Consider the following 57,671-nt stretch of genomic DNA (forward strand, 5'->3'; position numbering starts at 1 on the left):
GGACCAGGGCATCGCTGACAGCCCTCAGTCATTTAGAAAGCAACTTTATTGCTTCTGCATAAAAAAATTACTGGGGATCCCTCAGCCCACAGGGAGAGGGAGAAAACCCCACCGGGCAAAAAACTACGATGCCGCAATAAACAGATCCCGCAGTTGATGAAGCTGATCGCGGATTTGCGCAGCCTCTTCGAACTCCAGATTCTGCGCGTGCTGCATCATCTGCCCTTCCAGCTCGTGGATCTTTTGCTGCAACGCTTTCGGGGTCAGCGCGACGGTATCCTCTTCCACCACTGAACGGGCCTTGCCGCGCCCTTTCGCTTTGGTCTTCGCAATGTTCTGACCCAGCGCCAGGATATCCACCACTTTCTTGTTCAGCCCCTGCGGCGTGATGCCGTGCTCTTCGTTATAGCGCTGCTGCTTCTCGCGACGACGTTCCGTTTCGCCAATCGCTTTGGCCATCGACGGGGTGATTTTATCCCCGTACAGAATCGCCTTCCCGTTGACGTTACGCGCGGCACGGCCAATGGTCTGGATCAGCGAGCGCTCGGAACGCAGGAAGCCCTCTTTGTCCGCGTCCAGAATCGCCACCAGCGACACTTCCGGCATATCCAGACCTTCTCGCAGAAGGTTGATACCCACCAGCACGTCGAACTCGCCCAGGCGCAGGTCGCGGATGATCTCCATACGCTCCACGGTATCAATATCCGAGTGCAGATACCGCACCTTCTCGCCGTGTTCTTCCAGATACTCCGTCAAATCCTCCGCCATACGTTTGGTGAGCGTGGTCACCAGTACACGCTCGTTGATAGCGGAACGGGCACGTATTTCCGAGAGCAGATCGTCCACCTGCGTCGCCACCGGACGCACCTCGATAATCGGATCCAGCAGCCCGGTCGGACGCACAACCTGGTCCACCACGTCATCACCGGATTTCTCCAGCTCGTAGTTGCCCGGCGTCGCCGATACGTAGATGGTCTGCGGAGCAAGCGCCTCAAATTCTTCAAACTTCATCGGACGGTTGTCCAGCGCTGACGGCAGTCGGAATCCGTACTCCACCAGCGTCTCTTTACGCGCGCGGTCACCGCGGTACATCCCGCCGATCTGGGGGATCGTAACGTGGGATTCGTCGATCACCAGCAGGCCGTCCGCCGGAAGGTAGTCAAACAGCGTCGGCGGCGCTTCGCCCGGTCCGCGCCCGGAGAGGTAGCGTGAGTAGTTTTCAATGCCGGAGCAGTAGCCCAGCTCGTTCATCATCTCCAGATCGAACTGGGTACGCTGGCTCAGGCGCTGCTCTTCCAGCAGCTTGTTGTTCGCCAGCAGCACCTTGCGGCGGTCTGCCAGCTCAATTTTAATCTCTTCCATCGCCTGTACGATACGCTCGCGTGGCGTCACGTAGTGCGTTTTTGGGTAGATGGTGAAGCGCTGGATCACCGACTCCACATGACCGGTCAGCGGGTCGAACAGCGACAGGCGTTCAACCTCTTCATCGAACAGCTCTACGCGCAGCGCCATGTCGTCCGATTCCGCCGGGAAGATATCAATCACCTCACCACGTACGCGGAAGGTCCCGCGCTGGAACGCCTGATCGTTACGGGTGTACTGCAGCTCCGCCAGACGGCGCAAAATTGCACGCTGATCGATGATCATCCCCTGCGTCAGGTGCAGCATCATCTTGAGATAGAGATCCGGATCGCCCAGGCCGTAGATCGCCGACACCGAGGCCACCACCACCACATCACGCCGCTCCAGCAGCGCCTTGGTCGCCGACAAACGCATCTGCTCGATATGTTCGTTCACCGAGGCATCTTTCTCGATAAACGTGTCGGAGCTGGGAACGTAGGCTTCCGGCTGGTAGTAGTCGTAGTAGGAGACGAAATACTCCACCGCGTTTTCCGGGAAGAACTCTTTCATCTCACCATACAGCTGCGCCGCCAGCGTTTTGTTCGGCGCGAGAACCATCGTAGGACGCTGAAGATCGGCAATGACGTTGGCAATAGTGAAGGTTTTACCCGAACCGGTTACCCCCAGCAGGGTCTGGTGCGCCAGCCCGTCTTCCAGCCCCTCTTCCAGGCGACGAATGGCCTCGGGCTGATCCCCGGAAGGACGGAAAGCAGAATTCAATTTGAACGGTTTACTCATGGGCGACGACCTGATGACAGAATAAGCGGCAGGTGAGTAATTTTACTCGTTGTGGCCAGGATTGCCAGTAAAAAACACTGGATGGAAAACCAGTAGCGTGTCAGGATATTTAGCGTAGCGCAGAGAGGATTAGTGCGTTCGCGAGCTAAATTTCGACTGTGACAATATAAAACACCAGCCTCAGGGGGTTATCCCCAGAACTATTACTTTTTTAACATTTGTCAAGGGCGGTTATGAAAGTTTTATGGCAACAGGTGTCGCTGGCGCTGAGGGAATTGCTTTTATCTAATTCGTTAAAAAATATAGACTATTTCCTAAAGCCGCGTTTCGCATCAATTTGGGCGTAACCCGCGTATTCTCTCGCTTATCGCGTGTTTTCTAACTCTAATGCACAAGGTTATCCACAGGAATAGTGGATAACTGCCTCCAGCCCGTACAGCATGCACTCCAGCAAATTCCCGGTTTTTCCCACGAAGCGGCAGTAAAAAATTTTTATCACTCTTTTTTGCCTGGAAAACGTTCATTTTTTCATAAGTAACCGGCGAGATCTTAATCACAATTCCGTCATTTTCCCTGCACCACGATTCGACACGCACGGCACCGGGAGCGTGCAATTCGAACAAACGTTAAGCTTTTAGCAGTGGGTTATTCCTAAAAATGGCTCTTTTTTAATCATTATTTTGTTTCTGGCAGGCGTTTTGCAGATATCAGCCTGAGCATTACCCCACACATTTTTAAGGAGAGAAAGATGTTGAGTCTGCGTGCTGTAAATCAGTTTTACGGAAGCCAACATACGCTATGGAACGTGAATATCGATTTCCCGCAAGGCATCTGTACGGGCATTGTTGGCCTGCCTGGCATGGGTAAATCCACGCTCATGAACTGCATTACCGGAAAGGTGCCCGTTGAGAGCGGCACCATCATATGGCATGAGGCTGGCGCGCCACCGCGTAATTTGCTCAGCCCTGCGTCAGCATTCACGGCGCCGCCAACGATAGGCTACGTCCCGCAGGATCGGCGGATATTTTCCCAGCTGACCGTCGATGAAAATCTGCATATCGCTATGCGGGCGACGGGGAAATCCGACCCGACATCAAAAAATGACGTGTACGCCCTGTTTCCGGAACTCTATCCGCTGCGACAGAGCCGTGCCTCTGCGCTGTCCCCCGACGACCAGTATCAGCTGGCCCTCGCCAGTGCGCTGGTTAATCGCCCGCGCGTGTTGATTCTGGATGAGCCCATGTATGGCGCAGGGCAAGGCTTCGCCCGCAGGCTGGGTCAACTGCTGGTACGGTTGAATCGGGAGCTGGGAATGACGGTGCTGTTAGCGGAGCAACAGCTGTCGTTTATCCGCCGGGTAGCGGATCGTTTCTGCATGCTCTATCGCGGGCGTAACGTGGCACAGGGCCACGTTAACGAGCTGGATGACGACCTTATTGCGCACTGGATGGCGCGGGACATAAGGCGCTGAGGTCAAGATAGCGTCCGGTTTCCGCCTGCTCTGCGCCGTCGGCAAGCCACGGGATCTCACCGAGAAACGGCGCAGGCAGCACCCGCTTCAGCGTCGCCAGATACTCAGCATGACGTTTACCCGGCGCAACCACGTCATTGGCAATCCACCCTGCCAGACGCAACCCGGCCTGCTGCACGGCCTGAGCGGTCAGCATGGCGTGATTGATACAGCCAAGCTTCACCCCCACCACCAGAATGACCGGAAGCTGTTCGGCCCGCACCCAGTCAGCAAATGTCTGCTCGTCGGACAGCGGGGTAAACCAGCCGCCAGCCCCCTCCACCAGCACCCAGTCGGCCTGCGTTTCCAGGTCGCGTAATCCGGAAGAGAGCACCGAAAAATCAATCGGACGATCTTCATCGGCGCTGACGATGTGCGGCGAGGTGGGTTCAGCAAAGGTATAGGGGTTCACCGCAGAATAGGCCAGCGCAAGGCTGCTGTTACGCTGTAGCGCCAGCGCATCAGTATTGCGTAAGCCTTCCGGCGTCATCTCGCTGCCGGAGGCTACGGGCTTATACCCGGCCGTTGTTTTCCCCAGCAGACGCGCCGCCTGCAACAGCGCGGCGCTGGCAACCGTTTTACCGACTTCGGTGTCCGTACCGGTAACAAAATAACGTTCAGTCACGTTCAATAATCCCATGAAAAAGATGATAAGAGAGCGGGAACCGGCCCCGATCCTGCGGCCAGGCCAGCCCGAGACGCTGGAGTTGTCCGCGGGTAAGGGGTTTCTTCTCCCGACCGGCGTGCAGGTGCGTCGCGCCTATGCCCTTAAGAGAACGCATGGCGCTTAACGCATCGCTAAATTCGAGGGTGACGGTCTGGACTACGCTGCGATAGCGCCAGCCTGCCAGCGCCTGAGTGACCTGTTCGTGCGAGAGAAACCGGTTGGCATGCGGCTGCGCATCCACCGCCCTCCACGCCTGATTCAGCTCCGGCAACGAACTTTCCAGCAGGGTGGTAAAGGCCACTGCTCCGCCGGGCCGCGCCACGCGGTATAGCTCGCGTAAGGCCTGCGGCAGGCTGGCGCACCACTGCACCGCCAGATGGCTCCAGACGAGGTCAAACAGCGCATCCTCCAGCGGGATGGCCTCGATATCGGCCACCAGATAACGGTCTGCTGACTGCTGTTGGCGGGCCTCATCCAGCATCTGCGCGGATAAATCCAGCGCCGTGACGTGGCTACCCGTTGCGCGCCAGTAGCGGCTATTGCCGCCTGGCCCGCAGCCAGCGTCGAGCACCTGCGCAAAACGCCCCTCACCGAGCGCGGCCAGCAGCCCGCGCGCGCTCAGGCGTTGCAGCTCATCGTGCTGTGAATAGCTTTGCGCTGCCCGGCCAAACGCGGCGGCAACGGCCTGTTTATTGACGGGAGACATATAGTGCCTCCAGAAGCGTATCGATATCCTGCGGCTCGTGCGCTGCCGTAAGCGTCAGACGCAAGCGCGCGGTGCCTGGCGGCACGGTGGGTGGGCGGATCGCCGTGACCCACTGCCCGCGTTCTCGTAGCGCCTGTGCCAGCATCAGCGCCCGATGGTTTTCACCCACAATCACGGGCTGAATGGCGCTGTGCGAGTCGGTAAGCCGGTAAGGCAGTTCGCTTACCCCCCGGCGAAAACGCTGTATATGGTCGCCCAGGCGAGCCCGGCGTTCAGCGCCGTCTTCGCCGCGGATCACCGCAAGCGACGCTGAGAGTGCCACGGCCTGCGCCGGGGGCATGCTGGTGCTGTAGATCAGGTGCCGGGCGAACTGCACCAGGTAGTCGGCCACCGGCTCGCTGCACAACACCGCGGCACCGCTGACGCCGAAGCCTTTGCCGAAGGTGACCACCAGCAGTTCCGGCCTGACGCCCTGCTGATAAGCGCTTCCGCGCCCCTCCTCGCCGGTGACGCCAATGCCGTGGGCATCGTCGACCAGCAGCCAGGCGTTTTGCTGTTTTGCGGCGTCGTGCAACGCGGCCAGGGGCGCGCTGTCGCCGTCCATGCTGAATACCCCTTCCGTGACCGCCAGCTGAAGCCCTGAACAGGGTTTACCCAGCAGGACGTTCAGCTGAGAGGCATCGTTATGGGCAAAACGCCGCAGCTGTGCCGGGCTGAGACTGGCGGCTTCAAGCAGGGAGGCGTGGCTCAGGCGGTCCGCGATGATGCGGTCGTCTTTGCCCATCAGGGCGGCAATCACCGCCTGATTCGCGGCAAAACCGGAGATAAACAGCAGCGCCCGCGGGTAGCCCAGCCAGTCGGCCAACGCTTCCTCCAGCGCCTGATGGGCCGTGGTGTAGCCGCTGACGTGCCCGGAGCCACCGCTGCCCACGCCGTAACGATCCGCGCCCTGCTGCCAGGCACGAACGATCTGTGGGTGCTGGCTCAGGCCCAGATAATCGTTGCTGGAGAAATTACAGAACCGCTCTCCTTCCCGGGTGAGAAAACGGCCTGCACCGTTTTCCACTACCCTGCGTACCCGAAATGCATCCGCCGCCCGCCGCTCGTCGAGCGCGGTCCTGATACGTGCCTGCCAGGTCATACGGCTGCCGCGTTGTAGAACTGGTCAGTGTCGGCGTTGAAAATCTGCTGCTCCAGCTGCTGCTGTTGCTCGTTATCCCCCGCCTGTACCCCGGTCTGGTGTGGGTTCAGCCCCAGCTTGCGGAACAGCTGAACGTCTTTGTCCTCTTCCGGGTTTGGTGTGGTCAGCAGTTTGCAACCGTAGAAGATGGAGTTGGCCCCGGCCATAAAGCACATCGCCTGGGTCTGCTCGCTCATCTGCTCGCGACCGGCAGAGAGGCGAACGTAAGAGGTTGGCATCATGATGCGCGCCACCGCGATGGTGCGGATGAAATCGAAGGCATCCACGTCCTCATTATCCGCCAGCGGCGTACCTTTTACCTTCACCAGCATGTTGATGGGCACGCTTTCCGGCGGGGTCGGCAGGTTCGCCAGCTGTAACAGCAGGCCGGCACGATCTTTTACCGTTTCGCCCAGTCCCACGATCCCGCCGGAACAGACCTTGATCCCCGCATCACGCACTTTATCCAGCGTGTCCAGACGCTCCTGATAGGTGCGCGTGGTGATGATGTTGCCGTAGAATTCCGGCGAGGTATCGAGGTTGTGATTGTAGTAATCCAGCCCTGCCGCCGAGAGGCGCTGCGCCTGCTCCTCGTTTAGCGTACCCAGGGTCATGCAGGCTTCAAGCCCCATCTCCTTCACCCCCTTCACCATCTGCTCCAGATAGGGCATGTCGCGGTCATGGGGGTTTTTCCACGCCGCGCCCATGCAGAAGCGGGTTGAGCCAGCGTTTTTGGCCTTGCGCGCGGAGTCGAGCACCTGCTCGACTTCCATCAGGCGCTCGGATTCGAGACCGGTTTTATAGCGCGCGCTTTGCGGGCAATATTTGCAGTCTTCCGGGCAAGCCCCGGTTTTAATCGACAGCAGCGTGCTGACCTGAACATGACGCGGATCGAAGTGCTGGCGGTGCACCTGTTGCGCTTCAAACATGAGCTCCAGGAAAGGTTTGTTGAATAATTCAGTGACTTGCGACATCGTCCAGCGTGCGTGGTGAGCCATCGGGCTTCTCCAAAGGGTTTTGTTAATTGTCGGTTCGGTTTATACTTGTAAACCTAAAACTTTTCAAAATGGTTTACAAGTCGATTATGACCCAGGACGATCTCGCCTTCGACAAGCAGCATATCTGGCACCCTTACACCTCCACGACCCGCCCCCTTCCCGTCTATCCGGTAGCCTCGGCCCACGGCTGCGAGCTGCATCTCGCCAGCGGCGAGCGGCTTGTTGACGGGATGTCCTCCTGGTGGGCGGCGATCCATGGCTACAACCACCCGCGTCTGAACGCGGCGATGAAAGCGCAGATTGACCAGATGTCACACGTGATGTTTGGCGGGATCACGCATCAGCCCGCGGTGGATTTATGCCGTCGCCTGGTAGCGATGACGCCTGAATCGCTGGAGTGTGTTTTCCTGGCTGATTCCGGCTCGGTGGCCGTGGAAGTGGCGATGAAAATGGCGTTGCAGTACTGGCATGCGAAGGGCGAAACGCGCCAGCGGTTCCTCACCTTCCGCAACGGCTATCACGGCGACACCTTCGGGGCGATGTCGGTGTGCGATCCGGACAACTCCATGCACAGCCTGTGGAAAGGCTACCTGCCGGAAAACCTGTTTGCGCCAGCCCCGCAGAGCCGCTTCGACGGCGAATGGGACGAGATGGACATGGTGGGCTTCGCGCGGTTGATGGCGGCCCATCGCCACGAGATTGCCGCCGTTATTCTCGAACCGATTGTGCAGGGCGCGGGCGGAATGCGGATGTATCACCCCGAGTGGCTGAAGCGCATTCGGAAGATGTGCGACCGCGAAGGGATTTTGCTGATTGCCGATGAGATCGCCACCGGCTTTGGTCGTACCGGGAAGCTGTTTGCCTGCGAGCATGCGGGGATCGCGCCGGATATTCTGTGCCTGGGGAAAGCGCTCACCGGCGGCACCATGACGCTCTCCGCCACGCTCACCACCCGCCAGGTTGCCGACACCATCAGCGACGGCGACGCGGGCTGCTTTATGCACGGCCCGACGTTTATGGGCAACCCGCTGGCCTGCGCAGTGGCAAGCGAAAGCCTCGCCATTCTGGAGAGCGGCGAGTGGCAGACGCAGGTGGCGGCGATTGAGGCGCAGCTGAAGCAGCAGCTAAGCGTGGCGGCGGATGCGGAATACGTCGCGGACGTCCGCGTGCTGGGCGCCATCGGGGTGATCGAGACAACGCATCCGGTGAACATGGCCGCGTTGCAGCGCTTCTTCGTTGACCAGGGCGTTTGGGTGCGACCTTTCGGTAAGCTGATTTACCTCATGCCGCCGTACAGCATTTCTCCGGATCAGCTCCACAAGCTGACCGGGGCAGTGGTTAAAGCCGTTAACATATCAGCGCATTTCACGATTTAACCCCATGCGTTACACTTTCTGAATGAGTGAGTAACGAGGGAAATAGGATGAAAATCATCAGTAAAGATTTGCGCGACGGCGAAAAGCTGCCGGAACGTCACGTGTTTAACGGGATGGGTTATCAGGGAGATAATATCTCTCCCCATCTGGCGTGGGACGATGTACCAGCGGGAACCAAAAGTTTTGTCGTGACCTGCTACGATCCGGATGCGCCAACCGGCTCGGGCTGGTGGCACTGGATCGTGGCAAACCTGCCCGCCGACACCCGCGTGCTGCCGCAGGGTTCCGGTTCCGATCTGGTTGCCCTGCCCGACGGTGCGATTCAGACCCGCACGGACTTTGGCAAAGCGGGCTACGGCGGCGCGGCGCCGCCAAAAGGGGAAACGCACCGCTATATCTTCACGGTGCACGCGCTGGATGTGGACAAGATTGAGGTTGACGAAGGGGCGAGCGGGGCAATGGTAGGCTTTAACGTCCATTTCCATTCGCTGGGCAGCGCGTCGATTACGGCGATGTATTCATAAAAAAAGCCGGGTGGCGGCTACGCCTTACCCGGACTACATTTCGTATTCGTAGGCCCGGTAAGCGCAGCGCCACCGGGCAAAAAAATCACAGCACGGAAGGTAGCAGTCCTGCAAGGGTTTCTTCTTCCAGAAGCTGTATCGCCTTATCAATATCCGGCGCAAAGAAGCGGTCCTCATCGTAGTGCGTAACGTGCTCGCGCAGCGTATGACGCGCCTGCTCCAGCAGCGGGCTGGATTTTAGCCCTTCGCGTAAATCAATACCCTGACACGCCGCCAGCCATTCCACCGCCAGCACGCCGCGGGTGTTGGAGGCCATCTCCCACAGTCGACGCCCGGCAGCCGGGGCCATCGAAACGTGATCTTCCTGATTTGCTGACGTTGGCAGGCTGTCCACGCTGTGCGGATGCGACAGGGCTTTGTTTTCGCTTGCCAGTGCTGCGGCGGTGACCTGGGCGATCATAAAGCCCGAGTTCACGCCGCCGTTGCGCACCAGGAATGGCGGCAGCTGGGACATGTGTTTATCCATCATTAGTGCGATTCGACGCTCGGACAAGGCTCCGATTTCGGCAATCGCCAGCGCGATATTATCTGCGGCCATCGCCACCGGCTCGGCGTGGAAGTTGCCGCCGGAGACCACCTCGTTTTCCTGAGCAAACACCAGTGGGTTGTCGGACACCGCATTGGCCTCCACCAGCAGCACTTCTGCCGCCTGGCGAAGCTGCGTCAGGCATGCGCCCATCACCTGCGGCTGGCAGCGCAGAGAATACGGATCCTGCACCTTCTCGCAGTTATGATGCGAATCGGCAATGTCGCTGGTATCGGTAAGTACGTGGCGGTACATGGCTGCGGCATCAATCTGACCACGCTGGCCGCGCACCTCGTGGATGCGGGCATCGAACGGACGACGCGAGCCGAGCACCGCTTCAGTGGTCAGCGCACCACACACCACCGCGGAGGCGAACAGATCTTCCGCTTCAAACAGGCCGCGCAGCGCAAAGGCCGTCGACGCCTGCGTACCGTTGAGCAGCGCCAGCCCTTCTTTTGCCGCGAGGGTGATCGGCGCTAAGCCGGCTTTTTTCAGCGCCTCTTTCGCAGGCAGCCACTCCCCTTGCCAGCGCGCCTTGCCTTCACCCAGCAGGAGCAGCGACATATGCGCCAGCGGTGCCAGATCGCCGGAAGCTCCGACGGAGCCCTTCGCCGGGATCCACGGATAAACTTCAGCATTCACCAGCGCCATCAGCGCCTGGATCACGCTCAGACGAATGCCGGAAAACCCACGCGCCAGGCTGTTGATTTTCAACACCATCATCAGGCGGACGATCTCATCGTCCAGCGGCTGGCCAACCCCCGCCGCGTGCGACAACACCAGCGAACGTTGTAAATTCTCCAGATCGTGCGTGGCAATGCGGGTCTGCGCCAGCAGGCCAAACCCGGTATTGATGCCGTAGGCGGTGCGCCCCTCCGCTACAATCGCCTCCACGCAGGCCACGCTGTCATTAATGGCACGGTGGGCGCTTTCATCAAGGGCGAGTGTCACCGGCTGACGCCAGACGTGACGCAGCTGTTTGAGCGACAAAGAGCCGGGAGTAAGTGTTAACGCGTTCATGCAGGCTTTCCTTGTGTGGCGGGGATCATCGGCAGGTTCAGGCCCTGCTCTTTGGCACAATCAATGGCAATCTCGTAACCCGCATCCGCGTGGCGCATCACGCCGGTTGCCGGGTCGTTATGCAGCACGCGAGCAATACGTGCCGCCGCTTCGTCGGTACCGTCACAGACGATGACCATCCCGGAGTGCTGGGAGAAGCCCATCCCGACGCCGCCGCCGTGGTGCAGCGACACCCAGGTTGCGCCACTGGCGGTGTTCAGCAGGGCATTCAGCAGCGGCCAGTCGGAGACCGCATCCGAGCCGTCGCGCATGGCTTCGGTTTCACGGTTCGGACTGGCGACAGAGCCGGAGTCCAGGTGGTCGCGGCCAATGACGATCGGCGCGGAGACTTCGCCGCTGCGCACCATTTCGTTAAAGGCGAGGCCGAGTTTTTGCCGCCACTCCAGCCCGACCCAGCAGATACGCGCCGGCAGGCCCTGGAAGTTAATGCGCTCGCGCGCCATATCCAGCCAGCGATGCAGGTGTTCGTCGTCGGCGACAATCTCTTTCACTCTGGCGTCGGTTTTGTAGATATCCTCCGGGTCGCCGGACAGGGCAACCCAGCGGAACGGCCCGATGCCGCGGCAGAACAGCGGACGAATATAGGCGGGCACGAAGCCGGGGAAGTCAAAGGCGTTATTCACCCCCATCTCTTTCGCCATCTGGCGGATGTTATTCCCGTAATCAAAGGTCGGAATCCCCATCTTACTGAAGGCGAGCATCGCGGAGACGTGTTCCGCCATGGCGCGTTTAGCCGCCAGTACCGTGCCCTCAGGATCGGTTTCCGCTTTTTGCTGGTAGTCTTCCCACGTCCAGCCTTTTGGCAGATAGCCGTGGAGCGGATCGTGAGCGCTGGTCTGGTCGGTGACCAGATCCGGACGCACGCCGCGCGCCACCAGTTCCGGCAGAATATCCGCCGCGTTGCCGCACAGGGCAACCGACACGGCTTTGCCTTCAGCGGTGTACTTTTTGATGCGCGCCAGCGCGTCATCGAGGTTGTCGGCCTGTTCATCAACATAGCGGGTACGCAGACGGAAATCGATGCGGCTCTGCTGGCACTCAATGTTCAGGGAGCACGCGCCGGCCAGCGTCGCGGCCAGCGGCTGCGCGCCGCCCATGCCGCCCAGTCCGGCGGTTAGCACCCAGCGGCCTTTCAGTGAGCCGTTATAGTGCTGTCGGCCCGCTTCCACGAAGGTTTCATAGGTGCCCTGCACAATCCCCTGGCTGCCGATGTAGATCCAGCTGCCCGCGGTCATCTGGCCATACATGGCCAGCCCTTTTGCGTCCAGCTCGTTGAAGTGTTCCCACGTCGCCCAGTGCGGCACCAGGTTGGAGTTGGCAATCAGCACACGGGGCGCATTTTTATGGGTTTTGAATACGCCAACCGGTTTGCCGGATTGCACCAGCAGCGTTTCGTCGTTTTCGAGATTCGTCAAAGACTCAACAATCGCGTCATAGCACGCCCAGTTGCGCGCGGCGCGGCCAATGCCGCCGTAGACCACCAGCTCATGGGGATTCTCTGCTACCTCAGGATCAAGGTTGTTCATCAACATGCGCAGCGGTGCTTCGGTAAGCCAGCTTTTTGCGGTGAGCGTGGTGCCGCGCGCGGCGCGGACATCCTGCTTGCGGTATTTATCTGACGACATTGTGTGTTCCTCATAAGGGACAGGTGATGCATTTAGATATACTTGTATAGACAAGCACACACAAGGTCGGATTTAACAAAAAAGATACAATTTTGCTATATTGCGTTAGCGATCACGCTTATAAAACTTATGACATAAAGTGGCCCTGCAACCGGTAACGATTCCCCGGGAACAGCAGCTTCGCATGCGACACAATTTGCGAGGACGACCAGGTACGACGGCGGATCAGCAGGCAGGGATCGTGCTCTTTAATACGTAACAACTCGCACTCCTGAGGCGTGGCGCGCACGGCCTCCACGATATGCTCCCCTTCCGTCAGCGGGGCGACGAGCGAGAGATACGCATGCGGTGTGGTTTGGGTGTAATCCTGGTTCAGGTAGTCCGGGATCCGCTCCGCGTTGACGCAGCGATCTTCAATCTGGACCGGAATATCGTTCTCATAATGCACCATCACCGAATGGAAGATCCGGGTGCCCTCTTTAACGTTCAGCTCGATGGCCTGTTCGGCGCTGGCCTGCGTCTCTTCAAGCACCAGCACTTCGCAGTGGTGCTGATGGTTGCGGGCGGCAATTTCATCGGCAATGCTGCGGATTTCAAACAGCGCCGACTGTCCTTTTGGCTCGGCGACAAAGGTTCCGACACCCTGCAAACGCACCAGCAACCCTTCATCGGTCAGTTCCCGCAGCGCCCGGTTAATGGTCATTCGACTAAAGCCATACTGCGCGACCAGTTCAGCTTCGGAGGGAATACGGTCGTGCGGACGCCAGACGCCGGCAGCAATTTTTTCGCTGATCGCCTTTTTCACCTTCTCATAAAAAGGTGCGGGTGGGCTGGAGGGTTGCTGCGGTGAGCGTGAAAACATGCTGACTCCTGTAATGTGGTTATGCCCACCAGTGAGCAATTTGCCAGGCCAGTCGGGCGGCAAGCTTCGCCCCCTGACCGTCCCGGTCGTAGTGCGGATTATATTCCACCAGATCCGCCGCCTGTAGTTTACCGCTTCGGCAGATACGCTCAATCACCGGGAACAGATCCAGCGCCGGGATCCCCAACGCCGCAGGGGCGGATACGGCGGGCATTTCTGCGGCGGGCAGCACATCGAGGTCAATGGTGAGATAAACCCGGTCTGCCTGCGCAAGCACGCTATCCAGCGCGGATAGCGCATCCCGGCGAAAATCGAGATCTTCAACCAGCATCACGTTCAACCGTTCAGCTTCCTCCCACAGCGCCTGGGTATTCGCCGCACGGCTTACCCCCAGGCAGGCGTAGTGAAACGACCGCGACTGCGACGCGCAGTAGAGCGCCAGCTGGCGGAACGGCGTGCCGGACGTAGCCCGTTCAGCCTTACGTAAATCGAGGTGCGCATCCAGGTTGATCACCGCAATGCGATCGTTCGGAAAGGCGTCCAGCACGCCGCGCCCGTGCGCCCAGGCGGTTTCATGTCCACCGCCAAAAACCAGAGTACGCATCCCGGATTGCTGGCACGCGGTTATGGCCTCGCTCAGCGCCTGCTGTGCCGCCTCCAGCGCATTGCCTTCAACAAAAATGGAGCCCATATCCACGAGGCGCGCATGCCCCTGATGGCTCGCCATATTCGCCAGCGCGCCGCGCAGCACATCGGGAGCCTGTGCAGCACCGGGCCTGCCCTGGTTACGCTTAACCCCTTCATCACATTCAAAGCCCAGCAGGGCGATGCCTGACGGCACGGGTGCAAAGTGTACGCGCTGCTGTATGGTCTGGAAGAGACGTTTCGCGGTGCTGGATTCGGCGCTGTCGTCACGACCCTGCCAGACCTGCGGGGAAACGGGATGCCACAATTTCATGCTACCTGCCCCCGAAACACGCGTTGATATAAAGGATTCCGCCCCGGCTCGTAAACCATCTCAACCGGATGATTCGCCTCCCAGACGACGAAATCAGCCACATAACCGGGCTTTAACTGCCCGTGCGTCGCGCCACGACCTAGCGCCTGCGCCGCATGCCGCGTCACGCCAGCCCAGGCCTCTTCCGGCGTGAGGCCAAACTGGACGCAGGCCATGTTCATTGCCAGATGCAGGCTGGCAAACGGGCTGGTGCCCGGGTTGTAGTCGGTAGCCACCGCCATCGGCACGCCCTGTTCTCTGAGCTGCGCCACCGGTGGACGCTGGCGCTCCTGAAGAAAATAGAACGCGCCGGGGAGCAATACCGCCACCGTGCCGCTTTGCGCCATCGCCTGAATACCTGAATCATCGAGATACTCAATATGATCGGCCGACAGCCCCTTATACTGGCTGACCAGCGCCGCGCCGCCCAGATTCGACAGCTGCTCTACATGCCCTTTAACCGGTATCCCGAGCGCGGCGGCGGCCTGGAACAGGCGCTCGGTTTGCGCCGGGGTAAAGCCGACGTTTTCACAAAACACGTCCACCGCTTCAAATAACTCTTTTTGCCACAGCGTGGGCATGATCTGCTCACAGACCAGCGTGAGATAGGCATCCGGATCCTGTCGGTACTCGGCAGGAACGGCGTGCGCGGCCAGCAGCGTCGGGCTGATATCGACCAGATTGTTCAGGCTGAGCTGGCGGGCAACCAGCAGCATTTTCTCTTCGGCCTGGACGTTCAGTCCGTATCCCGATTTGATTTCAACGGTCGTTACGCCTTCATTCATCAGCCGCTGGAGCCGCTGCTGTGCCACCGTCAGGAGCATTTCCGGCGAACTGTTGCGGGTCGCCGTGACCGTGGCGTTAATACCGCCGCCCTGCGCGCTAATGGTCTGATACGACACGCCGTTAAGCCGTTGCTCCCATTCCGCTGCGCGATCGCCGCCGAACACCAGATGGGTGTGGCAATCGATCAGGCCGGGAGTAACCAGACGCCCGTCGAGATCGACACACTGACGATGCCCGGAGGGGATCTCGGCTTCAGGAATAACGGCCGCAATCGTCTGGCCGCGCACGACGAGGGCATGTTGTTCTTTCAGGCCGTAGGGTTCCGGCTCACCTGTCGCCAGGGTCGCCAGTCGCGCATTTCGCCATATCACATCATCGGGATGAAGCTGCTGCATGTGCCTTCCGCTTGTCATGGGTTGTATAGACATTTATTTTCATCTGTCACCTGCTGTCAACCGCCTTGCAGGAAAATGTTATTTATTTGTGATGACTTTCCCGTCGCCTGCGGGCAAAAATGCAACTTTTCCCGTTTTTATCTTCCCGTTTCGCTCAACTTAGTATAAAAAAGCAGGCTATTTCGTCTATTCAGATAAGACTTGCATACCCAGGAGCATTACCTTGAATATTTCCAGGATTTCCCGTCTGGCGTTGGCACTCGCCTTTGGCGTGACTTTATCCGCTTGCAGTACAACACCACCGGATCAGCAACCTTCTGAGCAGGTTGCTCCGGGCACCGCTTCCCGTCCGATCCTGTCAGCGGCTGAAGCGAAGAACTTCACCCGTGCGCACTATTTCTCGGCGATGGATCCCAATGCAGCCCCATGGACGCCTTCTTCTATTAACCTGCCGAAACAGCCAGACTTCGTTGTCGGCCCGGCCGGGGCGCAGGGCGTTACGCACACCTCTATTCAGGCAGCTGTTGATGCCGCAATCACCAAACACAGCGCATCTCGTCAGTACATTGCCATCCTGCCGGGTGAATACGAAGGAACCGTTTATGTTCCGGCTGCACCGGGAAGCATTACGCTTTACGGACTTGGCGAAAAAGCGGTCGACGTGAAAATTGGCCTGGCGATTGATTCAGAGATCGACAGCACCACCTGGCGCCATCTGGTGAACCCGGCCGGTAAATACATGCCAGGTAAACCGGCGTGGTATATGTTTGATAACTGCCAGCGCAAACGTGCCGCCACCATTGGCGTGATGTGCTCGGCGGTATTCTGGTCACAGAACAATGGCCTGCAATTGCAGAACCTGACCATTCAGAACACCCTGGGCGACAGCGTTGACGCAGGTAATCACCAGGCCGTGGCGCTGCGTAGCGATGGCGACAAGGTACAGATTAACAACGTCAATATCCTGGGCCGCCAGAATACCTTCTTCGTGACCAACAGCGGCGTACAGAATACCCTTAAGAACAACCGTCTGACGCGTACTCTGGTCACCAACAGCTACATTGAAGGCGAGGTGGATATGGTCTCCGGTCGCGGCGCGGTGGTGTTTGATAACACCGACTTCCGCGTGGTGAATTCACGTACGCAGCAGGAAGGTTACGTCTTTGCCCCGGCCACGCAGTCCAACCTGTTCTATGGCTTCCTGGCCGTGAATAGCCGCTTTACTGCTGCTGGCGATGGCGTGGCGCAGCTTGGCCGCTCTCTGGACGTGGACTCCGCCACTAACGGCCAGGTCGTGATCCGCGACAGCGTGATTAACGAAGGCTTTAACATGGCGAAACCGTGGGCGGATGCGGCGATCTCGAAACGTCCTTTCTCCGGCAACACCGGCACGGTGGATGATAAAGACAACGTGCAGCGTAACCTGAACGACGCTAACTTCAACCGCATGTGGGAATACAACAACCGCGGTCTGGGTAGCAAAGTGGTTGCTGAACCGAAGCAGTAAAATGCCTGCTGCCGGGTGGCGGCTACGCCTTACCCGGCCTACCTCATGCATTAACCACGCATAAAAAAACCTCGCATGTGCGAGGTTTTATTTCGTCTACGGATCAGTGAGCGTTAATCACAACCCACATCGGCCCTTGTCCGACCGCATAGCGTCCTTTCTCTTCCAGTAGACCCTGCACGCCTTTGATTTCATAGAGCGCGATGTGGTGGGATTTCTGCCCCGCCGCAATCAGGTATTTGCCGCTGTGGTCGACATTAAAGCCGCGCGGCTGGGTTTCTGTCGGCTGGAAGCCCTCAACTGCCAGAACGCTGCCGTCTTCAGAGACGCTGAAGACGGTGATCAGACTGGAGGTACGGTCACAGGCATACAGGTGGCGGCCATCCGGCGTGATGTGAATGTCTGCCGCCCAGCGTGTGTCGGAGAAATCAGCTGGCATCATGTCCAGCGTCTGTACGCACTCGATCTGCCCGTTAGGATCGTTCAGCTCCCAGACATCTACCGAGCTGTTCAGCTCGTTAACGACATAGGCATACTGCTGATTCGGGTGGAAGACCATATGGCGCGGGCCTGCGCCTTCCACGGTGGTGACTTCCGCCGGGCTCTGCGCGACCAGATGACCGTCATCGCTCAGGGTAAACAGGCAGATGCGATCCTGCTTCAGCGCTGGCACCCACAGCGTGCGGTTATCCGGCGAAATGTTGGCGGAGTGGCAACCCTCAAGCCCTTCTACCACGTCGACGGTTTCAACGGGAATACCGTCTTCCAGGCGGGTGACGCTCACGCAGCCTGCATTGTAGGAGCCGCTGAAGATAAAGTTGCCTTTATGGTCGGTAGAAATATGGGTCGGGCTGCCCGGCAGCGGCGCTTCTGCGGTATAGGTCAGCGCGCCGTCATCCGGGGAGATGCGGTATGCGAGTACGCGGAATTCCGGGCGTACCCCGACATAAAGAAAACGTTTATCCGGGCTGACGACCATCGGCTGCACCTGGCCTGGCACATCAACAACCTGAACCAGCGTAAGCGAACCTTCTGTATTCAAACGCCAGACATGGATCTGCTGACTTTCAGGACTGGCGGTATAAACGGTTTGTTTCATGAATACTCCTGATTATTTTTAACGGTGAATGCTGAATTGTAGTCCGGGATTTTGCAGGGTTCCGCTCTCGGTGTACCATCCCGACAGACCTTAAATTCAACATTAACCCGGAAGAAAAAATGACCTCGCGAGTGATTGCCCTGGATTTAGACGGAACACTGCTTACCCCTCAGAAAACCCTGCTCCCCTCTTCTCTTGAGGCCCTCAAACGAGCCCGGGAAGCGGGGTATCAACTTCTCATCGTAACGGGTCGACATCACGTAGCCATTCATCCTTTTTATCAGGCACTGGGCTTAGATACACCTGCAATTTGTTGTAATGGCACTTATTTGTATGATTATCAGGCAAAAAAGGTTTTAACCTCTGATCCGCTTCCCGTTCCGCAGGCGCTGCAATTGATTGATTTACTGGATGAGCACGCGATTCACGGCCTGATGTATGTGGATAACGCCATGCTGTATGAACGCCCTACCGGCCATGTGATCCGCACCAGCAACTGGGCCCTGTCTCTGCCGGAAGCGCAGCGTCCGGTGTTCACTCAGGTTTCCTCCCTGCGCCAGGCGGCGGAAGACGTCCAGGCAATCTGGAAATTTGCCCTGACCGATGAAGACACCGCCAAACTGAATACTTTCGCAAAACATGTCGAGCATACGCTGGGTCTGGAATGTGAATGGTCCTGGCACGATCAGGTGGATATCGCCCGTAAAGGCAACAGCAAAGGAAAGCGTCTGACCCAGTTCGTTGAGTCACAGGGCTGGTCAATGCAGGACGTGATTGCCTTCGGCGATAACTATAACGACATCAGCATGCTGGAAGCGGCCGGAACGGGCGTGGCGATGGGCAACGCCGATGATGCGGTGAAAGCGCGTGCTAACGTGGTGATTGGCGATAACACCACCGACAGCATCGCGCAGTATATTTATACCCACCTGCTGTAATCAGGCGGTGATAGAGACGCTCTTGATTTGCGCGTAAAGCCACAGGCCAGGCTTGATGCCTAACTCATCCCTGGCCCACGGGCTGATGCGCGCCCACAGCGTTCTGTTGCCCACTTCCAGTTGCACTTCCACCTGGCCGTTATCATCAAAACACTGCGCCACTTTTGCGCGCAAAATATTGCGGATACTGGTTTGCAGCGGCGGTTGCAGCACCAGGGAGACATCCGACGCCTGAATGCGGATCCGTAACGTGGACTGAATCGGCGTATCGATTTTATTCACCCACAAATGCTGGTCACCCAGCGCCAGCGCGGTCATCGCATAATGTGGATGGTGCTCCAGCACGCTCACCTTCAGAATGCTGCTCTGCTGCTCCTTTGGCAGCCACGGATGCATAACGCTGCTGCCCCATACCTCTTCCAGATTGCCGAATGCCTTCACCCTGCCCGCCTCCAGCACCAGCACTTTGTCGGCCAGATGTAAGATCTCATCCAGCGAATGGCTGACGTACAGCATGGGCACGTTGATTTCCCGCGCCAGACGTTGCAGATACGGCAGCAACTCGCGCTTGCGCGGAATATCCAGCGAGGCCAGCGGCTCATCCAGCAGCAACAATTCCGGCGCGGTTAACAGGGCGCGGCCAATTGCCACGCGCTGTTTTTCACCACCCGACAGCGAAGAAGGGAGACGATCGAGCAGCGGTTCGATGCCCAGCAGCGCCACCAGCTTATCGAACTGTCCGGCCATGCTTTTTGCCATGCCATAGCGCAGATTTCCGCGCACGCTGTAGTGCGGAAACAGGCGCGCATCCTGAAACACATAGCCGATGCGGCGCTTATCCGGTGACAGGCAGACCTTCTTCTCCGCGTCGTTTAAGACGCGGTTATTTAACACAATTCTGCCAGACTGGGGACGCGTCAGGCCGCTAATCGCATTAATCAGCGACGTTTTCCCTGCCCCGGAAACGCCAAAAATGGCGGTGATACCGCTGGCAGGCAGCGTTTCGTTAAGCGTCAGAGTGTGGCTGCCCAGGGTTTGCGTAAAGTTGAGTTCCAGCATCACGGTTTCCCCATCCGTTCACGGCTGAGGCGCGCCAGCCATTCAGACACCAGCAGCGAGACCAGGGCGAGTACAATCGAAATAATACACAGCCGGGCCGCCGCACTTTCGCCACCCGGGGTTTGAATCAGGGTATACATGGCCGACGGGATGGTCCGCGTCTCGCCGGGAATGTTGGACACAAAGGTGATGGTCGCGCCGAACTCACCCAGTGAGCGGGCGAAGGCTAACACCGTTCCGACGATAATGCCCGGTAAGGTGAGCGGAAGCGTAATGGTCAGGAATACCCGCCAGCGGCCTGCGCCCAGCGTACGGGCGGCCTGCTCTAGCCGGATATCCACCCCTTCCAGCGCCAGGCGGATAGCGCGCACCATTAGCGGGAAGGACATTACTGCCGCGGCCAGAACCGCGCCGCGCCAGCTGAAAGCAAAGGTCAGGCCGAACCAGTCGTACAGCCATTCGCCGATAAAACCGCGTCGCCCCATAGAGATCAGCAGCAGATAGCCGACCACCACAGGCGGTAACACGAGCGGAAGATGGAGAACACTGTCGAGCAGGGCTTTGCCTGGAAACTTCACGCGAACCAGTAACCAGGCAAAGAACACCCCAAAGGGCAAACTCAGTGCAACCGCCAGGGAAGAGACTTTCAGGCTCAGCAGCACGGCCTGCCATTCAGGTTCGGTCAATATCATTCGTGAGTCGTAAATCCGTAACGTTTAAAGATAGCGGACGCTTCAGGCCCCTTCAGGTAGTCAACGAAGGCCGTCACGGTCGCATTTTTATGTCCATCAACTATCGCAACAGGATATTCTACTTTCTTATGCGAGTCTTCCGGGAAGGTACCGACCACCTTCACACCTTTACTGGCGACGGCATCGGAGCCGTAAACGATCCCGAGTGGCGCTTCGTTACGCTCCACCAGCGCCAGCGCGCCGCGCACATCTTCTGCGGGAGCCAGCTTCGGCGATAAGGTCTCCCATGCGCCCAGTTTTTGTAGCGCTTCTTTCGCATAAATCCCGGCAGGAACATGCTCCGGATCGCCCACCGCCAGACGGCCACCGTTGAGCAGACGGGTCCAGTCCGTCTGTTTGTTGATGGCGATGTCGCCCTGCTTGCTGTTTGCGGGCGCGACCACCACCAGGCTATTTCCCAGCAGGGTTTCGCGGCTAGCCGTATCAACAGATTTTTTCTCCACCGCGTAGTCCATCCATTTCTGATCGGCAGAGATGAACAGATCAGCCGGAGCCCCCGCTTCGATCTGGCGGGCCAGCGTCGACGAGGAGGCAAACGACGAAACGACCTCGACGTTTTTCTCTTTTTTGTATACCGCAGCAATATCCTGCATCGCGTTAGTCAGCGACGCCGCCGCAAAGACCGTGATTTTTCCTTCATCCGCCAGCGCGTGGCCGGTGAGTGAGAGAGTCAGCGTTGCCCCTGCGAAAAGGCGTACCCATGAACGTGCCATTTGAAGCTCCTGTGCGTATCGTTATATACAAACAAATATAACGACATATCGCAGGCGTTCCTAGCGCTAAATCGTACCCATTAATGCGTAAACTCAAGGAACGTTGTAAAAGATATCGGCGGGAGAGGAATAAACTTGAGAGCAAAACGCCCGGGCTGGCCGGGCGTTTTGGAGGAAATCATTACTGCTTTTTAGGCTGGTCACGACGATGACCAATATTCGAAAAGACGTTGAACACTTCACCCAGGCCGTAGATGGCACCGAGGATGATAGCCATCACTACTGGCACCATGATTACCGCGAATACCAGACTTTTCAACAACTCTAACATGGTTTTCTCCAGATCTTGTGAACGGCTTATTCTACCCTGAAAAGTAAGAAAAACATCCCCTTTTGTGCGGTGCGCTTTCCGCACCCGGACATTTGGGTCACAATAACCTTTTTGCCGGGACATTGTTATGCAGGCCGAAATTCTCCTCACCCTACGACTTCAGCAGAAGCTTTTCGCCGATCCGCGACGCATCGCCCTGTTAAAACAAATAGAACAAACTGGCTCGATTAGCCAGGGAGCCAAAAACGCCGGCATCAGCTATAAAAGCGCCTGGGATGCGATTAACGACATGAACACCCTGAGCGAACAAACGCTGGTAGAGCGCGCCACCGGCGGAAAAGGCGGCGGCGGCGCCGTGTTGACGCGTTACGGGCAACGCCTGATCCAGCTCTATGACTTACTGGCGCAGATCCAGCAAAAAGCATTTGATGTGCTGAGCGATGACGACAACCTGCCGCTGGACAGCCTGCTGGGCGCCATCTCCCGTTTCTCTTTGCAGACCAGCGCCCGCAACCAATGGTTTGGTACGGTGACGGGGCGCGATCATTCGCAGGTGCAGGAGCATATTGAGATCCTGCTCGCGGACGGCACAACGCGCCTTAAAGCCGCCATCACCGCGCAAAGCGGTCAACGCCTCGGGCTGAACGAAGGTCAGGAAGTGCTGGTATTACTCAAAGCGCCCTGGATCAGCATCACGCTTAACCCTGAGCAGGCCGCCGAGGCCGACAACCAGCTACGCGGGCGTATCAGCCACATCGAGCGCGGCGCAGAACAGTGTGAAGTGCTGATGACCCTGCCGGATGGGCAGTCGCTCTGCGCCACCGTTCCGGTGAACGACGCGACCGAATTAGATGAAGGTGCTGTGGTGACCGCATATTTCAATGCAGACCGGGTAATTATCGCCACATTGTGCTAAGCGCATTGACAACCCCACCAACACTGAGTATCCCTGACATCTGTTGCTGCAAAAAATGGGATAACACATGTCATCATTGCATATTTCGCAAGGCACGTTTCGTCTTAGCGATACCCGTACCTTATCGCTGCCAGAGTTAACCCTTCGCGCCGGAGAAAGCTGGGCGTTTGTGGGCACGAACGGCAGCGGAAAATCGGCGCTGGCCCGCGCCCTGGCTGGCGAATTAACCCAGCTGAAGGGGGAGCGTCAGTGCACCTTTACCCGGCTGACGCGCCTTTCCTTTGAACAGCTGCAAAAGCTGGTCAGCGATGAGTGGCAGCGTAACAATACCGATTTGCTCAGCCCCGGCGAAGAAGATACCGGCCGCACGACGGCGGACATTATCCAGGATGAGATAAAAGATCCTGCCCGCTGTCAGCAGCTGGCGGAGCAATTTGGCATTACCGCCCTGCTTAACCGCCGCTTTAAATATCTCTCTACCGGCGAGACGCGCAAAACGCTGCTGTGTCAGGCGCTGATGAGCGAGCCGGAACTCCTGATTCTGGATGAACCGTTTGACGGACTGGATGTGCAGTCCCGCGCGCAGCTGGCAGCGTTGCTGGCGTCGCTTAACCAGCAGGGATACACCCTTGTGCTGGTCCTTAACCGCTTTGATGAGATCCCGGATTTCGTACATTACGCGGGCGTGCTGGCGGACTGTAGCCTGACCGAAACCGGCGAGAAAGCCGTACTGCTCCGGCAGGCGCTAATTGCACAGCTGGCCCACAGCGAGAAACTGGACGGTATTGCGCTGCCGGAGCCGGATGCCCCTTCGGCACGCCACGGGCTGGATCCTGACCAGCCGCGCATTGTGCTGCGCGATGGGGTGGTTGCTTACGACGATCGCCCTATTCTTAATCATCTCAGCTGGACGGTTAATCCTGGTGAGCACTGGCAGATCGTCGGCCCCAACGGGGCGGGTAAATCCACGCTGCTCAGCCTGATCACTGGCGATCACCCGCAGGGTTACAGCAACGATTTGACCCTCTTCGGCCGCCGCCGCGGCAGCGGGGAAACCATCTGGGATATCAAAAAGCATATCGGTTATGTCAGCAGCAGCCTGCATCTGGACTACCGGGTGAGCACTACGGTGCGAAACGTGATCCTCTCTGGCTTCTTCGACTCCATTGGTATTTATCAGGCGGTATCCGACAAGCAGCACAAGCTGGCGCAGCAGTGGCTGGATATTCTGGGTATGGACAACCGGGTAGCCGATGCGCCATTCCACAGCCTGTCGTGGGGGCAGCAGCGGCTGGCATTGATCGTCCGCGCGCTGGTTAAGCATCCTACGCTGCTGATTCTTGATGAACCGTTGCAGGGGCTGGATCCCCTCAACCGTCAGCTGATCCGCCGCTTTGTGGATGTCCTGATTAGCGAAGGTGAAACCCAGCTGCTGTTTGTCTCCCACCATGCTGAGGATGCCCCGTCCTGCATCACCCATCGGCTGGAATTTGTACCTGACGGCGAGCATTACCGCTACCTGCTGAGCAAAATCGATTAACGCGTGGAGGGCGCTGCCCTCCGCTTTTCAGACAACCTGCAACAATACATCTCTATCTCTTTGATCTACAATGCACTCAGTCTGTGAAAAAGCGCCTGTGAAAACCAGTGTAAACGATACCACTATTTTATCCCATGTCACACTTTTCGCGTCTCTGATATGCTATGGTTAATTCATACCATAAGCCTAATGGAGCGAAATATGCGAGTTCTGGTAACAGGTGGTAGCGGTTACATAGGAAGTCATACCTGCGTACAACTTCTGCAAAGCGGCCACGATGTCGTCATTTTTGATAACCTGTGCAACAGTAAGCGCAGCGTGCTGCCGGTCATTGAACGCCTTGCGGGTAAACAGCCGACTTTCGTGGAAGGCGATATCCGCAATGAAGCATTGATGACTGAAATCCTTCACGATCACGCGATTGAAACCGTTATCCACTTCGCGGGCCTGAAAGCGGTGGGCGAATCGGTAGCAAAACCGCTTGAGTACTACGACAACAACGTCAACGGTACCCTGCGTCTGATCTCCGCCATGCGTGCGGCGAACGTTAAAAACTTTATCTTCAGCTCTTCCGCGACCGTCTACGGCGATCAGCCAAAAATTCCTTACGTTGAAAGCTTCCCGACCGGAACGCCACAAAGCCCGTATGGCAAAAGCAAGCTGATGGTCGAGCAGATCCTGACCGACCTGCAAAAAGCCCAGCCTGAGTGGAGCATCGCGCTGCTGCGCTACTTCAACCCGGTTGGCGCGCATCCGTCAGGCGACATGGGTGAAGATCCGCAGGGCATTCCAAATAACCTGATGCCGTATATCGCGCAGGTTGCCGTAGGGCGTCGCGACTCCCTGGCGATTTTTGGTAACGATTATCCCACCGAAGACGGCACCGGCGTGCGCGATTACATTCACGTGATGGATCTGGCCGACGGCCACGTGGCGGCGATGCAGCAGCTGGCGGATAAACCGGGCGTGCATATTTACAACCTCGGCGCCGGCGTCGGCAGCAGCGTGCTGGATGTGGTGAATGCCTTCAGTAAAGCCTGCGGCAAGCCAGTGAAGTATCACTTCGCGCCGCGTCGTGATGGCGACCTCCCGGCTTACTGGGCCGATGCCACCAAAGCGGATAAAGAGCTTAACTGGCGTGTTACCCGCACGCTTGATGAAATGGCACAGGATACCTGGCACTGGCAGTCACGCCATCCGCAGGGTTATCCGGATTAAGGATTTGTCATGACACAATTCAATCCCGTTGATCACCCGCATCGTCGTTTTAACCCGCTCAGCGGGCAATGGATTTTAGTTTCACCGCATCGCGCCAAGCGCCCCTGGCAGGGGGCGCAAGAGACGCCTGCAAAACAGTCGCTGCCACAGCACGATCCGGACTGCTTCCTCTGTCCGGGCAACACGCGCGTGACGGGCGATACAAACCCGAACTACAAAGGCACCTTCGTTTTCACTAACGATTTTGCGGCGCTGATGACCGACACGCCGGACGCGCCGGAAAGCCATGACCCGCTGATGCGCTGCGAAAGCGCCCGCGGCACCAGCCGCGTGATCTGCTTCTCTCCCGATCACAGCAAAACGCTGCCGGAGCTGAGCGTTGAGGCGCTGAAAGAGGTGGTCAGCACCTGGCAGGCGCAAACGGCGGAGCTGGGCCAGACCTATCCGTGGGTGCAGGTATTTGAAAATAAAGGCGCGGCGATGGGCTGCTCTAACCCGCATCCGCACGGCCAGATCTGGGCGAACAGCTTCCTGCCGAACGAAGCCGAACGTGAAGACCGGCTGCAAAAAGCCTATTTCGCCCAGAACGGTTCGCCGATGCTGGTGGATTACACCCAGCGTGAACTGGCGGACGGCAGCCGCACTGTGGTGGAAACCGAGCACTGGCTTGCGGTAGTCCCTTACTGGGCGGCGTGGCCGTTTGAAACGCTGCTGCTGCCAAAGGCCCATGTTCAGCGTATTACGGACCTCAGCGACGCCCAGCGAGACGACCTTGCCCTGGCGCTGAAAAAATTGACCAGCCGCTACGACAACCTGTTCCAGTGTTCCTTCCCCTACTCCATGGGCTGGCACGGTGCGCCGTTTAACGGCGAAGAGAATCAACACTGGCAGTTACATGCACACTTCTATCCGCCGCTGCTGCGTTCTGCGACGGTACGTAAATTCATGGTGGGCTATGAAATGCTGGCGGAAACCCAGCGCGACCTGACGGCGGAACAGGCGGCAGAACGCCTGCGTGCCGTTAGCGACGTCCATTACCGCGAATCAGGAGTTTAAAAATGAGTCTGAAAGATAAAACACAATCCCTGTTTGCTGAAAAATTTGGCTACCCTGCCACCCATATTATCCAGGCGCCAGGCCGCGTTAATCTGATAGGCGAGCACACCGACTATAACGACGGTTTTGTCCTGCCGTGTGCCATCGACTACCAGACGGTGATCGCCTGCACGAAACGTTCAGATCGTAACGTGCGAGTGATCGCCGCGGATTACGGCAACGAAATTGACGAATTTTCCCTCGATGCGCCGATCGTGACCCACGACAGCCAGCAGTGGTCGAACTATGTTCGCGGCGTGGTGAAGCATCTTCTGAAGCGTAACAAGAATTTCGGCGGGGCCGATCTGGTGATCAGCGGCAACGTGCCGCAGGGGGCGGGATTAAGCTCTTCCGCATCGCTGGAAGTGGCGGTCGGCACCGTGTTCCAGCAGCTTTATCATCTGCCGCTGGACGGGGCGCAGATCGCCCTCAACGGTCAGGAAGCGGAAAACCAGTTCGTGGGCTGCAACTGCGGCATTATGGATCAGCTGATTTCCGCGCTGGGCAAGAAAGAACATGCTTTGCTGATTGACTGCCGCTCCCTCGGGACCAAAGCGGTTCCACTGCCAAAAGGTGCGGCTGTGGTGATCATCAACAGCAACTTCAAACGCACCCTGGTGGGGAGCGAGTACAACACCCGCCGCGAGCAGTGTGAAACCGGCGCGCGCTTCTTCCAGCAGCCAGCCCTGCGTGATGTCTCACTTGACGAATTTAACAAGGTTGCCCACGAACTGGATCCGGTTGTCACTAAGCGCGTGCGTCACGTGCTGACGGAAAATGCCCGTACCGTAGAAGCCGCCTCCGCGCTGGCGAAAGGTGACCTGAAACGGATGGGCGAGCTGATGGCCGAATCGCATGCCTCCATGCGCGACGATTTCGAAATCACCGTGCCACAAATCGACACCCTGGTTGAAATTGTGAAAGCCACGATTGGCGACAAAGGCGGCGTGCGTATGACCGGGGGGGGATTTGGCGGCTGTGTCGTCGCCCTGGTGCCGGAAGAGATGGTCCCTGCCATTCAGGACGCGGTGGCTAAACAGTACGAAGCCAAAACGGGCATCAAAGAAACTTTCTATGTCTGCAAAGCATCACAAGGAGCCGGACAGTGCTAAACGAAACACCTACTCTCGCACCGGATGGTCTGCCGTATCGCCTGTTGACCCTGCGCAACAGCGCCGGGATGGTGGTTACGCTGATGGACTGGGGCGCAACGTTACTTTCTGCCCGCGTACCAATGCCTGACGGCAGCGTGCGCGAAACCCTGCTCGGCTGCGCATCGCCCGAGCAGTATATCGAGCAGACCGCTTTTCTGGGCGCATCCATAGGCCGCTACGCCAACCGCATCGCCAGAAGCCGGTTTACGCTGGACGGCGTAACCTATTCCCTGCTTGCCAGCCAGGGTGAAAATCAGCTGCACGGCGGCCCGGAAGGGTTTGATAAACGTCGCTGGAAGATTGTGCAGCAAAATGACGGTGAGGTCTGGTTCTCTCTGGACTCCCTCGACGGAGACCAGGGCTTCCCGGGCAATCTCACCGCAACCGCACGCTTTACCCTGACCGAAGATAATCGTATCGCCATTGAGTACCGCGCGACCGTCGACAAGCCGTGCCCGGTCAACCTGACTAACCACGCCTATTTCAACCTTGACGGCAATCAGACCGATGTCCGCAGCCACAAACTCCAGATCCTGGCGGACGCGTATCTGCCGGTCGATGAGATGGGTATCCCTTATCAGGGGCTGAAACCGGTAAGCGGTAATAGCTTTGATTTCCGTCAGCCGAAAACCATCGCCCAGGATTTCCTGAGTGATGACGATCAGCGCAAGGTGAAAGGCTACGACCACGCTTTCCTGTTGCAGGCGAAAGGCGATCTTTCTCAACCTGCCGCACAGGTCTGGTCTGCGGATGAGAAGTTACAGATGACGGTCTACACCACCGCCCCTGCCCTGCAGTTCTACTCCGGTAACTACCTGGAGGGGACCACGGCGCGTGAACATAACGACTACGCCGCCTGGCAAGGTCTGGCGCTGGAGAGCGAGTTCCTGCCGGACAGTCCTAACCATCCTGAATGGCCGCAGCCTGACTGCGTGCTGCGTCCGGGTGAAGAGTACGTAAGCGTCACAGAGTATCATTTCATTCCGCGCGCATAATGTCCGGCGGCGCTACGCGTGCACGGGCCTACGAATGTAGGCCGGATAAGCAAAGCGCCATCCGGCAAAAAGCCTGGCCCTCACCGCGAGGGCTTTTTTCCGCTCAGCTTGCTGAAAATAGCGGCGATCGCAGACAAAATCATAACCCTGGATTCACATGCATCTTACACTCTCGAACTATTTTCGCTATGGTTAGGGTTAAGCGTTGCTGCTGGCACAGTCACGGCAATATAATGAGAATTGTTATCATTCAAAATGCTTGAGGAGTAAGAAATGGCTAATACTAAGCTTGTCCTGGTGCGCCACGGCGAAAGCCAGTGGAACAACGAAAACCGCTTCACCGGTTGGTATGACGTTGATCTGTCCGAGAAAGGCGTGAGCGAAGCAAAAGCGGCAGGTAAGCTGCTGAAAGAAGAAGGCTTCACCTTTGACTTTGCTTACACCTCTGTGCTGAAACGTGCCATCCATACCCTGTGGAACATCCTGGACGAGCTGGATCAGGCCTGGCTGCCGGTTGAGAAATCCTGGAAACTGAACGAGCGTCACTACGGTGCGCTGCAAGGTCTGAACAAAGCAGAAACCGCAGAAAAATACGGTGACGAGCAGGTTAAGCAGTGGCGTCGTGGTTTTGCGGTCACGCCTCCAGAGCTGAGCAAAGATGACGAGCGCTACCCGGGCCACGATCCGCGTTACGCGAAGCTGACTGAGGCTGAACTGCCGCAGACCGAAAGCCTGGCGCTGACCATCGACCGCGTTGTGCCTTACTGGAACGAAACCATTCTGCCACGCCTGAAAAGCGGCGAGCGCGTCATTATCGCTGCTCACGGTAACTCCCTGCGTGCGCTGGTGAAATACCTGGACAACATGGGTGAAGATGAAATCCTTGAGCTGAACATCCCTACCGGCGTGCCGCTGGTGTACGAGTTCGACGAAAACTTCAAGCCAGTTAAACATTACTACCTGGGTAACGCCGACGAAATCGCTGCAAAAGCGGCGGCCGTGGCGAACCAGGGTAAAGCGAAGTAATTTTCGCCGGACATAAAAAAAGCGTGGAGCAATCCACGCTTTTTTATTGCCCGCGATAAACTTAACCGCGACGCGCTTTTACCGCATCCGCCAGCTGACGCAGGATCGCATCGGTATCATCCCAGCCAATGCAGGCATCCGTCACGCTCTTACCGTAGACCAGCGGCTCGCTGCCCTCCAGGTTCTGATTGCCTTCCACCAGATGGCTCTCAATCATCACCCCAATCACTGCGCGTTCACCGTTGGCTATTTGCTGACAAACGTCTGCACCAACTTCCATCTGCTTTTTGAACTGTTTGCTTGAGTTCGCATGGCTGAAATCGATCATGATCTGCGGCGCCAGTCCCGCTTTCTCCAGACCCGCCTTCACTTCCGCTACGTGTTTAGCGCTGTAGTTAGGCTCTTTACCGCCGCGCAGAATGATATGGCAATCGCCATTACCGCTGGTATTCACGATAGCCGAGTGGCCCCACTTAGTCACCGACAGGAAGCAGTGCGGCGCGCCAGCCGCATTGATGGCATCAATAGCGACTTTGATGGTGCCATCAGTGCCGTTTTTGAAACCCACCGGGCATGACAGGCCAGACGCCAGCTCACGGTGAACCTGCGATTCAGTCGTACGCGCACCAATAGCGCCCCAGCTCATCAGGTCAGCCAGATACTGCGGGGTGATCATATCGAGGAATTCTCCGGCAGCAGGCAGCCCGCTGTCGTTAATCTCCAGCAGCAGCTTACGCGCAATACGCAGGCCGTCGTTGATCTGGAAACTGTTGTCCATGTGCGGATCGTTGATCAACCCTTTCCAGCCCACGGTGGTACGCGGTTTTTCGAAATAAACGCGCATCACAATTTCCAGTTCGCCCTTCAGCTCTTCGCGCAGGGTGAGCAGACGTGACGCGTACTCTTTGGCCGCAGCAGGATCGTGAATGGAGCACGGTCCGATGACCACCAGAAGACGATCGTCGCTACCTTTCAGGATCTTGTGGATCGCCTTGCGGGCATGAGACACCGTGTTGGCGGCATTTTCGGTGGCGGGGAATTTTTCAAGGAGCGCTACGGGAGGTAATAACTCATTGATCTCTTTAATGCGTAAATCGTCGTTCTGATAATTCATCTTCTTTCCGGCTCTGCCATATCTTTAGTAATGAAAGCAATGCTTTCAATCTAACTTGTCGGTCACGAAGTGTAAACGGGCTTTTACACTTCGCGCAGATAATTCCTGGAATTCGCCTAAAATACGCAACAAAATAGCGAAAAATGAGATCTCGCCTAAGCTTTTTACTTGTAACGACTGTTTTTAAATATTTATACGCGATTCCATCCTGACATAATTCAGGAATCTGGGATCTTTCGCCACTGAACAAGATGCACTGTTGGAGAATGTTATCCAGCGTAACGATAAGAACAGGAGCACCATGATGAAAATGACGAAACTGACTACGCTTTTCCTGACGGCAACCCTTACCCTGGCAAGCGGTAGCGTACTGGCAGCCGATACAGGCTCCTCCGGCAGCAACGGCGACGCGAATGCCGCTGCCGAAGCGGGCCAGGTTGCGCCGGATGCAAAACAGAATATCGCGCCAAATAATGTTGATAACAGTAATATCAACACGGGCAATACCAACACCGGCGGTACGAATACCGGCACGATGAACCATGACGGTATGAGCACTGACGAAGTTCACAAAAACTCAATGTGTAAAGACGGGAAATGCCCGGACCCGAATGACAAAGTGGGCAGCGATGCCAATACCAAAACGGACGGTACTACCCAGTAACCTTCCGTAAGGTAAAAGAGGGAGAGCGAATGCTCTCCTTTTTTATTTAAGCTCTTAAAAACGCTACACTAAAAATAATAATAAATCAGGAACGATACCATGGCGCACTCCCACTCCCATTCCCACTCCACTGGCGATGAAAATGCCAAACGGCTTCTGCTGGCTTTTGGCGTCACTGCCACCTTTATGATTATTGAGGTGACAGGCGGACTGATCTCCGGATCGCTGGCGCTGCTGGCCGATGCCGGGCATATGCTGACCGACGCTGCCGCGCTCCTGTTTGCTCTGCTGGCCGTGCAGTTTGCCCGTCGCCCTCCCAATGCCCGCCACACCTTTGGCTGGCTCAGACTGACCACACTTGCTGCGTTCGTGAATGCGATTGCACTGGTGGTTATTACCATTCTTATCGTCTGGGAGGCGTTTCAGCGCTTTCGTCATCCACAACCGGTAGCCGGAACGACGATGATGGTGATTGCTATTGCCGGGTTGGTCGCCAATATTCTGGCATTCTGGATATTGCACCGCGGCAGCAGCGAAAAAAATCTGAACGTACGGGCCGCGGCGCTTCACGTGCTGGGCGATCTGCTGGGTTCCGTAGGTGCCATCGTCGCCGCGCTGATCATTATGGGTACGGGCTGGACCCCCATCGACCCGATTCTTTCCGTGCTGGTATCGTGCCTTGTATTACGCAGTGCCTGGCGGCTGTTGAAAGAGAGCGTGAATGAACTGCTGGAAGGCGCTCCCACGTCGCTGGATATTGGCGAGCTAAAACGCAATCTGTGTCGTTCCATTCCTGAAGTCCGTAACGTTCACCACGTTCACGTCTGGCTGGTGGGTGAGAAACCGCTTATGACGCTGCACGTTCAGGTTATTCCGCCCCACGATCACGATGCGTTGCTTGAACGTATTCGGCACTTCCTTGAGCATCACTACGAAATTGCGCACTCCACCATCCAGATGGAGTATCAGCCCTGTAACGGGCCAGACTGTCACCTGAACGAGGCGCAGTCCGGCCACTCACACGAGCATCACCATTAGTGGGAAAGCGCGCGAGAGCCACGCTCACGCGCGCTGTTGATCCACATGCGGCTACCGTTCAGGGCAATGACGGTCAGCAGCATATACTCCAGCGACATGGCATAAACGCCCTGACGGGCAAAAATCACCACGCTAATCACGTTGATGACCACCCACAGCAGCCAGTTTTCAACGTATTTACGGGTCATCAGGATCATTGCGGCAATCGACAGCACCATCATGCAGGAATCCCAGAACGGGAAGGCATCAGGCTGAAGCTCAGGCATCGTCACGTTTAATCCCAGACCCGACATGACCGAGACCGCCACGCGCGTCAGGAAGGCAAATACCGGGTCAATAAAGATGGTCATAAAGCCGATTGCCACCACGCAGGCCGCGAGCCAGGCAATGGCTTTTGGCAACGGCAGCCAGCGGATTTGCAGCTCCGCCTCCTGCTGACTGTTTTGCCGCGACCAGGCGTACCAGCCATAGATATTGGCCGCGAAGAAGAACAGCTGCAGAAGCAGGCTGGCGTAGAGCTGGATCTGGAAGAAGATGATCGCAAACAGCGTGACGTTTATCAGCCCGAACGCATAGTTACTGATCTTCTCAAGGCTGGCCAGCCAGATACAGAGTAAACCGGCCAGCGTACCTACCGCTTCAATCCACGACAGGTCATAGCCGCCCGCACCAATCGGGATATGAACCAGGATGTTCTGTGTGCTAAAAAAATCCATTTTTTCTCCGGGGCGTAATAAGTTAAGTACGTAGTGTAGCCGCAAAATCCAGCATACGGTTAAGCGGAATTAACGCGCCTTCGCGCAGGGCGGCGTCTACGTGGATCTCATGCGCTGCGCCACCGATCTCCAGCCCCTCCGCTATCGCCTTAAGTCCATTCATCGCCATCCACGGGCAGTGCGCGCAGCTTCGACAGGTCGCCCCTTCTCCGGCGGTTGGCGCTTCGAGCAGCTCTTTTTCTGGTACGGCCTGCTGCATTTTATAGAAGATACCGCGATCGGTCGCCACGATGAGCTGCTTGTGCGGCAGGGTTTTTGCCGCGTTTATCAACTGGCTGGTTGAGCCGACGGCGTCCGCCATCTCAACAATCGACTGCGGCGACTCCGGATGCACCAGAATTGCGGCCTGCGGGTATAAGCGTTTCATCCTGGTCAGTGCCTGGGTCTTAAACTCGTCGTGAACGATACAGGCGCCCTGCCAGCACAGTACATCCGCACCGGTCTGTTTTTGTACGTAGTTTCCCAGGTGACGATCGGGCGCCCAGATGATTTTCTCCCCCAGGCTGTCCAGATGTTCAATCAGCTCAACGGCAATACTGGACGTTACTACCCAGTCTGACCGGGCTTTCACCGCCGCAGACGTATTGGCATAGACCACCACGGTACGGTCAGGGTGGGCATCACAGAAGGCGGTGAACTCATCAATCGGGCAACCGAGGTCAAGAGAACATTCGGCATTCAGCGTAGGCATCAGAATCGTTTTTTCCGGGTTGAGGATTTTTGCCGTTTCACCCATAAAACGAACCCCCGCGACCAGCAGCGTGGAGGCTGAATGCTTAGCACCGAAACGCGCCATCTCCAGGGAGTCTGAGATACAGCCACCCGTCTCTTCCGCCAGCTGCTGAATTTCCGGGTCGGTGTAGTAATGCGCCACCATCACCGCATCACGCTCTTTAAGGAGGCGCTTGATTTTTTCACGATAGAACTGCTTCTCATCCCGGCTTAGCGGAGCTGGCTTCGGCGGGAAGGGATAGATTGCGGTTTCGGGATCAAACATCACACTCATTATGGCTTCTCGTTTTACTGGCTTAACAATATTGCCTTTGTTTTGCATGAGCTAACAAAAATGAGGCAATGGTGTTTTATATACTAAACAAGATAGCGAATTTGAGGGGGAATGTCATCGGGAATTGATGCCGGTAGCATTTGTCGGCTGGTGGCTTCGCCTTACCCGACCAACAAGGTACTGGCGAAAGACAGATAGCAAAAAGGCGCCTTTAGGGCGCCTTTCTACACTGGTGGGCCGTGCAGGATGACTCGGCTTCGCCTCGCCCTTCGGGCCGTTGCTAAAGCAACGTTATCCTTCACGTGTAATATCTGAGTAAGACATTAAAATTGGTGGGTCGTGCAGGATTCGAACCTGCGACCAATTGATTAAAAGTCAACTGCTCTACCAACTGAGCTAACGACCCCTTGCGGGATGTACTTCAAATCTATTCAGGCTGGTGGGTCGTGCAGGATTCGAACCTGCGACCAATTGATTAAAAGTCAACTGCTCTACCAACTGAGCTAACGACCCATTCGGGTGTTGCCTGAATTATCACTCGGAACCAATAAAATTGGTGGGTCGTGCAGGATTCGAACCTGCGACCAATTGATTAAAAGTCAACTGCTCTACCAACTGAGCTAACGACCCGAGTGGTGGGTGATGACGGGCTCGAACCGCCGACCCCCTCCGTGTAAAGGAGATGCTCTACCAACTGAGCTAATCACCCACTCTGTACTGCCGGAACTGCTTTAAGTGGTGGGTCGTGCAGGATTCGAACCTGCGACCAATTGATTAAAAGTCAACTGCTCTACCAACTGAGCTAACGACCCACTTTTGCGCTGCTTTCACGTTGTTTGATATCCCGTGGCAACGGCGGCATATATTACTGATTTAAGAATTCTGCGCAACAAAAATTTCGATGAAGATCACTTAACTGCTTAGGAATCATGCTGCACGACCAGAAATAACGCGATTTCTGGTCATGCGATAATCAACCCATCGAACTCAAACGTTTTTGCGCTTGTTTGGCGCCGTCTGTACCCGGGAATTTCGCAACCACCTGCTGATAAACCGCTTTGGCTTTTGCAGTGTCGCCTTTGTCCTGCATGATCACGCCGACTTTATACATCGCATCAGGTGCTTTCGGTGATTTCGGGTAATTTTTCACCACAGAGGCAAAATAAAACGCCGCATCATCCTTTTTACCCTTGTTGTAATTCAACTGACCCAGCCAGTAGTTCGCATTTGGCTGGTAAGTAGAATCAGGGTACTTCTTAACGAAGTTCTGAAACGCAACGATAGCATCGTCCTGGCGCGATTTGTCCTGTACCAGGGCAATGGCCGCGTTATAGTCCGTATTCGCGTCACCGCTTTGTACAGGCGCTCCAGACGACGCGGAGGCATCTGCCGCAGGTGCAGGCGTCGCCGCACCGCTTTGATCGCCTGCTGCTGGCTGTGCTGCTGCTCCGCCGCTGTTCAGGCTATCCATCTGCAACAAAATTTGCTTCTGGCGCTCCACAACCTGATTAAGCTGATACTGACTCTCCTGGATCTGACCACGAAGGGAATCAATATCATTCTGGTTATCGGAAAGCTGCTGCTGGAGTTGAGTTAAAAGCTGGCTGTGAGCGTTAGAAATACGCTCGAGTTGAGTGACCCGGTCTTCTACCGAGCCTGAGCCGACACTACTGATTGGTGCCTGAGCAAAAGCGGCCCAGGGGGCCGCTATTCCAACCAGTAACGACAGACTCATCAGATGATGTCTGAAGTTACTGCTCATGCAATTCTCTTAGTAAACGAGTACGGCACGACGGTTTTTGGAGTAAGCCGCTTCGTCGTGACCCAGTACTGCTGGTTTTTCTTTACCGTAAGAAACGATGGAGATCTGGTCAGCAGAAACGCCTTTACCCTGCAAATACATTTTAACAGCGTTTGCACGACGTTCACCCAGGGAGATGTTGTACTCCGGAGTACCACGTTCGTCCGCGTGACCTTCTACGGTGACTTTGTAAGACGGGTTGCTACGCAGGAAGTTTGCGTGCGCATCCAGCATCGCAGCGAAGTCAGAACGGATGTCGTATTTATCCAGATCGAAGTAAACGATGTTGTTCTGCTGTAACTGCTGCATCTGAAGACGCGCTTGCTCTTCAGAAGACATATTGCCATTGCCGTTAGCGTCCATACCGGTGCCGGCACCCATCATGCCTTCGCCGCTCTGGTCATTGCTTGCGTTCTTGTTAGAAGAACACGCTGCGATTGCCATAACAGGCAGAGCGATCATCAGCCCCTTCAGCACTTTGTTCAGTTGCATTTCTAAGATTCCTTTAGTAATCAATTAATTATTATTACAGATACGGCGACCAGGCAGGTGATTTTACCTGTCCATCAGTTGCCGGAAGACGCGCTTTGAAACGCCCATCTGTAGAAACCAGATTCAGCACGGATCCCATCCCCTGAGAAGAGCTGTAGATTACCATGGTGCCGTTAGGTGCCAGACTTGGCGTTTCATCCAGGAACGTTGACGACAGTATTTGTACGCCTCCCGTTACCAGATCTTGTTTGGCAATGTGCTGCTGACCACCCGCAGTGCTGACCATTACCATTGTTTTACCATCGGCACTGACGTCAGCATCCTGGTTCTGAGAACCTTCCCAGGTAATACGCTGCGCTGCTCCGCCGTTGATATTCACTTTATAAACTTGTGGACGACCCGCCTGGTCGGACGTAAAGGCCAGATTCTGGCTGTCCGGGAACCAGGTTGGTTCAGTGTTATTGCTACGACCATCCGTGACCTGACGGATCTGACCAGAACCAATATCCATTACGTACAGGTTCAGGCTACCGGTTTTAGACAGGGCAAACGCCAGTTTGGTACCGTCCGGAGAGAACGCAGGTGCACCGTTGTGACGTGGGAATGACGCAACCTGACGAACAGCACCGTTAGAGAGCGTCTGGATGACCAGCGCGGAGCGGCCGCTTTCGAAGGTCACATACGCCAGCTTTGAGCCGTCCGGAGACCATGCCGGAGACATCAGCGGCTGCGGTGAACGGTGTACGGTGAACTGGTTGTAACCATCGTAGTCAGAGACGCGCAGCTCATAAGGGAACTGGCCGCCGTTGGTCTGTACCACGTACGCGATACGGGTACGGAACGCACCTTTAATACCGGTCAGCTTCTCGAACACTTCGTCACTCGCCGTATGGCCAGCGTAGCGCAGCCACTGCTTGTTCACTTTATACGTGTTCTGAGCCAGAACGGTACCCGGCGCACCGCCGGTATCAACCAGCTGATACGCAACGTTATAGCCGCCGTCTGGTGCAGGCGTAACCTGACCGACAACTACCGCATCAATACCCAGCGCAGACCATGCAGCAGGCTGAACGTCCTGCGCAGTACCCGGCTGCTGAGGCAGGCGGGAACGATCTAATGGGTTAAATTTACCGCTGTTACGCAGGTCAGCTGCAACAATGCCGCCAATATCTTCAGGCGCAGCGCCCGGGCCTGCCCACTGGAACGGAACGACACCAATCGGACGCGCCGAGTCCACCCCCTGGGTGATCTCGATACGTACTTCTGCGTGCAGTACAGCTGCCCACAGCATTAAAAAACTAACTGCTACACGTAATGCCTGCTTCATCATATCTCCCTTATCTGGGTAACCTTACCCACGATAATTTAGCAGAATGTTAACAAACCCAAATAGACAAAACTACTTATCCTGTTTACGACCATAGACTGTTTTTCATACTTCCGTTAGAAGAGTTGATTACAGCTTAAAGTCCAGTTTGGCATCTTTTATCCTTTCATAAACAGCCTCGCTAGGCGGTTTAGGAATGTTCGCCGATCTGGCTGCGGCCAGCGCAGCCTGACAGAGCGCAGGATCGCCCCCTTCAGACGTCACGCTTTTCAACCTGCCGTCTGGCGCAAGATTGATGTGCAGTACGCATTGCTTGCCCTGATACAGGCCTGCATCAAAGAGTCGGCTCTGAATCGCAACCTGGATCTGTTTGGCATAAGCACTGATATCTGCACCTGTTGCCCCACCGTTGGCTCCGGAGGTACCGCTGTCTTTTGACGGCTGTCCATTTCCTTTCGCCCCACCGCCCGTTTTCGGTGCATTCTTACCGGAACTCAGGTCGCCCAGCAGATCGTCAACTCCTGCGGCTGCGGCAGCTTTCTCAGCGGCAGCGGCCTTTTTAGCAGCGGCTTTTTCGGCTGCTGCTTTCTTATCGGCAGCGGCTTTCTCAGCGGCTGCTTTTTTATCAGCGGCGGCTTTTTTATCAGCAGCGGCTTTTTCCGCAGCGGCGGCTTTTTCTGCCGCAGCTTTCTCAGCGGCGGCCGCTTTTTTCGCAGCATCAGCAGCCGCTTTCTTCTCGGCTTCCTGCGCAGCTTTTTTAGCGGCTTCCGCTTCGGCTTTCTTCTGTGCGTCGGCAGCAGCTTTTTTCGCCGCTTCCGCTTCTGCTTTCTTCTTCGCATCAGCAGCCGCTTTCTTCGCCGCCTCGGCTTCCGCTTTCTGCTGAGCATCAGCAGCCGCTTTCTTCGCCGCTTCTGCGGCTAACTTAGCCTGAGCATCTGCCTGCGCCTTCGCATCTGCTGCGGCCTTGGCTGCCGCCTCTTCCGCTTGCTTCTGCTGTTCCTGAGCTTTCTTCGCGGCGGCTTCAGCCTGTTTCTGCTGCTCCGCCTGCTCTTTCGCCGCTTCCTGTGCCTGCAAACGCTCTTTCTCAAGCTGCTTCAGACGCTCCTGCTCGGCGGCCTGCTTTTCACGTAGCTCTTCCGCCTGCTGTTGCGCCTGTTTTTCACGCTGTTCTTCCGCACGTTTTGCACTCGCCTGCTGCTGTTGCTGGCGATTATAGTTCTGCACTACCGCACCGGGATCCACCATGACGGCGTCGATGGACGAGCCCCCACCGCCGCCTGATGCATCAAGGTGCTCATCGAACGAACTCCAGATCAGCGCTGCAAAAAGAATCACGTGCAGCACTGCGGAGACGATTATCGCTCGCTTAAGCTTGTCGTTCTGTTCGGTTGCCTTTGACACTATCGGTTCCCAAAAACTACGCAGATGATCAAATAGGCTGAGTCATTAAGCCAACTGACTTAACGCCCGCACTATGTAGCAAGTTCAGCGCTTTGATAATTTCATCATATGGTACGTCTTTCGCACCACCGATTAAGAAGACCGTCTTCGGATTTGACTCCAGGCGTCGTTGCGCTTCAGCAATAACCTGCTCGGGCGGAAGCTGATCCATACGATCTTTCTCTACCACCACGCTGTACTGCCCTACGCCGGAAACCTCAATGATGACCGGAGGATCGTCATTGGTGCTTACCGCCTGTGATTCTGTCGCATCCGGCAGATCCACTTCCACACTCTGGGTGATGATGGGCGCTGTCGCCATAAAGATCAGCAGCAGCACCAGCAGCACGTCCAGTAACGGAACGATATTGATTTCGGACTTGAGCTCGCGACGACCTCGTCCACGCGATCTGGCCATGGTTTACCCCTTGTTGCTCTCGGTGCTGGTAAACGCCTGACGATGCAGAATCGCGGTGAACTCTTCCATAAAGTTGTCGTAGTTCAGTTCCAGTTTATTCACTCGCTGGTTCAGACGGTTGTACGCCATTACCGCCGGAATTGCCGCGAACAGACCGATTGCGGTCGCGATCAGTGCTTCTGCGATACCCGGTGCCACCATCTGCAAGGTTGCCTGCTTCACCGCCCCCAGGGCGATAAAGGCGTGCATGATCCCCCACACCGTACCAAACAGGCCGATATACGGGCTGATGGAGCCAACGGTACCGAGGAAAGGAATATGCGTTTCAAGATTTTCCAGTTCGCGATTCATGGAAATGCGCATCGCACGCGACGCACCTTCTACCACGGCTTCCGGCGCATGGTTGTTAGCACGGTGTAAGCGAGCGAACTCTTTGAAACCACTATAAAAAATTTGTTCGGAGCCTGAAAGGTTATCACGGCGTCCCTGGCTTTCCTGATAGAGACGAGAAAGCTCTATACCCGACCAGAACTTATCTTCAAACGCTTCGGCTTCGCGGCCAGCGGCATTGAGGATACGCGTTCTCTGGATGATGATGGCCCAGGATGCGATTGAAAAACCAATCAAAATCAACATGATAAGTTTAACCAGAAGGCTTGCCTTCAGGAACAAATCAAGGATATTCATGTCAGTCACTGCTTAAACTCCGCGACAATAGACTTAGGAAGCGCACGAGGCTTCATTATGGTTGGATCAACACAGACAATCAGGACTTCAGCTGAGTTCAGTACCGTGTTCTCTGCATTGACTATCCGCTGCGTGAAAACCAGTGAAGTTCCGCGCATTGATGTAATTTCTGTTTGGACTTCGAGCATATCGTCGAGTCTGGCAGGCGCAAAATACTCAAGCGTCATCTTGCGTACCACGAAGGCAACTCGCTCAGCCAACAGCACCTGTTGACTAAAGTGATGATGGCGCAGCATCTCTGTGCGTGCCCGTTCATAAAAAGCAACGTAGCTGGCGTGGTAGACCACACCACCGGCATCGGTATCTTCGTAATAGACACGTACCGGCCATCGAAACAGCGTTGTATTCACTTTACATCCCGGTAATACAAGAAAAGTTGGAGCTTTCAAACTTCGCTACTATACGCGCGGGAATGATGGTTTGGAATGGGGGAAAGTAAACGGAGAGTAAATTTTTATGGGCTCGGGTAAGCCCATATCATTAACGGACATTTCTTATTCAGAAGAAGAAGAAAATCAAACCGGCGAGAAGAACCAGATCGGCAATCAGCGGGCAGAAGATGCCCTGCCAGTGAAGCGCTTTCGGACGAAAGCCGACACCGTGAATCACACCTGCACACACCGCCCACATAATCAGGAAGCCGTGCCAGATCTCAAGCTCGCTGGTTTTAGCCGCGAAGCGCGACGGGTCCCAGAAGATACAGCCCGCCAGCAGTAATGCCATAATGAGGGAAAGCGCCCGCAGGGGGCGCTTGTCCATTACCGCATATAACGTTGCGATAATATTCATTAGTGCTTATCTTCACCTGCTTTAGACGCTTCTACATGCTCAAGCGCCAGGGCAGTGATGACACCAAATGCACAGGCAAGAAGCGTCCCTAAAATCCATGCGAAATACCACATATTCAGCTCCTTACTTAATACATAGAGTGGGTGTTGCTTTCGATATGTTCTTTAGTGATGCGACCGAACATTTTCCAGTAACACCAGGCGGTGTAGAGCAGGATAATCGGCACGAACACGCAAGCAACGTACGTCATCAGGTTCAACGTCAACTGGCTGGACGTTGCATCCCACATGGTCAGGCTAGCATTCATCATGGTGCTGGATGGCATCACGAATGGGAACATAGCAATACCTGCCGTCAGGATAATGCACGCCAGCGTCAGGGAAGAGAACACGAACGCCATAGCGCCTTTCTCCAGACGAGACATTAACACTGTCAGCAGTGGCAGCAGCACACCCAGAGCAGGGATAGCCCACAGCGCAGGCATATTGTTGAAGTTCACCAGCCATGCGCCAGCCTGACGCGCCACCTCTTTGGTCAACGGGTTAGACGGTGCGGTATGGTTAATGGCGGAGGTCACCACGTAGCCATCAATACCGTACACGACCCACACGCCTGCCAGCGCGAAGCAGACCAGCGTCACCAGCGCCGCCACCTGAGCGGTCGCACGGGAACGCAGGTGCAGTTCACCCACGGTACGCATCTGGAGATAGGTTGCGCCCTGGGTGATGATCATCGCCACGCTCACCACGCCCGCCAGCAGACCAAACGGATTCAGCAGCTGGAAGAAGTTACCGGTGTAGAACAGACGCATATATTCGTCGACGTGGAACGGTACGCCCTGTAACAGGTTACCGAACGCCACACCAATGACCAGCGGTGGAACGAAGCTACCAATGAAGATGCCCCAGTCCCACATGTTACGCCAGCGGGTGTCTTCAATCTTGGAGCGGTAGTCAAAACCTACCGGACGGAAGAATAAAGAGGCCAGCACCAGAATCATCGCCACATAGAAGCCGGAGAACGCAGCCGCGTAAACCATCGGCCAGGCAGCGAACAGCGCGCCGCCTGCGGTGATCAGCCACACCTGGTTACCGTCCCAGTGCGGGGCGATGGAGTTGATCATGATTCGACGCTCGGTGTCATTACGACCGAGGAAACGGGTGAGCATGCCCACGCCCATATCGAAACCATCGGTGACCGCAAAACCAATCAGCAGAACGCCGATCAACAGCCACCAGATAAAACGCAATACTTCATAATCGATCATTTGATGACTCCTGTCTTAGCGTGCCGGCTGAGTAGTCGTAACAGACTGCTCGTAGTGGTAGCGACCGGTTTTCAGGCTGCTTGGGCCAAGGCGCGCGAACTTGAACATCAGGAACAGTTCAGCCACCAGGAACAGGGTGTACAGACCGCAAATCAGCAGCATGGAGAAGATCAGGTCGCCTGCGGTCAGGGAGGAGTTCGCTACCGCTGTTGGCAGCACCTCACCGATCGCCCATGGCTGACGGCCATATTCCGCAACAAACCAGCCGGACTCGATAGCAATCCATGGCAGTGGGATACCGTACAGCGCGGTGCGCAGCAGCCATTTTTTCTCACCGATACGGTTACGAATGACTGACCAGAACGAGGCCGCGATGATCAGCAGCATGATAATGCCGCAACCCACCATGATGCGGAACGCGAAGTACAGCGGCGCAACGCGTGGAATAGAGTCTTTGGTTGCCATCTGAATCTGCGCTTCCGTCGCGTCGGAGACGTTCGGGGTATAGCGTTTCAGCAGCAGACCGTAACCGAGGTCTTTCTTCACGTCGTTAAATTGATCGCGAACGGCCTGGTCGGTAGAGCCGGCGCGCAGCTGTTCCAGCAGCGAGTAGGCTTTCATCCCGTTACGGATACGCTCTTCATGCTGCACCATCAGATCTTTCAGGCCAGTCACCTGTTTGTCGACGGAGCGCGTGGCGATAATACCCAGAGCGTAAGGAATTTGAATGGCGAAGCGGTTTTCCTGCGCGTCCTGGTCAGGCACGCCGAACAGGGTAAACGCTGCCGGTGCCGGCTGGGTTTCCCATTCAGCTTCAATTGCGGCGAGTTTGGTTTTCTGCACGTCACCCATTTCGTAACCGGATTCATCACCCAGAACAATAACGGACAGAATCGCGGCCATACCGAAGCTTGCTGCGATAGCGAAAGAACGCTTGGCGAACGCGAAGTCACGGCCGCGCAGCATATAGTAGGAGCTGATGCCCAGCACGAACATCGCGCCGCACACATAGCCAGACGCCACGGTGTGCACGAATTTAACCTGGGCAACCGGGTTCAGGACTAGCTCAGCGAAGCTGACCATCTCCATACGCATGGTTTCGAAGTTGAAATCAGATGCGATTGGGTTTTGCATCCAGCCGTTCGCCACCAGGATCCACAGTGCGGACAAGTTGGAGCCTAATGCCACCAGCCAGGTTACCGCCATATGCTGGACTTTACCCAGACGGTCCCAACCGAAGAAGAACAGACCTACAAAGGTGGATTCGAGGAAGAAGGCCATCAGACCTTCAATGGCCAGCGGCGCACCGAAAATATCCCCTACATAGTGGGAATAGTAAGACCAGTTTGTCCCGAACTGGAACTCCATGGTCAGACCGGTTGCCACGCCCAGCGCAAAGTTGATACCAAACAACTTGCCCCAGAACTTGGTCATATCTTTATAAATCTGTTTGCCGGAGAGGACGTAAACCGTTTCCATGATGGCCAGCAGGAACGCCATACCGAGCGTCAGCGGCACAAAAAGGAAGTGGTACATCGCGGTCAAGGCAAACTGTAAGCGCGACAGTTCGACTACGTCTAACATTATGACTCCTTGCTCATCGCATGAAGACTCCGAGAGTGAACCCCGTTAGATAAGGATCCACACGCATGCCCCAATACAAAGTTATCTGCTTCCCTTCTTCGTTGCTTATTCTCTACAGGAGGAAAAAGCAATGATGAAAGGTTACAAATACGTTAAGAAAAAACCAAATTGATCCCGTAAATATAATACGCTGCAAAACCCTTACAATAAACAGGTTTTTATTCGAACAGATTTACGTTTTTCGACAGCGATCAATTTATAGCAAAATTACCACTTTTCGGCCATTTTGATCGGGAACAATTTAACGCCTTTTGGAGCCTTTTTCCAAGGATTAAACATTGATTTAAATCAAAAACAGCCGGTACTGTTAATGATGTTTCTTTGTGACATGGATAGTAAAAACCTTGTTAATAACATGTATATTTAAAGGCATTAATGGTTATAAAAGCCAGAAGATAATATAAACATTTGTGATTTTTATTAACGCGTGTGAAAAAAGACCTTTTTGCAGGGAGAGAAACATATAATGTTATCCGCTTCACAGTATTTTTCTTTCGTTTTACTACCCGCCTAAAAGATTACATTTCATTCACCTTCGCTAATCTTAAAATTAACACCCTTTAGTGACTATTTGATGAAATAAAGGCCGCAGGGGATGCGGCCTTGATATTGTTCTTGAGATTACCTTTCAATTTTTATGCTGAAGGTCCGTGACTGGCCTGGCCTGAAAGGCCCCGTAATGGCTGAGCCCTCCTCCCCTTGCGCTTTGCACACCTCATTCATGTCCGTTTCGCAACAGGCCTGGACCTCACGGTTCACAGACAAAGCCACGTCACAGGAGCGGGTCTCCGAAGGGTTGTACAGACGAAGAATCATCTCGTCACGATCCTCCGCTTTTTTCAGCGCACTGAGTACACATCCGTTAGGCGCCAGCGTTAGCAGGCTATAGCTACAGGGTGTGGTGAAAGAGGCACGGTTAAGCTTCATCGCATCCCACGGAATTTTGTTATAACAGTGCACTGGCGTTAACCACGACTTCGCCTGCTGCGCAACACCAGCACTGACGGGCGTACCATTAAAACTGAACAGGCTAAAGCGACAGGTTAACTGGCCCCGCATCTGCGAATCAGGCACCGGCATTTTGATCCCGGACGGTCTGCCGGGGCGCAGCAGTAAATCTTCCTTCCCAAGCACCCCCACGCCGCGAAGCAACGTCAGGGCAAACGTTTTTTGACGCTCGCCAGTCACTTCAAATTCGCGTAACCCTTCGGTAAACAGCGCCATCCCGTTACGCCGTTCCTGGAGCACCGCGTAGTTAAGCAGATTCCACACCGGCAGCGGCGCTTCCTTCCAGCCCTCCTCCTGCCAGTTCGCCATCGCTTCATCCTTTACAGGTCGCGTCAGCGAACCGAACTGGGTATCAGCTAACACCGTGTCTGCGGTGAAGGGCGTCGGGATCAACACCCGAACACGGTGGTCATCCGCGTGATTTCCGAGACGTGCCTCGACGTCGATACGTCGGCTGTTATGGCTGAGCGTGACCGTGAGCTCTGCCTCAAGCGTTCCCGTCTGCTGACGCGCAGAACGTTCAGCGAGATCCGCCGGCACCGCCATGCGGTGGCGGATCACCGCCCTGCTCTGCCAGGCCTCGTGGATCACCTTAACCTCATGCTCGCCCTGCGCGGAAGTGAGTCTCCACTCTTCCCGTGAAGGCGAGTAGTCGTACTCATCGCCATCATCCGAGCTCTCTTCTATTTCCAGCGCGCGGTCATAGATAAGCCCGGACGCTTTATCGAGCAGACGCAGGGTGCCGTCGTCGTTTAACGTTATTTCCCAGAAAGCATTTTCCAGTAATGCCTCCGACGTTGTTTCTGGCGCCAGCAGCTTGCCAGCCACGTGCGGCTCGATATAGAGCGTGCGGTAACCCATTGATGGCAGGATCTGGTTGAGCTGGATATCAAACTCCATAAAGGGATCGTAGTTGCCGTAATGCACAATCTGCCGGTCTATTAAGCCGGGGTCGATTTCACGCGCGCTGCGGAGATAATAAGGGATTTCATTTCCCTTTTCGTCCAGCAGGCGGAACTGGCTGGCGCGCAGACGTATCGTAGTGTTAATCACTTCCTCACGCGGCCAGGGCGTGAGGTTAAACATCACCAGTTTGTCTTCCTCGCACTGCGGCATGTTGTCGACAATCTTGCGCATATAGAAGCATGTCAGGTTATCGGCCATGTCTTCCGCCAGCTCGAAGCGGGACATGACCTCGCGATGCACTTTGTCACTACAGCAGCAGCCGATACTGTCGTGGGCGTGATTCTTGAGGATCTCTTTCCACATTTTTTCCAGCAAGCCGTGGTGATATTCAAAGCCCAACGTCCAGGCAAGCGTGGCCAGCGGCTCAAGGACGTTGACGATTTTATTCTCTATCCGGGCGTGGGCGATTTTAATGTCCATCCGCGTGGAGCCTATCGTCCGGTGCACCCGCATATATTTACCGTCAATAAACTCCCCTTTCAGCGTCGCCAGTTCATCGCGGTGCGCGTCAATGTGGTCAAACACCTCCTCGAAGCGGCTCATCACAAACTGACGCTGCGGATAGATTTCGCGCAGCTTATCCATCACCGCAAAGATGTTCTGCTGGAGCGGCATCTGATCATGGCCGTTAGGCAGTAAAATTTCTTTCGTCACGGAGGCTTTTTCCAGCACCTCGAAGTACGTGTCGAGCCGTTTGCGCAGCCCGGCCTCATCCTCCGGTAAGTACTTACCAATCGCGTAGCCCAGCGGTAGCACCTGTGCCGTCACTTCACTGCCGTCCTGACTTTGCCAGAGAAATTCGGTTTTATCGGTACCATGCCGCTCGGAACACCCGCGCCAGAACATGGTGCGCGTGATGCCAAAACCGTTGTAAATGTGTGGCAGTTGGGAAGACATGCCGAAGGAGTCCGGCAGATAGCCAATTTTCATCGGCTCGCCAAAGGCCAGACAGTCGCGAATGCCGTACATCAGATTTCGGACAATCGACTCGCCGGAGACAAGGGTGGTGTCCGTCTGGGTATACCACGGCCCGATAATCAGCTTCCCGGCCGCCACCAGCGCCTTCACGCGTGGCCTGTTTTCCGGTTTCACGGCAAAATAATCTTCCAGCACCGCCGTCTGGCCGTCGAGAACGTAGTATTTATACTCTGCGTCCTGCTCAAGACGGGTGAGGATCTCTTCCATATTATTGACCAGAAGAATACGTGACGCTTCGGTGGTGAAATACCACTCCCGGTCCCAGTGCATATGTGGCGTGATATGAACGCGAGATACAGCTTTCATCTTCGTTTCCTGTCAGTGCGTGTTTAGGATGGTATGTCTTCAGTCACGTAGGTACCGCTCTTCACGGCCTGGCGTCGCCAGAGCAGTAAAATGAGCGTAGAGATTGCGGCGCCCACCAGCGCGGCGCCAAACCAGCCGGCAGCTGCCAGCACGCCGCCCAGCCCGGCATCATGCAGTAAGAAGAGAGAGAAAATGCCCGCGCCCGGGGTGGATAGCCCAATCCCCATCGCTCCGACAATCGCTCCGGTCGCCATTGACCCCAGAACAAATGAGCCGATGACTCGCAACGGATCCTCGATAGCCATCGGAATTGCCCCTTCGGTGATGCCCGCCAGCCCCAGCAGCCAGGTGGATTTGCCGGTCTCAATTTCGAACTGTTTAAACAGATTCGGAGCCAGCATCGTTGATGCCGTCACGGTAAAGGCCGAAACCATTTTGACGGAGGCGAAGATCGCATAAGGCCCGTATACGCCGTTGGCCATCGCGCCCAGACAGAACGCGTAAGAGGCTTTGTTGACCGGACCGCCCAGATCGAACGAGCACATAAAGCCCAGGATCGCCCCCAGCAGCAACGCGTTCGCACCGGAGAGACCATTAAGCCAGGCGGTCAGGGCGTTATTGATCCAGGCCACCGGTTCGCCGATCACAAACAGCATCAGGCTGCCTGCGCCCAGTACGCCAATCACCGGATAGAGATAAAAGGTCAGAAAGCCGTTGTAGCGGCTACTCAGCCGGATGTGGTTTTTCACCCAGCGCATCAGGTAGCCCGCAATCAGCCCGCCGACGATGGCCCCCAGAAAGCCGGAGCCGATCATATTGGCGGCAAGGCCCGCCGCAAATCCCGGCGTAAGCGCAGGTTTATCCGCCAGCGAGTAAGCGGTATAGGCCGCCAGAACAGGGACCATCAGAATGCCGAGCATCCCACCGCCCAGTTTACGGTACATCCACAGCCACGAGTTTTCCTGATCGAACAGGTGCTGCAAGCCAAGGATTTGCGCCAGGAGTACCGACACGGCCAGCACCGTGCCGCCAGCGACAATCAGCGGCACCGCAAAGGAGATACCGCTGAGCAGCGCTTGCTTGAGTTCGGTTTTAACGGACTTTTTCGCGTCCGTGTCGACGTGCGCAGGACGCGCATCGGATACAGGCTGTAGCGTCAGCGCACGCTCAATGAGCGCTTCCGCATGGCGCAAGGGTTCCGCGACGGGCACGGAAATGGCGGGGATCCCCTGAAAACGCTCACGCTCTTTGATCGCCACTTCCGCCGCGAAGATACACGCTTTTGCCTCCTGCAAATGCTGCGCGGTGATGCGCCCCTCAATACCGTTTGCCCCCTGCTTTTCGACCACTACATTGACGCCGAGCTTACGTCCCGCTTTTTCGAGATATTCCGCTGCCATGTAGGTATGGGCGATCCCGGCCGGACAGGCGGTAACGCAGACGATCGTCGGGGCATTCTCTGCGACGGCGGTTTCTTGCGCCTCAGGCGCCGTTTCCAGCGCAGCAAGCACCGCTTCCGCGCTGGTCGCCGTCATCACGTGCGCCCTGAGATCGTCATCCGCCAGGCGGGACGTCAGTTCCGTCAGCACCTGAATATGCGTTGATCCCGCTTGTGCGGGAGGAATGGCGAGCAAAAAAATCAGCTCGACCTCCTCCGGTCCGTCCACGCCTTCCCAGGCCAGCGGCTCGCGCAGTGTTGCCACGGCAAAAGCCGCTTCCTTTACTGCCGCTGATTTACCATGGGGTACGGCCAGCCCCTCGCCCAGCGCCGTCGGGCCAAGCGATTCGCGATGGAAAACCTCTGCCAGAAACGTATCGGCGTCGGCTATTTTGCCCAACGCTACCAGCCGCGTCGCAAGCTGACGGATTGCCTCATCACGGCTGGTAAACTGCGCCTGCACGCAGACAGCACGGGGGTCGGTCAGAGTCGTCAGGTTCATAAGATCCTCACCTATCCAAAGTTATTGTCTGGGGAGGATTGTGGCAGACTGGATAATACATTTATGTGATCATTTTCACTAACAGCGATATTTGTATTTAATTTGTATTATTTACAAATCAGTCACTGAAGGCATAATTCCCCTAAAAAGGTATTAAAAAGGCGTAACACAATGGGCAATAAACCGATGTACCGGCAGATCGCCGATGCGTTCCGCGAGAAGATTAACGCCGGGGAATTAAAACCCGGAGACGCGCTGCCGACGGAATCCAGCCTTCAGGAGGCATTTAACGTTAGCCGTGTCACCGTGCGGCAGGCTTTGAAGCTGCTCGCCGACGAGCAGATCATCGAAAGCATTCAGGGCAGCGGCTCGTATGTAAAAGAGGAGCGGGTGAATTACGATATTTATCAGCTTACCGGCTTTTACGAAAAACTGGCGGATCGCAACGTTGATACGCACAGCGACGTCAGCGTCTTCGAAGTGGTGAAAGCCGATGAGCGGCTCGCGGCAAAACTGGCGCTCAATCCGGATGATAAGGTCTGGCACGTCAAGCGCGTACGCTTCATCAGGGAAAAGCCGGTGAATCTGGAAGAGACATGGATGCCGCTGGCGATGTTCCCCGACCTCACCTGGGAAGTAATGGAACAGTCGAAATACCATTACATTGAGCAGGTCAAAAAGCTGGTTATCGATCGCAGCGAGCAGGAGCTGGTGCCAGTCATGCCATCGGACGAGGCGATTGCCGCCCTGGCGCTCGATCCGGCAAAACCAATTCTTGAAAAAGTTTCCCGCGGCTTCCTTAAAGACGGCCAGGTATTTGAATACAGTCGCAACGTGTTTAACACCGACGACTATAAATTCACTCTGGTGGCTAAACGCAGGCAATAAAAAAAGGCCGCTTTACAGCGGCCAACCATGTCGAAACGGACATTTTTTTATACTTCAACGCGCCCCATTCGGGGAGCAGAGAGGACTTACTTAATGATGGATTTCAGTGCTTCACCGATATCCGCCAGGCTGCGAACGGTTTTCACGCCTGCGGCTTCCAGTGCTGCGAATTTCTCATCAGCCGTACCTTTACCGCCAGCGATAATCGCACCCGCGTGACCCATACGTTTGCCTTTCGGCGCGGTCACACCCGCGATGTAACCCACCACCGGCTTGGTCACATGATCTTTGATGTAAGCAGCCGCTTCTTCTTCCGCGCTACCACCGATCTCACCGATCATCACGATCGCTTCGGTCTGTGGATCTTCCTGGAACAGCTTCAGGATGTCGATAAAGTTAGAGCCTGGGATCGGGTCACCGCCGATGCCCACGCAGGTGGACTGGCCGAAGCCGTAATCGGTGGTCTGCTTAACTGCTTCATAGGTCAGGGTACCGGAACGGGACACGATGCCCACTTTGCCCGGTTTGTGAATGTGGCCCGGCATGATGCCGATTTTGCATTCGCCTGGGGTGATAACGCCTGGGCAGTTCGGGCCGATCATGCGCACGCCTGCTTCGTCCAGCTTCACCTTCACGGTCAGCATATCCAGCGTCGGGATGCCTTCGGTGATGGTGATGATCAGCTTAATGCCTGCGTCGATCGCTTCCAGAATAGAGTCTTTGCAGAACGGCGCTGGAACGTAGATCACGGTCGCGGTTGCGCCCGTCGCTTCTACTGCTTCACGCACGGTGTTGAACACCGGCAGGCCCAGGTGCGTGGTGCCGCCTTTACCTGGCGTTACGCCGCCAACCATCTGCGTACCGTAGGCAATCGCCTGTTCGGAGTGGAAAGTCCCCTGGCTACCGGTGAAGCCCTGGCAGATAACCTTGGTATCTTTATTAATTAAAACGGACATTATTTCCCCTCCACTGCGGCAACAACCTGCTGAGCTGCATCCGTCAGACTTTTCGCTGCAATAATATTCAGGCCGCTGTCAGCCAGTTTTTTCGCGCCGAGTTCAGCGTTATTCCCTTCCAGACGTACAACAACCGGAACGTTAACGCCCACTTCTCCTACCGCGCCGATGATACCGTCGGCGATCAGGTCGCAACGTACGATACCGCCGAAGATGTTCACCAGAACCGCTTTTACATTGCTGTCAGAGAGAATGATTTTGAACGCTTCGGTTACGCGCTCTTTGGTTGCGCCACCGCCCACGTCGAGGAAGTTCGCTGGCTCACCGCCGTGCAGCTTAACGATGTCCATGGTGCCCATTGCCAGGCCCGCACCGTTAACCATGCAGCCGATGTTGCCATCCAGCGCCACGTAGTTCAGCTCCCACTGGGCAGCCTGCGCTTCACGCGGATCTTCCTGAGACTGGTCGCGCATTTCGCGCAGATCCGCCTGGCGGAACAGCGCGTTGCCGTCAGCGCCCAGCTTGCCGTCGAGGCAGATCAGGTCGCCCTGGGTGGTGATCACCAGCGGGTTGATCTCGATCAGCGCCAGATCGCGCTCCAGGAAGATGGTCGCCAGCCCCATGAAGATCTTGGTGAACTGCTGAACCAGCTTGCCTTCCAGACCCAGTTTGAACGCCAGCTCACGTCCCTGGTAAGGCATTGGGCCCGCCAGCGGATCGATTGCCACTTTGTGGATCAGGTGCGGGGTCTCTTCCGCCACTTTTTCGATTTCCACGCCGCCTTCGGTAGATGCCATGAACACCACGCGACGGGAGCTACGGTCTACGACTGCGCCGAGGTACAATTCTTTCGCGATGTCGGTTGCCGCTTCAACCAGGATCTGGTTGACCGGCTGGCCATTCGCATCTGTCTGGTAGGTTACCAGACGCTTGCCGAGCCAATGTTCAGCAAACGCACGGATCTCTTCTTTGCTCTTAACAACCTTCACACCGCCCGCTTTACCACGGCCACCAGCGTGAACCTGACATTTAACTACCCACGGGCCGGAACCGATTTTAGATGCGGCTTCTTCTGCTTCACGCGGGGTAGTACAGGCATAACCCACCGGAGCCGGTAAGCCTGACCTGGCAAACAGCTGTTTGGCCTGATATTCATGTAAGTTCATGTGTTCTATCCATCCTTCAGGGTAATCGTTATCTTCAAACCTGTAGACCGGCGCTACGCTTATCCGGCCTACAGGGCAGGTGATGCTAAATAGTTACTAAACGTCCAGCAGCAGACGCGTTGGATCTTCCAGCAGCTCTTTAATGGCAACCAGGAAGCCTACGGACTCGCGGCCGTCGATCAGGCGGTGATCGTATGAGAGCGCCAGGTACATCATCGGCAGGATCTCAACTTTACCGTCTACCGCCATTGGACGATCTTTAATGGCGTGCATACCCAGGATCGCGCTCTGCGGCGGGTTGATGATCGGGGTAGACATCAGCGAGCCGAACACGCCACCGTTGGTAATGGTGAAGTTACCGCCAGTCAGGTCTTCAACGGTCAGCTTGCCGTCGCGGCCTTTCACGGCCAGCTCTTTGATTTTCTTCTCAATGTCAGCCATACCCAGGGTGTCCACATCACGCAGAACCGGGGTGACCAGGCCGCGTGGGGTAGAAACCGCCATGCTGACGTCGAAGTAGTTGTGGTAAACCACGTCATCGCCATCGATAGACGCGTTCACTTCCGGGTAGCGTTTCAGCGCTTCAACTACCGCTTTCACGTAGAAGGACATGAAGCCCAGACGGATACCGTGACGTTTTTCAAACGCGTCACCGTACTGCTTGCGCAGGTCCATGATTGGCTTCATGTTGACTTCGTTGAAGGTGGTCAGCATCGCGGTGGAGTTTTTCGCTTCCAGCAGACGCTCGGCCACGCGCTTGCGCAGGCGGGTCATCGGCACGCGTTTTTCGCTACGTGCGCCCAGAGCTGGCTGTGCCGCTGGTGCTGCCGCAGGGGCTTTCGCTTCCGCTTTCGCCTCTGAAGGCGCTTTTGCCAGATGCTTGTCGATATCTTCGCGAGTCAGACGGCCACCCACGCCGGTGCCTTTGATGGCTGCCGGATCGAGGCTGTGCTCAGCCAGCAGGCGACGGATCGCCGGGCTGAGCGCGTCATTGGTTTGCTCTTCCAGAGACGCCTGCTGGCGCTGGGCTGGGGTAGACGCTTTCTCTTCAGATTTCGCGCTGGACTCTTTGCCCGCGCTGTTGCCTTCACGCAGGCGACCCAGGATCTGGCGAGAAGTCACGGTCGTACCTTCGTCTTCCAGGACTGCATCCAGAATGCCATCCGCTGAAGCCGGTACTTCCAGTACCACTTTGTCAGTTTCGATTTCTACCAGCACTTCGTCACGGGTTACCGCGTCGCCTGGTTTTTTGTGCCAGGTGGCGACGGTTGCATCTGCTACGGACTCAGGCAGGTCGGGAACAAGAATATCTACGCTACTCATTATGTATCCTTTAATTAATCGACGTTCAGCGCGTCATTGACCAGATCTTGTTGCTGCTTCTGGTGAACGGACATATACCCTACCGCCGGAGAGGCGGAGGCCGGGCGACCTGCATAACGCAGGGCAGACCCAAATGGAATCACTTCACGGAAATGATGCTGGCTGCAATACCATGCGCCCTGGTTGAGCGGCTCTTCCTGGCACCAGACAAAATCATGAACGTGAGCGTACTGTTTCAGTACTTCCTGCATCGCCTGATGCGGGAACGGATAAAGCTGCTCGATACGCACGATGGCGACATCTTTCTGATCGTTCTTACGGCGCTGTTCCAGCAGGTCGTAATAAACCTTACCAGAACACATTACGACACGCTTAACGGCCTGCGGATCCAGCTCGTCAATTTCACCGATGGCTGGCAGGAAGGTGCCATTAGCCAGTTCATCCAGGCTCGAAACCGCCAGCGGATGACGCAGCAGGGATTTTGGCGACATGACCACCAGCGGACGGCGCATACCGCGCAGCGCCTGACGACGCAACATGTGGTACACCTGAGCCGGGGTGGACGGCACGCAGACCTGCATGTTCTGCTCGGCGCAGAGTTGCAGATAACGCTCCAGACGCGCGGAGGAGTGCTCCGGCCCTTGTCCTTCATAGCCGTGCGGCAGCAACATCACCAGACCACACATACGGCCCCACTTCTGCTCACCGGAGGAGATGAACTGGTCGATGACGACCTGCGCACCGTTGGCGAAGTCACCGAACTGCGCTTCCCAGATAGTCAGGGTGCGGGGTTCTGCGGTGGCGTAGCCGTATTCGAAGGCCAGAACCGCTTCTTCTGACAGCACGGAGTCCCAGACCTTGAACTGGCCCTGACCGTTATGCACGTGCTGAAGCGGAGTATAGGTTGAACCGTTAGACTGGTTGTGTACAACCGCATGACGGTGGAAGAAAGTGCCACGACCCGCATCTTCACCGGACAGACGAACCGGAATACCTTCGTCAACCAGCGTCGCATAGGCCAGCGTTTCCGCGCCGCCCCAGTCGAACAGCTTCTCACCCGCCGCCATGGCCTGGCGGTCGCCATAGATCTTGGCCACGCGGGATTGCATTTCGATCGCTTCCGGCACGGTGCTGATGCGTTTAGCCAGCTCCTGCAAACGCTTCATCTCAACCTTGTTCGGGTAGCTCTCGTCCCACTCGTGGTTGAGGTACGGCGACCAGGTAAAGGAGTGCATGTTCATTGGGCGCAGCTCTTTGACCACGCATTCACCCGCGTCCAGCGCGTCGCGATAAAGATTGACCATTTCGGTCGCATCTTCCAGCGTCGCCACTTTTTCGCTTTCCAGCTTGTCAGCATAGATTTTACGCGGCGTCGGGTGTTTTTTGATTTTCTGGTACATCAGCGGCTGGGTTGCACTTGGCTCATCCGCTTCGTTGTGGCCGTGACGGCGGTAGCAGAAGAGGTCAATGAACACGTCGCGCTTAAAGGTGTTACGGAAGTCCAGCGCCAGACGGGTAACGAAAGCAACGGCTTCCGGGTCATCCGCGTTTACGTGGAAGATTGGCGCCTGAACCATTTTACCGATGTCGGTGCAGTACGGGGTAGAACGCGCATCCAGCGGGTTAGAGGTGGTGAAGCCCACCTGGTTGTTGATTACGATGCGAACGGTACCGCCCACTTCATAACCACGCGCTTTCGACATGTTCAGGGTTTCCTGAACCACGCCCTGCCCTGTGACTGCCGCATCACCGTGAATGGTGATTGGCAGCACTTTATTGCTGCTCGGCTCGTCCAGACGATCCAGACGCGCACGCACGGAACCGATAACCACCGGGCTGACGATTTCCAGGTGCGACGGGTTAAACGCCAGCGCCAGGTGAACCTGACCGCCCTCGGTTTCGATATCCGACGAGAAGCCCATGTGGTACTTCACGTCACCGGTGCCGAGGTGCTCTTTATGTTTACCCGCAAATTCGTCGAACAGATCCTGCGGTTTTTTACCCAGCACGTTAACCAGCACGTTCAGACGGCCACGGTGCGCCATGCCCAGCACCACTTCGCGCGTGCCGCTCTTACCGGCATGACGAATCAGCTCTTTCAGCATCGGGACTAACGCATCGCCGCCCTCCAGTGAGAAGCGTTTTGCGCCCGGGAATTTCGCGCCCAGATAGCGCTCAAGGCCTTCGGCTGCCGTCAGTTCGCTCAGGAAACGTTTTTTCTCGTCTGCTGAGAAATTCGCGTGACCCGCCACGGATTCGATACGCTGCTGGATCCAGCGTTTCTCTTCGGTGGAGGTAATGTGCATATATTCCGCGCCGATGGAGCCGCAGTAGGTTTGCTTGAGCGCATCAATCAGATCGCCCAGTTTCATCGTGTCTTTGCCGATGGCAAAGGAACCTACGTTAAAGCTTTCCTGGAAATCGGCCTCGGTCAGATCGTGATAAGCCGGATCGAGATCCGCTACACGTTCCTGCTGCCACAGTCCCAGCGGATCGAGATTCGCATGCTGGTGACCACGGAAGCGATAAGCGTTGATAAGCTGCAGGACTTTTACCTGCTTCGCATTGGTGTCAGGGTCGGAAATCGCAGAAGAGTAACGTGAGGCATCCTTCGCCAGACGACGGAAATAATCACGTGTTTTTGAATGGAATTGATCCGGTTTGACCCCTGTACCAGGCAACTGCTGGAACATGGAACGCCAGTTTGCGTCCACTGAGTCAGGATCGGTTAAGAAGTCTTCATAGAGCTGTTCTATCCAGCTCTGGTTTGAACCAGAGAGGTAAGAAGAGTCCAGCCAGGCTTTCATTGCGCCGTTCTGCATCGTGATCCCTTAAGCATTTTTATGCTTACTTTCGCCGTAGAAACTACCACGCACACCACGTGTACGTGCCGGGGTTCACCTGCGAGCTCTTTTCATTTGGCCCGCGAAGGAACCTTTAGAAACTGTCTAAACTTCAGGGCAGTTTTTAAAGGTTTCTGCAATTTGCCCGGTGGCGCTACGCTTACCGGGCCTACTGTTACGTAGGCCGGATAAGCGCAGCGCCATCCGGCGTTGTTACTTACGCACTGCGCTGCAACAACATCGACTTAATATGGCCGATGGCGCGCGTCGGGTTCAGCCCCTTAGGACACACACTGACGCAGTTCATGATGCTATGGCAGCGGAATACGCTGAAAGCGTCACTTAACCCTTCCAGACGATTCTCGGTTTCGGTATCGCGGCTGTCGATCAGGAAGCGATAGGCAGCCAGCAGACCCGCAGGGCCGATAAATTTATCCGGGTTCCACCAGAATGACGGGCATGACGTTGAACAGCATGCACAGAGAATACACTCGTACAACCCATCGAGTTTTTCACGCTGCTCAGGCGACTGTAAGTGCTCGCGAGCGGGTGGATTTTGCCCATTATTCAATAAGTAAGGCTTAATCTTCTCATATTGTGCATAGAATTGCCCCATGTCCACCACCAAATCACGCACGACCGGCAGGCCAGGCAGAGGACGGATGACAATTTTCTGGCCTGCACGCTGTAGCGCTGAAATTGGCGTGATACAGGCCAGACCGTTTTTGCCGTTCATGTTTACACCGTCAGAGCCACATACCCCTTCACGGCAGGAGCGGCGGAACGACAGCGTAGGATCTTTTTCTTTCAGCTGGATTAAAGCATCCAGCAGCATCATGTCACGACCTTCTTCCGCTTCGAGGGTGTAATCCTGCATACGCGGAGCATCGTCTACATCCGGGTTATAACGATAAACTGAGAATTCGAGTTTCATTATCCTGTCTCCGCATTAGTAAGTACGAATCTTCGGCGGGAACGCCGGACGCAGTTTCGGTTCCAT

At 56.1% G+C, this 57,671-nt stretch carries 52 protein-coding genes and 5 tRNA genes (1 of these 57 running past the window's edge); 15 read left to right on the forward strand and 42 right to left on the reverse strand.

The genetic code is table 11. The features are described 5' to 3' along the window. Positions 1-123: 123 nt before the first annotated feature. Positions 124-2,139 carry an excinuclease ABC subunit UvrB gene (gene uvrB / locus ACOTX2_RS08670; RefSeq protein ID WP_003858519.1) on the reverse strand — a complete coding sequence of 672 codons (2,016 nt, stop codon included), beginning with the start codon at positions 2,137-2,139 and terminating at the stop codon, positions 124-126. Positions 2,140-2,887: 748 nt separating this feature from the next. Here uvrB and ACOTX2_RS08675 point away from each other — a divergent pair. Further along, a complete protein-coding gene (locus tag ACOTX2_RS08675) occupies positions 2,888-3,610 on the forward strand; it encodes an ABC transporter ATP-binding protein (RefSeq protein WP_022647498.1) in 723 nt (240 codons plus the stop codon). On the opposite strand, the gene bioD is transcribed toward ACOTX2_RS08675, so the two are convergent. The 4 genes from bioD to bioB are packed head-to-tail and all read right to left on the reverse strand — an operon-like array spanning position 3,573 to position 7,200. After that, positions 3,573-4,274 carry a dethiobiotin synthase gene (bioD, locus tag ACOTX2_RS08680; RefSeq protein WP_072200992.1) on the reverse strand — a complete coding sequence of 234 codons (702 nt, stop codon included), beginning with the start codon at positions 4,272-4,274 and terminating at the stop codon, positions 3,573-3,575. The genes ACOTX2_RS08675 and bioD overlap by 38 nt on opposite strands. Further along, the gene (gene bioC, locus ACOTX2_RS08685) at positions 4,267-5,022 is read right to left on the reverse strand and encodes a malonyl-ACP O-methyltransferase BioC (protein WP_063147991.1); all 756 of its coding nucleotides are present in this window, start codon (positions 5,020-5,022) and stop codon (positions 4,267-4,269) included. Before bioC ends, bioD begins: the two co-directional genes overlap by 8 nt. Beyond that, positions 5,006-6,163 (reverse strand): 8-amino-7-oxononanoate synthase, encoded by a 1,158-nt coding sequence (gene bioF / locus ACOTX2_RS08690; protein ID WP_063147992.1) that lies wholly within the window; start codon positions 6,161-6,163, stop codon positions 5,006-5,008. The genes bioC and bioF overlap by 17 nt, the downstream gene beginning before the upstream one ends. After that, entirely contained in the window at positions 6,160-7,200 is a 1,041-nt protein-coding gene (gene bioB / locus ACOTX2_RS08695; protein ID WP_017384942.1) for a biotin synthase BioB, read from the reverse strand. The genes bioF and bioB overlap by 4 nt, the downstream gene beginning before the upstream one ends. 86 nt (positions 7,201-7,286) lie before the next feature. On the opposite strand from bioB, the gene bioA reads away from it, so the two are divergent. Together bioA and ACOTX2_RS08705 are read left to right on the forward strand one after the other, a co-directional pair. Further along, positions 7,287-8,576, forward strand: a complete 1,290-nt coding sequence (gene bioA / locus ACOTX2_RS08700; protein WP_058677404.1) for an adenosylmethionine--8-amino-7-oxononanoate transaminase — start codon at positions 7,287-7,289, stop codon at positions 8,574-8,576. 47 nt (positions 8,577-8,623) lie between these two features. Then, positions 8,624-9,100 carry a kinase inhibitor gene (locus ACOTX2_RS08705; protein WP_003858531.1) on the forward strand — a complete coding sequence of 159 codons (477 nt, stop codon included), beginning with the start codon at positions 8,624-8,626 and terminating at the stop codon, positions 9,098-9,100. 85 nt (positions 9,101-9,185) lie between these two features. Here the strand turns inward: ACOTX2_RS08705 and hutH are convergent, their stop codons facing one another. The 5 genes from hutH to hutI form a co-directional block, all read right to left on the reverse strand. Continuing rightward, positions 9,186-10,706 carry a histidine ammonia-lyase gene (gene hutH, locus ACOTX2_RS08710; protein WP_032624627.1) on the reverse strand — a complete coding sequence of 507 codons (1,521 nt, stop codon included), beginning with the start codon at positions 10,704-10,706 and terminating at the stop codon, positions 9,186-9,188. Beyond that, positions 10,703-12,391, reverse strand: a complete 1,689-nt coding sequence (gene hutU, locus ACOTX2_RS08715; protein ID WP_003858533.1) for a urocanate hydratase — start codon at positions 12,389-12,391, stop codon at positions 10,703-10,705. Before hutU ends, hutH begins: the two co-directional genes overlap by 4 nt. Before the next feature lie 127 nt (positions 12,392-12,518). After that, positions 12,519-13,253 carry a histidine utilization repressor gene (locus ACOTX2_RS08720; RefSeq protein WP_022647491.1) on the reverse strand — a complete coding sequence of 245 codons (735 nt, stop codon included), beginning with the start codon at positions 13,251-13,253 and terminating at the stop codon, positions 12,519-12,521. A gap of 19 nt (positions 13,254-13,272) precedes the next feature. Further along, the gene (hutG, locus tag ACOTX2_RS08725; protein WP_022647490.1) at positions 13,273-14,211 is read right to left on the reverse strand and encodes a formimidoylglutamase; all 939 of its coding nucleotides are present in this window, start codon (positions 14,209-14,211) and stop codon (positions 13,273-13,275) included. After that, a complete protein-coding gene (gene hutI / locus ACOTX2_RS08730) occupies positions 14,208-15,431 on the reverse strand; it encodes an imidazolonepropionase (protein ID WP_063147994.1) in 1,224 nt (407 codons plus the stop codon). The genes hutG and hutI overlap by 4 nt, the downstream gene beginning before the upstream one ends. A 223-nt stretch (positions 15,432-15,654) precedes the next feature. Here hutI and ACOTX2_RS08735 point away from each other — a divergent pair, with 223 nt between their 5' ends. Beyond that, a complete protein-coding gene (locus ACOTX2_RS08735) occupies positions 15,655-16,938 on the forward strand; it encodes a putative acyl-CoA thioester hydrolase (protein WP_063147995.1) in 1,284 nt (427 codons plus the stop codon). A gap of 103 nt (positions 16,939-17,041) precedes the next feature. Here the strand turns inward: ACOTX2_RS08735 and pgl are convergent, their stop codons facing one another. Further along, positions 17,042-18,037, reverse strand: a complete 996-nt coding sequence (pgl, locus tag ACOTX2_RS08740) for a 6-phosphogluconolactonase (RefSeq protein WP_023305719.1) — start codon at positions 18,035-18,037, stop codon at positions 17,042-17,044. Positions 18,038-18,156: 119 nt separating this feature from the next. On the opposite strand from pgl, the gene ACOTX2_RS08745 reads away from it, so the two are divergent. Next, on the forward strand, positions 18,157-18,975 hold the full coding sequence (locus tag ACOTX2_RS08745; RefSeq protein ID WP_022647486.1) for a pyridoxal phosphatase: 819 nt from the start codon (positions 18,157-18,159) through the stop codon (positions 18,973-18,975). Here ACOTX2_RS08745 and modC read toward each other — a convergent pair whose 3' ends face one another. The 4 genes from modC to ACOTX2_RS08765 form a co-directional block, all read right to left on the reverse strand. Continuing rightward, positions 18,976-20,034, reverse strand: coding sequence for a molybdenum ABC transporter ATP-binding protein ModC (modC, locus tag ACOTX2_RS08750; protein WP_017384950.1), 1,059 nt, complete (start codon positions 20,032-20,034; stop codon positions 18,976-18,978). Next, a complete protein-coding gene (gene modB / locus ACOTX2_RS08755; protein WP_045309132.1) occupies positions 20,034-20,726 on the reverse strand; it encodes a molybdate ABC transporter permease subunit in 693 nt (230 codons plus the stop codon). The genes modC and modB overlap by 1 nt, the downstream gene beginning before the upstream one ends. Then, positions 20,723-21,499 (reverse strand): molybdate ABC transporter substrate-binding protein, encoded by a 777-nt coding sequence (modA, locus tag ACOTX2_RS08760; RefSeq protein WP_023299624.1) that lies wholly within the window; start codon positions 21,497-21,499, stop codon positions 20,723-20,725. Before modA ends, modB begins: the two co-directional genes overlap by 4 nt. Before the next feature lie 181 nt (positions 21,500-21,680). Next, on the reverse strand, positions 21,681-21,830 hold the full coding sequence (locus ACOTX2_RS08765; RefSeq protein WP_063147996.1) for an AcrZ family multidrug efflux pump-associated protein: 150 nt from the start codon (positions 21,828-21,830) through the stop codon (positions 21,681-21,683). Between the two features lie 127 nt (positions 21,831-21,957). Between ACOTX2_RS08765 and modE the strand changes: the two genes are divergently transcribed. From modE to gpmA, 7 genes are all read left to right on the forward strand, one after another. Further along, complete coding sequence (gene modE, locus ACOTX2_RS08770; RefSeq protein WP_022647484.1) at positions 21,958-22,746, forward strand: molybdenum-dependent transcriptional regulator; 789 nt, start codon at positions 21,958-21,960, stop codon at positions 22,744-22,746. Between the two features lie 67 nt (positions 22,747-22,813). Beyond that, positions 22,814-24,286, forward strand: coding sequence for a molybdate ABC transporter ATP-binding protein ModF (gene modF, locus ACOTX2_RS08775; RefSeq protein ID WP_022647483.1), 1,473 nt, complete (start codon positions 22,814-22,816; stop codon positions 24,284-24,286). Positions 24,287-24,487: 201 nt separating this feature from the next. Further along, positions 24,488-25,504, forward strand: coding sequence for a UDP-glucose 4-epimerase GalE (gene galE, locus ACOTX2_RS08780; RefSeq protein WP_063147997.1), 1,017 nt, complete (start codon positions 24,488-24,490; stop codon positions 25,502-25,504). A 9-nt stretch (positions 25,505-25,513) separates the two neighbouring features. Beyond that, complete coding sequence (gene galT, locus ACOTX2_RS08785; RefSeq protein WP_063147998.1) at positions 25,514-26,560, forward strand: galactose-1-phosphate uridylyltransferase; 1,047 nt, start codon at positions 25,514-25,516, stop codon at positions 26,558-26,560. A gap of 2 nt (positions 26,561-26,562) precedes the next feature. Then, on the forward strand, positions 26,563-27,711 hold the full coding sequence (galK, locus tag ACOTX2_RS08790; protein WP_032621676.1) for a galactokinase: 1,149 nt from the start codon (positions 26,563-26,565) through the stop codon (positions 27,709-27,711). Continuing rightward, positions 27,705-28,748, forward strand: a complete 1,044-nt coding sequence (gene galM / locus ACOTX2_RS08795) for a galactose-1-epimerase (RefSeq protein WP_023299620.1) — start codon at positions 27,705-27,707, stop codon at positions 28,746-28,748. Before galK ends, galM begins: the two co-directional genes overlap by 7 nt. A 273-nt stretch (positions 28,749-29,021) precedes the next feature. After that, positions 29,022-29,774 (forward strand): 2,3-diphosphoglycerate-dependent phosphoglycerate mutase, encoded by a 753-nt coding sequence (gene gpmA / locus ACOTX2_RS08800; RefSeq protein ID WP_003858562.1) that lies wholly within the window; start codon positions 29,022-29,024, stop codon positions 29,772-29,774. Between the two features lie 61 nt (positions 29,775-29,835). Here gpmA and aroG read toward each other — a convergent pair whose 3' ends face one another. Further along, positions 29,836-30,888: a 3-deoxy-7-phosphoheptulonate synthase AroG gene (gene aroG, locus ACOTX2_RS08805; protein ID WP_022647478.1), complete on the reverse strand. Its 1,053-nt coding sequence runs from the start codon at positions 30,886-30,888 to the stop codon at positions 29,836-29,838. Positions 30,889-31,192: 304 nt separating this feature from the next. Between aroG and ACOTX2_RS08810 the strand changes: the two genes are divergently transcribed. Next, positions 31,193-31,552, forward strand: coding sequence for a protein YbgS (locus ACOTX2_RS08810; protein WP_022647477.1), 360 nt, complete (start codon positions 31,193-31,195; stop codon positions 31,550-31,552). A 99-nt stretch (positions 31,553-31,651) separates the two neighbouring features. Then, positions 31,652-32,590 carry a CDF family zinc transporter ZitB gene (zitB, locus tag ACOTX2_RS08815; RefSeq protein WP_022647476.1) on the forward strand — a complete coding sequence of 313 codons (939 nt, stop codon included), beginning with the start codon at positions 31,652-31,654 and terminating at the stop codon, positions 32,588-32,590. Here the strand turns inward: zitB and pnuC are convergent. The 20 genes from pnuC to mngA form a co-directional block, all read right to left on the reverse strand. Then, a complete protein-coding gene (pnuC, locus tag ACOTX2_RS08820; protein ID WP_045621771.1) occupies positions 32,587-33,306 on the reverse strand; it encodes a nicotinamide riboside transporter PnuC in 720 nt (239 codons plus the stop codon). The genes zitB and pnuC overlap by 4 nt on opposite strands. 22 nt (positions 33,307-33,328) lie before the next feature. Beyond that, positions 33,329-34,372: a quinolinate synthase NadA gene (gene nadA / locus ACOTX2_RS08825; protein WP_063147999.1), complete on the reverse strand. Its 1,044-nt coding sequence runs from the start codon at positions 34,370-34,372 to the stop codon at positions 33,329-33,331. A 330-nt stretch (positions 34,373-34,702) separates the two neighbouring features. After that, positions 34,703-34,778 (reverse strand) — tRNA-Lys (locus ACOTX2_RS08830). Between the two features lie 31 nt (positions 34,779-34,809). Next, positions 34,810-34,885, reverse strand: a tRNA-Lys gene (locus tag ACOTX2_RS08835). A gap of 41 nt (positions 34,886-34,926) precedes the next feature. Beyond that, positions 34,927-35,002, reverse strand: a tRNA-Lys gene (locus tag ACOTX2_RS08840). 3 nt (positions 35,003-35,005) lie between these two features. After that, a tRNA-Val gene (locus ACOTX2_RS08845) sits at positions 35,006-35,081 on the reverse strand. A 27-nt stretch (positions 35,082-35,108) separates the two neighbouring features. Continuing rightward, positions 35,109-35,184 (reverse strand) — tRNA-Lys (locus ACOTX2_RS08850). A gap of 161 nt (positions 35,185-35,345) precedes the next feature. Beyond that, a complete protein-coding gene (cpoB, locus tag ACOTX2_RS08855) occupies positions 35,346-36,134 on the reverse strand; it encodes a cell division protein CpoB (protein WP_003858574.1) in 789 nt (262 codons plus the stop codon). Between the two features lie 9 nt (positions 36,135-36,143). Further along, positions 36,144-36,665: a peptidoglycan-associated lipoprotein Pal gene (pal, locus tag ACOTX2_RS08860; RefSeq protein WP_003858578.1), complete on the reverse strand. Its 522-nt coding sequence runs from the start codon at positions 36,663-36,665 to the stop codon at positions 36,144-36,146. Positions 36,666-36,699: 34 nt separating this feature from the next. Further along, on the reverse strand, positions 36,700-37,992 hold the full coding sequence (gene tolB, locus ACOTX2_RS08865; protein ID WP_022647472.1) for a Tol-Pal system beta propeller repeat protein TolB: 1,293 nt from the start codon (positions 37,990-37,992) through the stop codon (positions 36,700-36,702). 129 nt (positions 37,993-38,121) lie between these two features. Continuing rightward, positions 38,122-39,393 carry a cell envelope integrity protein TolA gene (gene tolA / locus ACOTX2_RS08870; protein WP_063148000.1) on the reverse strand — a complete coding sequence of 424 codons (1,272 nt, stop codon included), beginning with the start codon at positions 39,391-39,393 and terminating at the stop codon, positions 38,122-38,124. 28 nt (positions 39,394-39,421) lie between these two features. Then, positions 39,422-39,850, reverse strand: coding sequence for a colicin uptake protein TolR (tolR, locus tag ACOTX2_RS08875; protein WP_003858589.1), 429 nt, complete (start codon positions 39,848-39,850; stop codon positions 39,422-39,424). A 3-nt stretch (positions 39,851-39,853) separates the two neighbouring features. Then, positions 39,854-40,546, reverse strand: a complete 693-nt coding sequence (gene tolQ, locus ACOTX2_RS08880; protein ID WP_022647470.1) for a Tol-Pal system protein TolQ — start codon at positions 40,544-40,546, stop codon at positions 39,854-39,856. Next, positions 40,543-40,947 carry a tol-pal system-associated acyl-CoA thioesterase gene (gene ybgC / locus ACOTX2_RS08885; protein WP_003858593.1) on the reverse strand — a complete coding sequence of 135 codons (405 nt, stop codon included), beginning with the start codon at positions 40,945-40,947 and terminating at the stop codon, positions 40,543-40,545. Before ybgC ends, tolQ begins: the two co-directional genes overlap by 4 nt. Positions 40,948-41,095: 148 nt before the next feature. Then, positions 41,096-41,386, reverse strand: a complete 291-nt coding sequence (gene ybgE / locus ACOTX2_RS08890) for a cyd operon protein YbgE (RefSeq protein WP_003858596.1) — start codon at positions 41,384-41,386, stop codon at positions 41,096-41,098. After that, positions 41,386-41,499: a cytochrome bd-I oxidase subunit CydX gene (cydX, locus tag ACOTX2_RS08895; protein WP_014169181.1), complete on the reverse strand. Its 114-nt coding sequence runs from the start codon at positions 41,497-41,499 to the stop codon at positions 41,386-41,388. The genes ybgE and cydX overlap by 1 nt, the downstream gene beginning before the upstream one ends. A gap of 14 nt (positions 41,500-41,513) precedes the next feature. Beyond that, positions 41,514-42,653 (reverse strand): cytochrome d ubiquinol oxidase subunit II, encoded by a 1,140-nt coding sequence (gene cydB / locus ACOTX2_RS08900; RefSeq protein ID WP_022647469.1) that lies wholly within the window; start codon positions 42,651-42,653, stop codon positions 41,514-41,516. 15 nt (positions 42,654-42,668) lie between these two features. Beyond that, positions 42,669-44,237, reverse strand: a complete 1,569-nt coding sequence (cydA, locus tag ACOTX2_RS08905) for a cytochrome ubiquinol oxidase subunit I (protein WP_023299615.1) — start codon at positions 44,235-44,237, stop codon at positions 42,669-42,671. Between the two features lie 681 nt (positions 44,238-44,918). Then, the gene (mngB, locus tag ACOTX2_RS08910) at positions 44,919-47,555 is read right to left on the reverse strand and encodes a mannosylglycerate hydrolase (protein ID WP_063148001.1); all 2,637 of its coding nucleotides are present in this window, start codon (positions 47,553-47,555) and stop codon (positions 44,919-44,921) included. A 23-nt stretch (positions 47,556-47,578) separates the two neighbouring features. Continuing rightward, the gene (gene mngA / locus ACOTX2_RS08915) at positions 47,579-49,495 is read right to left on the reverse strand and encodes a PTS 2-O-a-mannosyl-D-glycerate transporter subunit IIABC (RefSeq protein WP_063148002.1); all 1,917 of its coding nucleotides are present in this window, start codon (positions 49,493-49,495) and stop codon (positions 47,579-47,581) included. Between the two features lie 171 nt (positions 49,496-49,666). Here mngA and ACOTX2_RS08920 point away from each other — a divergent pair, with 171 nt between their 5' ends. Beyond that, positions 49,667-50,383, forward strand: coding sequence for a GntR family transcriptional regulator (locus ACOTX2_RS08920; protein ID WP_063148003.1), 717 nt, complete (start codon positions 49,667-49,669; stop codon positions 50,381-50,383). Positions 50,384-50,469: 86 nt separating this feature from the next. Here the strand turns inward: ACOTX2_RS08920 and sucD are convergent, their stop codons facing one another. The 6 genes from sucD to sdhA all read right to left on the reverse strand — a co-directional run. After that, positions 50,470-51,339 carry a succinate--CoA ligase subunit alpha gene (gene sucD, locus ACOTX2_RS08925; RefSeq protein WP_006809578.1) on the reverse strand — a complete coding sequence of 290 codons (870 nt, stop codon included), beginning with the start codon at positions 51,337-51,339 and terminating at the stop codon, positions 50,470-50,472. Then, complete coding sequence (gene sucC, locus ACOTX2_RS08930; protein WP_022647464.1) at positions 51,339-52,505, reverse strand: ADP-forming succinate--CoA ligase subunit beta; 1,167 nt, start codon at positions 52,503-52,505, stop codon at positions 51,339-51,341. The genes sucD and sucC overlap by 1 nt, the downstream gene beginning before the upstream one ends. Positions 52,506-52,601: 96 nt before the next feature. Beyond that, entirely contained in the window at positions 52,602-53,828 is a 1,227-nt protein-coding gene (gene odhB, locus ACOTX2_RS08935; protein ID WP_023299612.1) for a 2-oxoglutarate dehydrogenase complex dihydrolipoyllysine-residue succinyltransferase, read from the reverse strand. Positions 53,829-53,842: 14 nt separating this feature from the next. Next, entirely contained in the window at positions 53,843-56,650 is a 2,808-nt protein-coding gene (gene sucA / locus ACOTX2_RS08940; protein ID WP_022647462.1) for a 2-oxoglutarate dehydrogenase E1 component, read from the reverse strand. Between the two features lie 238 nt (positions 56,651-56,888). Next, positions 56,889-57,605, reverse strand: a complete 717-nt coding sequence (locus tag ACOTX2_RS08945; protein ID WP_022647461.1) for a succinate dehydrogenase iron-sulfur subunit — start codon at positions 57,603-57,605, stop codon at positions 56,889-56,891. 15 nt (positions 57,606-57,620) lie between these two features. Continuing rightward, positions 57,621-57,671 carry the 3' end of a succinate dehydrogenase flavoprotein subunit gene (gene sdhA / locus ACOTX2_RS08950; RefSeq protein ID WP_023299611.1) on the reverse strand. The gene runs 1,716 nt beyond the window's last position, so the window shows 51 of its 1,767 coding nt (coding positions 1,717-1,767); the start codon falls outside the window, past its right edge; it ends in the stop codon at positions 57,621-57,623.

The sequence above is a fragment of the Enterobacter cloacae complex sp. IR5412 genome, from assembly GCF_049237385.1.
Lineage (GTDB): Bacteria > Pseudomonadota > Gammaproteobacteria > Enterobacterales > Enterobacteriaceae > Enterobacter > Enterobacter intestinihominis.

What these genes read in the sequence shown, in the direction of transcription:
- ACOTX2_RS08920 (WP_063148003.1), top strand. Translation starts at nt 49,667, where the DNA reads ATGGGCAATAAACCGATGTACCGGCAGATCGCCGATGCGTTCCGCGAG.
- modB (WP_045309132.1), bottom strand. Translation starts at nt 20,726, where the DNA reads ATGATATTGACCGAACCTGAATGGCAGGCCGTGCTGCTGAGCCTGAAA.
- aroG (WP_022647478.1), bottom strand. Translation starts at nt 30,888, where the DNA reads ATGAATTATCAGAACGACGATTTACGCATTAAAGAGATCAATGAGTTA.
- pal (WP_003858578.1), bottom strand. Translation starts at nt 36,665, where the DNA reads ATGCAACTGAACAAAGTGCTGAAGGGGCTGATGATCGCTCTGCCTGTT.
- bioA (WP_058677404.1), top strand. Translation starts at nt 7,287, where the DNA reads ATGACCCAGGACGATCTCGCCTTCGACAAGCAGCATATCTGGCACCCT.
- bioB (WP_017384942.1), bottom strand. Translation starts at nt 7,200, where the DNA reads ATGGCTCACCACGCACGCTGGACGATGTCGCAAGTCACTGAATTATTC.
- cydX (WP_014169181.1), bottom strand. Translation starts at nt 41,499, where the DNA reads ATGTGGTATTTCGCATGGATTTTAGGGACGCTTCTTGCCTGTGCATTT.
- ACOTX2_RS08705 (WP_003858531.1), top strand. Translation starts at nt 8,624, where the DNA reads ATGAAAATCATCAGTAAAGATTTGCGCGACGGCGAAAAGCTGCCGGAA.
- cydB (WP_022647469.1), bottom strand. Translation starts at nt 42,653, where the DNA reads ATGATCGATTATGAAGTATTGCGTTTTATCTGGTGGCTGTTGATCGGC.
- modE (WP_022647484.1), top strand. Translation starts at nt 21,958, where the DNA reads ATGCAGGCCGAAATTCTCCTCACCCTACGACTTCAGCAGAAGCTTTTC.
- cpoB (WP_003858574.1), bottom strand. Translation starts at nt 36,134, where the DNA reads ATGAGCAGTAACTTCAGACATCATCTGATGAGTCTGTCGTTACTGGTT.
- mngB (WP_063148001.1), bottom strand. Translation starts at nt 47,555, where the DNA reads ATGAAAGCTGTATCTCGCGTTCATATCACGCCACATATGCACTGGGAC.
- pgl (WP_023305719.1), bottom strand. Translation starts at nt 18,037, where the DNA reads ATGAAACAAACCGTTTATACCGCCAGTCCTGAAAGTCAGCAGATCCAT.
- galK (WP_032621676.1), top strand. Translation starts at nt 26,563, where the DNA reads ATGAGTCTGAAAGATAAAACACAATCCCTGTTTGCTGAAAAATTTGGC.
- sucA (WP_022647462.1), bottom strand. Translation starts at nt 56,650, where the DNA reads ATGCAGAACGGCGCAATGAAAGCCTGGCTGGACTCTTCTTACCTCTCT.
- modC (WP_017384950.1), bottom strand. Translation starts at nt 20,034, where the DNA reads ATGCTGGAACTCAACTTTACGCAAACCCTGGGCAGCCACACTCTGACG.
- nadA (WP_063147999.1), bottom strand. Translation starts at nt 34,372, where the DNA reads ATGAGTGTGATGTTTGATCCCGAAACCGCAATCTATCCCTTCCCGCCG.
- bioC (WP_063147991.1), bottom strand. Translation starts at nt 5,022, where the DNA reads ATGTCTCCCGTCAATAAACAGGCCGTTGCCGCCGCGTTTGGCCGGGCA.
- hutH (WP_032624627.1), bottom strand. Translation starts at nt 10,706, where the DNA reads ATGAACGCGTTAACACTTACTCCCGGCTCTTTGTCGCTCAAACAGCTG.
- tolR (WP_003858589.1), bottom strand. Translation starts at nt 39,850, where the DNA reads ATGGCCAGATCGCGTGGACGAGGTCGTCGCGAGCTCAAGTCCGAAATC.
- modF (WP_022647483.1), top strand. Translation starts at nt 22,814, where the DNA reads ATGTCATCATTGCATATTTCGCAAGGCACGTTTCGTCTTAGCGATACC.
- hutG (WP_022647490.1), bottom strand. Translation starts at nt 14,211, where the DNA reads ATGAAATTGTGGCATCCCGTTTCCCCGCAGGTCTGGCAGGGTCGTGAC.
- ACOTX2_RS08810 (WP_022647477.1), top strand. Translation starts at nt 31,193, where the DNA reads ATGAAAATGACGAAACTGACTACGCTTTTCCTGACGGCAACCCTTACC.
- galE (WP_063147997.1), top strand. Translation starts at nt 24,488, where the DNA reads ATGCGAGTTCTGGTAACAGGTGGTAGCGGTTACATAGGAAGTCATACC.
- ybgE (WP_003858596.1), bottom strand. Translation starts at nt 41,386, where the DNA reads ATGAATATTATCGCAACGTTATATGCGGTAATGGACAAGCGCCCCCTG.
- tolB (WP_022647472.1), bottom strand. Translation starts at nt 37,992, where the DNA reads ATGAAGCAGGCATTACGTGTAGCAGTTAGTTTTTTAATGCTGTGGGCA.
- hutU (WP_003858533.1), bottom strand. Translation starts at nt 12,391, where the DNA reads ATGTCGTCAGATAAATACCGCAAGCAGGATGTCCGCGCCGCGCGCGGC.
- odhB (WP_023299612.1), bottom strand. Translation starts at nt 53,828, where the DNA reads ATGAGTAGCGTAGATATTCTTGTTCCCGACCTGCCTGAGTCCGTAGCA.
- sucC (WP_022647464.1), bottom strand. Translation starts at nt 52,505, where the DNA reads ATGAACTTACATGAATATCAGGCCAAACAGCTGTTTGCCAGGTCAGGC.
- ACOTX2_RS08720 (WP_022647491.1), bottom strand. Translation starts at nt 13,253, where the DNA reads ATGTTTTCACGCTCACCGCAGCAACCCTCCAGCCCACCCGCACCTTTT.
- ACOTX2_RS08765 (WP_063147996.1), bottom strand. Translation starts at nt 21,830, where the DNA reads ATGTTAGAGTTGTTGAAAAGTCTGGTATTCGCGGTAATCATGGTGCCA.
- galT (WP_063147998.1), top strand. Translation starts at nt 25,514, where the DNA reads ATGACACAATTCAATCCCGTTGATCACCCGCATCGTCGTTTTAACCCG.
- cydA (WP_023299615.1), bottom strand. Translation starts at nt 44,237, where the DNA reads ATGTTAGACGTAGTCGAACTGTCGCGCTTACAGTTTGCCTTGACCGCG.
- modA (WP_023299624.1), bottom strand. Translation starts at nt 21,499, where the DNA reads ATGGCACGTTCATGGGTACGCCTTTTCGCAGGGGCAACGCTGACTCTC.
- mngA (WP_063148002.1), bottom strand. Translation starts at nt 49,495, where the DNA reads ATGAACCTGACGACTCTGACCGACCCCCGTGCTGTCTGCGTGCAGGCG.
- pnuC (WP_045621771.1), bottom strand. Translation starts at nt 33,306, where the DNA reads ATGGATTTTTTTAGCACACAGAACATCCTGGTTCATATCCCGATTGGT.
- uvrB (WP_003858519.1), bottom strand. Translation starts at nt 2,139, where the DNA reads ATGAGTAAACCGTTCAAATTGAATTCTGCTTTCCGTCCTTCCGGGGAT.
- bioF (WP_063147992.1), bottom strand. Translation starts at nt 6,163, where the DNA reads ATGACCTGGCAGGCACGTATCAGGACCGCGCTCGACGAGCGGCGGGCG.
- zitB (WP_022647476.1), top strand. Translation starts at nt 31,652, where the DNA reads ATGGCGCACTCCCACTCCCATTCCCACTCCACTGGCGATGAAAATGCC.
- hutI (WP_063147994.1), bottom strand. Translation starts at nt 15,431, where the DNA reads ATGCAGCAGCTTCATCCCGATGATGTGATATGGCGAAATGCGCGACTG.
- gpmA (WP_003858562.1), top strand. Translation starts at nt 29,022, where the DNA reads ATGGCTAATACTAAGCTTGTCCTGGTGCGCCACGGCGAAAGCCAGTGG.
- ACOTX2_RS08945 (WP_022647461.1), bottom strand. Translation starts at nt 57,605, where the DNA reads ATGAAACTCGAATTCTCAGTTTATCGTTATAACCCGGATGTAGACGAT.
- ACOTX2_RS08745 (WP_022647486.1), top strand. Translation starts at nt 18,157, where the DNA reads ATGACCTCGCGAGTGATTGCCCTGGATTTAGACGGAACACTGCTTACC.
- sucD (WP_006809578.1), bottom strand. Translation starts at nt 51,339, where the DNA reads ATGTCCGTTTTAATTAATAAAGATACCAAGGTTATCTGCCAGGGCTTC.
- ACOTX2_RS08675 (WP_022647498.1), top strand. Translation starts at nt 2,888, where the DNA reads ATGTTGAGTCTGCGTGCTGTAAATCAGTTTTACGGAAGCCAACATACG.